General features: G+C 54.2%; 47 protein-coding genes, 1 tRNA gene and 2 pseudogenes (1 of these 50 running past the window's edge). 21 read left to right on the top strand and 29 right to left on the bottom strand.

All coding sequences use genetic code 11. From position 1 onward, the window contains the following. The 10 genes and pseudogenes from flhE to HA51_RS10280 form a co-directional block, all read right to left on the bottom strand. On the bottom strand, positions 1-268 hold the 5' portion of the coding sequence (gene flhE / locus HA51_RS10330; RefSeq protein WP_084934432.1) for a flagellar protein FlhE. It extends 140 nt beyond the left edge of the window; only the first 268 of its 408 coding nucleotides appear in the window; its start codon is at positions 266-268; the stop codon falls past the left edge of the window. 3 nt (positions 269-271) lie between these two features. Then, positions 272-2,358: pseudogene (flhA, locus tag HA51_RS10325) on the bottom strand (flagellar biosynthesis protein FlhA). Next, on the bottom strand, positions 2,351-3,502 hold the full coding sequence (gene flhB, locus HA51_RS10320) for a flagellar biosynthesis protein FlhB (RefSeq protein ID WP_084934431.1): 1,152 nt from the start codon (positions 3,500-3,502) through the stop codon (positions 2,351-2,353). The pseudogene flhA and the gene flhB overlap by 8 nt, the downstream one beginning before the upstream one ends. 464 nt (positions 3,503-3,966) lie before the next feature. Further along, positions 3,967-4,797, bottom strand: coding sequence for a uroporphyrinogen-III C-methyltransferase (gene cobA, locus HA51_RS10310; protein ID WP_084934430.1), 831 nt, complete (start codon positions 4,795-4,797; stop codon positions 3,967-3,969). Between the two features lie 11 nt (positions 4,798-4,808). Continuing rightward, positions 4,809-7,412, bottom strand: a complete 2,604-nt coding sequence (locus tag HA51_RS10305) for a nitrate reductase (protein ID WP_084934429.1) — start codon at positions 7,410-7,412, stop codon at positions 4,809-4,811. Then, positions 7,409-11,476, bottom strand: a complete 4,068-nt coding sequence (gene nirB, locus HA51_RS10300) for a nitrite reductase large subunit NirB (RefSeq protein ID WP_084934428.1) — start codon at positions 11,474-11,476, stop codon at positions 7,409-7,411. The genes HA51_RS10305 and nirB overlap by 4 nt, the downstream gene beginning before the upstream one ends. Before the next feature lie 10 nt (positions 11,477-11,486). Next, positions 11,487-12,275: an ABC transporter ATP-binding protein gene (locus HA51_RS10295; RefSeq protein WP_084934427.1), complete on the bottom strand. Its 789-nt coding sequence runs from the start codon at positions 12,273-12,275 to the stop codon at positions 11,487-11,489. A 10-nt stretch (positions 12,276-12,285) separates the two neighbouring features. Then, the gene (gene ntrB / locus HA51_RS10290) at positions 12,286-13,161 is read right to left on the bottom strand and encodes a nitrate ABC transporter permease (protein ID WP_084934426.1); all 876 of its coding nucleotides are present in this window, start codon (positions 13,159-13,161) and stop codon (positions 12,286-12,288) included. 11 nt (positions 13,162-13,172) lie between these two features. After that, on the bottom strand, positions 13,173-14,426 hold the full coding sequence (locus HA51_RS10285; RefSeq protein ID WP_084934522.1) for a CmpA/NrtA family ABC transporter substrate-binding protein: 1,254 nt from the start codon (positions 14,424-14,426) through the stop codon (positions 13,173-13,175). 263 nt (positions 14,427-14,689) lie between these two features. Next, positions 14,690-15,910, bottom strand: coding sequence for a nitrate regulatory protein (locus HA51_RS10280; RefSeq protein WP_084934425.1), 1,221 nt, complete (start codon positions 15,908-15,910; stop codon positions 14,690-14,692). A 483-nt stretch (positions 15,911-16,393) separates the two neighbouring features. Here HA51_RS10280 and HA51_RS10275 point away from each other — a divergent pair, with 483 nt between their 5' ends. The 8 genes from HA51_RS10275 to HA51_RS10240 all read left to right on the top strand — a co-directional run bounded on the left by HA51_RS10275 (position 16,394) and on the right by HA51_RS10240 (position 25,387). After that, positions 16,394-16,885: an SH3 domain-containing protein gene (locus HA51_RS10275; RefSeq protein ID WP_211282925.1), complete on the top strand. Its 492-nt coding sequence runs from the start codon at positions 16,394-16,396 to the stop codon at positions 16,883-16,885. Between the two features lie 85 nt (positions 16,886-16,970). Further along, the gene (gene icmH, locus HA51_RS10270) at positions 16,971-18,185 is read left to right on the top strand and encodes a type IVB secretion system protein IcmH/DotU (protein ID WP_084934424.1); all 1,215 of its coding nucleotides are present in this window, start codon (positions 16,971-16,973) and stop codon (positions 18,183-18,185) included. After that, positions 18,185-20,299 carry a type VI secretion system membrane subunit TssM gene (gene tssM / locus HA51_RS10265; RefSeq protein WP_084934423.1) on the top strand — a complete coding sequence of 705 codons (2,115 nt, stop codon included), beginning with the start codon at positions 18,185-18,187 and terminating at the stop codon, positions 20,297-20,299. Before icmH ends, tssM begins: the two co-directional genes overlap by 1 nt. A 13-nt stretch (positions 20,300-20,312) precedes the next feature. Next, positions 20,313-21,011, top strand: coding sequence for a type VI secretion system-associated protein TagF (gene tagF, locus HA51_RS10260; RefSeq protein WP_084934422.1), 699 nt, complete (start codon positions 20,313-20,315; stop codon positions 21,009-21,011). A 33-nt stretch (positions 21,012-21,044) separates the two neighbouring features. Further along, positions 21,045-22,160 (top strand): type VI secretion system-associated FHA domain protein TagH, encoded by a 1,116-nt coding sequence (gene tagH / locus HA51_RS10255; RefSeq protein WP_084934421.1) that lies wholly within the window; start codon positions 21,045-21,047, stop codon positions 22,158-22,160. Further along, on the top strand, positions 22,157-22,933 hold the full coding sequence (locus tag HA51_RS10250) for a PP2C family protein-serine/threonine phosphatase (protein WP_084934420.1): 777 nt from the start codon (positions 22,157-22,159) through the stop codon (positions 22,931-22,933). Before tagH ends, HA51_RS10250 begins: the two co-directional genes overlap by 4 nt. A gap of 14 nt (positions 22,934-22,947) precedes the next feature. Next, positions 22,948-23,901 (top strand): hypothetical protein, encoded by a 954-nt coding sequence (locus HA51_RS10245; RefSeq protein WP_084934419.1) that lies wholly within the window; start codon positions 22,948-22,950, stop codon positions 23,899-23,901. A gap of 67 nt (positions 23,902-23,968) precedes the next feature. Continuing rightward, the gene (locus HA51_RS10240; protein ID WP_084934418.1) at positions 23,969-25,387 is read left to right on the top strand and encodes a serine/threonine protein kinase; all 1,419 of its coding nucleotides are present in this window, start codon (positions 23,969-23,971) and stop codon (positions 25,385-25,387) included. Here HA51_RS10240 and HA51_RS10235 read toward each other — a convergent pair whose 3' ends face one another. Together HA51_RS10235 and HA51_RS10230 are read right to left on the bottom strand one after the other, a co-directional pair. Continuing rightward, positions 25,388-26,056, bottom strand: coding sequence for a gamma-glutamylcyclotransferase (locus tag HA51_RS10235; protein WP_084934417.1), 669 nt, complete (start codon positions 26,054-26,056; stop codon positions 25,388-25,390). A 257-nt stretch (positions 26,057-26,313) separates the two neighbouring features. Further along, positions 26,314-26,526, bottom strand: coding sequence for a ChaB family protein (locus HA51_RS10230; protein ID WP_084934416.1), 213 nt, complete (start codon positions 26,524-26,526; stop codon positions 26,314-26,316). A 367-nt stretch (positions 26,527-26,893) separates the two neighbouring features. Here HA51_RS10230 and chaA point away from each other — a divergent pair, with 367 nt between their 5' ends. Then, the gene (gene chaA, locus HA51_RS10225; protein ID WP_084934415.1) at positions 26,894-27,985 is read left to right on the top strand and encodes a sodium-potassium/proton antiporter ChaA; all 1,092 of its coding nucleotides are present in this window, start codon (positions 26,894-26,896) and stop codon (positions 27,983-27,985) included. 156 nt (positions 27,986-28,141) lie between these two features. Here chaA and kdsA read toward each other — a convergent pair whose 3' ends face one another. Genes kdsA through hemA form a run of 6 tightly spaced genes read right to left on the bottom strand, consistent with a single transcriptional unit; the run spans position 28,142 to position 33,452 of the window. Then, positions 28,142-28,996, bottom strand: a complete 855-nt coding sequence (gene kdsA, locus HA51_RS10220; protein WP_084934414.1) for a 3-deoxy-8-phosphooctulonate synthase — start codon at positions 28,994-28,996, stop codon at positions 28,142-28,144. Between the two features lie 26 nt (positions 28,997-29,022). Beyond that, positions 29,023-29,832 (bottom strand): invasion regulator SirB1, encoded by an 810-nt coding sequence (sirB1, locus tag HA51_RS10215; RefSeq protein WP_084934413.1) that lies wholly within the window; start codon positions 29,830-29,832, stop codon positions 29,023-29,025. Next, the gene (locus HA51_RS10210) at positions 29,829-30,227 is read right to left on the bottom strand and encodes a SirB2 family protein (protein ID WP_084934412.1); all 399 of its coding nucleotides are present in this window, start codon (positions 30,225-30,227) and stop codon (positions 29,829-29,831) included. Before HA51_RS10210 ends, sirB1 begins: the two co-directional genes overlap by 4 nt. Next, on the bottom strand, positions 30,227-31,072 hold the full coding sequence (gene prmC, locus HA51_RS10205) for a peptide chain release factor N(5)-glutamine methyltransferase (RefSeq protein WP_084934411.1): 846 nt from the start codon (positions 31,070-31,072) through the stop codon (positions 30,227-30,229). Before prmC ends, HA51_RS10210 begins: the two co-directional genes overlap by 1 nt. Beyond that, on the bottom strand, positions 31,072-32,154 hold the full coding sequence (prfA, locus tag HA51_RS10200) for a peptide chain release factor 1 (protein WP_084934410.1): 1,083 nt from the start codon (positions 32,152-32,154) through the stop codon (positions 31,072-31,074). The genes prmC and prfA overlap by 1 nt, the downstream gene beginning before the upstream one ends. Positions 32,155-32,195: 41 nt before the next feature. Further along, complete coding sequence (hemA, locus tag HA51_RS10195; protein ID WP_084934409.1) at positions 32,196-33,452, bottom strand: glutamyl-tRNA reductase; 1,257 nt, start codon at positions 33,450-33,452, stop codon at positions 32,196-32,198. A 216-nt stretch (positions 33,453-33,668) separates the two neighbouring features. Between hemA and lolB the strand changes: the two genes are divergently transcribed. The 4 genes from lolB to HA51_RS10170 all read left to right on the top strand — a co-directional run bounded on the left by lolB (position 33,669) and on the right by HA51_RS10170 (position 37,634). Further along, positions 33,669-34,292, top strand: coding sequence for a lipoprotein insertase outer membrane protein LolB (lolB, locus tag HA51_RS10190; RefSeq protein WP_084934408.1), 624 nt, complete (start codon positions 33,669-33,671; stop codon positions 34,290-34,292). Then, positions 34,289-35,146: a 4-(cytidine 5'-diphospho)-2-C-methyl-D-erythritol kinase gene (gene ispE, locus HA51_RS10185; RefSeq protein WP_084934407.1), complete on the top strand. Its 858-nt coding sequence runs from the start codon at positions 34,289-34,291 to the stop codon at positions 35,144-35,146. The genes lolB and ispE overlap by 4 nt, the downstream gene beginning before the upstream one ends. A 137-nt stretch (positions 35,147-35,283) precedes the next feature. After that, positions 35,284-36,231: a ribose-phosphate diphosphokinase gene (gene prs / locus HA51_RS10175; RefSeq protein ID WP_013509507.1), complete on the top strand. Its 948-nt coding sequence runs from the start codon at positions 35,284-35,286 to the stop codon at positions 36,229-36,231. Between the two features lie 227 nt (positions 36,232-36,458). Then, positions 36,459-37,634, top strand: a complete 1,176-nt coding sequence (locus HA51_RS10170; protein ID WP_084934405.1) for a GGDEF domain-containing protein — start codon at positions 36,459-36,461, stop codon at positions 37,632-37,634. Here HA51_RS10170 and ychH read toward each other — a convergent pair. Further along, the gene (gene ychH / locus HA51_RS10165) at positions 37,631-37,906 is read right to left on the bottom strand and encodes a stress-induced protein YchH (RefSeq protein WP_084934404.1); all 276 of its coding nucleotides are present in this window, start codon (positions 37,904-37,906) and stop codon (positions 37,631-37,633) included. The genes HA51_RS10170 and ychH overlap by 4 nt on opposite strands. Positions 37,907-38,165: 259 nt before the next feature. On the opposite strand from ychH, the gene pth reads away from it, so the two are divergent. The 3 genes from pth (at position 38,166) to HA51_RS10150 (ending at position 41,292) form a co-directional block, all read left to right on the top strand. Next, positions 38,166-38,753: an aminoacyl-tRNA hydrolase gene (pth, locus tag HA51_RS10160; RefSeq protein ID WP_084934403.1), complete on the top strand. Its 588-nt coding sequence runs from the start codon at positions 38,166-38,168 to the stop codon at positions 38,751-38,753. A gap of 111 nt (positions 38,754-38,864) precedes the next feature. Further along, positions 38,865-39,956, top strand: a complete 1,092-nt coding sequence (gene ychF, locus HA51_RS10155) for a redox-regulated ATPase YchF (RefSeq protein ID WP_084934402.1) — start codon at positions 38,865-38,867, stop codon at positions 39,954-39,956. A 634-nt stretch (positions 39,957-40,590) separates the two neighbouring features. After that, entirely contained in the window at positions 40,591-41,292 is a 702-nt protein-coding gene (locus HA51_RS10150) for a hypothetical protein (protein WP_139810664.1), read from the top strand. A gap of 511 nt (positions 41,293-41,803) precedes the next feature. On the opposite strand, the gene HA51_RS10140 is transcribed toward HA51_RS10150, so the two are convergent. The 8 genes from HA51_RS10140 to HA51_RS10110 all read right to left on the bottom strand — a co-directional run bounded on the left by HA51_RS10140 (position 41,804) and on the right by HA51_RS10110 (position 49,951). Beyond that, positions 41,804-42,466 (bottom strand): LysE family translocator, encoded by a 663-nt coding sequence (locus tag HA51_RS10140; protein ID WP_084934400.1) that lies wholly within the window; start codon positions 42,464-42,466, stop codon positions 41,804-41,806. A gap of 62 nt (positions 42,467-42,528) precedes the next feature. Beyond that, entirely contained in the window at positions 42,529-43,341 is an 813-nt protein-coding gene (locus tag HA51_RS10135) for a DUF817 domain-containing protein (protein ID WP_084934520.1), read from the bottom strand. Positions 43,342-43,449: 108 nt separating this feature from the next. After that, positions 43,450-44,829 (bottom strand): NtaA/DmoA family FMN-dependent monooxygenase, encoded by a 1,380-nt coding sequence (locus HA51_RS10130; protein WP_084934399.1) that lies wholly within the window; start codon positions 44,827-44,829, stop codon positions 43,450-43,452. Positions 44,830-44,846: 17 nt separating this feature from the next. Continuing rightward, on the bottom strand, positions 44,847-46,313 hold the full coding sequence (locus HA51_RS27680) for a dipeptide ABC transporter ATP-binding protein (RefSeq protein WP_281253432.1): 1,467 nt from the start codon (positions 46,311-46,313) through the stop codon (positions 44,847-44,849). After that, on the bottom strand, positions 46,301-46,477 hold the full coding sequence (locus HA51_RS27675) for an ATP-binding cassette domain-containing protein (RefSeq protein ID WP_281253431.1): 177 nt from the start codon (positions 46,475-46,477) through the stop codon (positions 46,301-46,303). Before HA51_RS27675 ends, HA51_RS27680 begins: the two co-directional genes overlap by 13 nt. Then, positions 46,474-47,358 (bottom strand): ABC transporter permease, encoded by an 885-nt coding sequence (locus HA51_RS10120; protein ID WP_084934398.1) that lies wholly within the window; start codon positions 47,356-47,358, stop codon positions 46,474-46,476. The genes HA51_RS27675 and HA51_RS10120 overlap by 4 nt, the downstream gene beginning before the upstream one ends. After that, on the bottom strand, positions 47,355-48,347 hold the full coding sequence (locus HA51_RS10115) for an ABC transporter permease (protein ID WP_084934397.1): 993 nt from the start codon (positions 48,345-48,347) through the stop codon (positions 47,355-47,357). Before HA51_RS10115 ends, HA51_RS10120 begins: the two co-directional genes overlap by 4 nt. Continuing rightward, positions 48,344-49,951, bottom strand: coding sequence for an ABC transporter substrate-binding protein (locus HA51_RS10110; RefSeq protein ID WP_084934396.1), 1,608 nt, complete (start codon positions 49,949-49,951; stop codon positions 48,344-48,346). The genes HA51_RS10115 and HA51_RS10110 overlap by 4 nt, the downstream gene beginning before the upstream one ends. A gap of 309 nt (positions 49,952-50,260) precedes the next feature. On the opposite strand from HA51_RS10110, the gene HA51_RS10105 reads away from it, so the two are divergent. From HA51_RS10105 to gap, 3 genes and pseudogenes are all read left to right on the top strand, one after another. Further along, entirely contained in the window at positions 50,261-51,499 is a 1,239-nt protein-coding gene (locus tag HA51_RS10105; protein ID WP_084934395.1) for an acyl-CoA dehydrogenase family protein, read from the top strand. Positions 51,500-51,567: 68 nt separating this feature from the next. Continuing rightward, positions 51,568-52,546, top strand: a pseudogene (locus HA51_RS10100) (GlxA family transcriptional regulator). 78 nt (positions 52,547-52,624) lie between these two features. Next, the gene (gene gap / locus HA51_RS10095) at positions 52,625-53,635 is read left to right on the top strand and encodes a type I glyceraldehyde-3-phosphate dehydrogenase (RefSeq protein WP_084934394.1); all 1,011 of its coding nucleotides are present in this window, start codon (positions 52,625-52,627) and stop codon (positions 53,633-53,635) included. A 4-nt stretch (positions 53,636-53,639) separates the two neighbouring features. Here gap and HA51_RS10090 read toward each other — a convergent pair whose 3' ends face one another. After that, a complete protein-coding gene (locus HA51_RS10090; protein WP_084934393.1) occupies positions 53,640-54,413 on the bottom strand; it encodes a helix-turn-helix transcriptional regulator in 774 nt (257 codons plus the stop codon). Between the two features lie 122 nt (positions 54,414-54,535). Between HA51_RS10090 and HA51_RS10085 the strand changes: the two genes are divergently transcribed. After that, positions 54,536-55,708 carry a YbfB/YjiJ family MFS transporter gene (locus HA51_RS10085; RefSeq protein ID WP_139810666.1) on the top strand — a complete coding sequence of 391 codons (1,173 nt, stop codon included), beginning with the start codon at positions 54,536-54,538 and terminating at the stop codon, positions 55,706-55,708. Positions 55,709-55,782: 74 nt separating this feature from the next. Here the strand turns inward: HA51_RS10085 and phoA are convergent, their stop codons facing one another. Next, positions 55,783-57,189, bottom strand: coding sequence for an alkaline phosphatase (gene phoA, locus HA51_RS10080; protein ID WP_084934391.1), 1,407 nt, complete (start codon positions 57,187-57,189; stop codon positions 55,783-55,785). 243 nt (positions 57,190-57,432) lie between these two features. Between phoA and HA51_RS10075 the strand changes: the two genes are divergently transcribed. Beyond that, positions 57,433-57,520, top strand: a tRNA-Ser gene (locus HA51_RS10075). Positions 57,521-57,671: the final 151 nt, after the last annotated feature.

Here is a 57,671-nt window from a genome sequence, read left to right as displayed (position 1 = left end):
CCTCAATCTCGACACAGCGCTGTGGTGCACACAAGCGCACGACCAACCCTGACGGGGCCGGAACACTGAGCTGATAGCGCCAGTTCACCACCGTAATGGTGCCCGGCGCAGCAGACGGCGCCTTCAACGCCGGCGTCATCAGCCAGTTACCGCGCACACCCAGGCTCGGCCCACTGGCGCTGTCACTCCAGGCACCCGTAGCGGCATCGATATTCAAGGGAAGCGCCATCACGGGCAACATCATCAATGCCCAACACCAGCAACGCATAACTTACTTACCTCCGATGGTGGCAGTCATACGGATTTGACGATTATCGGTCAGCTCCATATTCGACAGCACCACCAACTGCGGCAAATTACGGCGCAGGAAGCGAGCCAGCAATGAACGCAGCGGATGATTCACCAGCAGCACTGGCGGCGCACCCGTCATCTCTTGCTGTTGCAGTGCACCCTGTGCTTGAACCAGCAAACGGTCAGCCAGACCTGGCTCCAGACCGCCACCGCCCTGCAACGCCTGTAGAAGCAGGCGCTCTAAGGTGGCATCGAGACCAATGACTTGCACTTCGCCATTGCCTGGGAACCACTGCTGCGTAATGGCACGGCCCAGCGCCACACGGACGACGCTGGTGAGTTCCTGCGGGTCAGTTTGCACTGGCGCATGCTCTGCCAGCGTTTCAATAATGGTGCGCATATCGCGGATCGACACGCGCTCGATCAACAGATTCTGCAACACTTTGTGCAGCGTGGTCAGCGTGATCACACCTGGCACCAGGTCCTCGGTCAGTTTAGGCATTTCCTGAGTGACGCGATCCAGTAGCTGTTGTGCTTCCTGGCGACCAAATAGCTCGCTGGCATACTGCCCAATGAGGTGGTTCAAATGCGTGGCGACGACGGTACTGGCTTCGACTACGGTAAAGCCCTGAATCTGTGCCTGCTCTTTGAGTGCGCTATCAATCCAGATCGCTGCCAGACCAAAGGCAGGATCGACGGTAGGCTCACCCGGCAGCGATCCCGCCGCTGTGCCAGGGTTGATGGCCATCCAGCGCCCTGGGTAAGCATCGCCACTGCCGATCTCGACACCCTTCATCAGGATACGGTAACGCGCAGGCGGCAGCTCCATGTTGTCACGGATGTGGACCACCGGCGGCAGGAAACCGACTTCTTGCGCCACTTTCTTACGAATGCTGCGGATACGTCCCAGCAGTTCGCCATTTTGCAGGTGATCGACCATCGGAATCAGGCGGTAACCCACTTCCAGACCCAGCGAGTCTTCTAACTGCACATCGGTCCATGAGGCTTCCACGGTGGCGGGCGTTTCCTGCGTTTTTGCCAGCCCGGTGGTTTCGGGGGCTTTCTTCGGCTGCATTTCGCGACCGCGCAGCCACCACGCTAAGCCGAACAGTGCTGCAGTAAACAGCAGAAATACAAAGTTCGGCATACCCGGCACCAGACCGAGCAGGCCAATCACGCCGCCGCTCAGCATTAACACCCGAGGATTGCTGAACAGCTGGCTTACCATCTGATCGCCAACATCCTGGTCGGTGCTGACGCGCGTGACAATGACACCCGCAGCGGTGGAGATCACCAGCGCAGGAATCTGGGCTACCAGGCCGTCACCAATGGTCAGCAGCGTATAGGTCTCACCAGCATGGCCGAGATCCATGCCGTGCTGCACGACGCCCACCAACAGACCGCCAATGATGTTAATCACCATGATCAAGATACCGGCGATGGCATCACCACGAACGAACTTACTCGCACCGTCCATCGAACCGTAGAAGTCCGCCTCTTGCGTCACTTCCGTTCGGCGACGTTTGGCTTCCTCTTCACCTATCAATCCGGCGTTAAGATCGGCATCGATCGCCATCTGCTTACCCGGCATCCCATCCAGCACGAAACGCGCGCCGACTTCGGCGATACGTCCAGCACCCTTGGTGATGACCATGAAGTTGATGATGACGAGGATAATGAACACTACGATACCGATGGCGAAATTACCGCCCACCAGGAAGTGACCAAAGGCCTCGACCACGCGCCTGCGGCATCTGCACCCGTATGACCGTCCAACAGGATGATACGGGTTGAAGCGACGTTCAGCGCCAGACGCAGTAAGGTGGAGAACAGCAAAATAGTAGGGAAGGCGGCGAATTCCAGCGTACGCTGGGTAAACATCGCCACCAGCAGCACCATAATCGACAGTGCAATGTTAAAGGTGAACAGAAGGTCGAGGATGAACGCTGGCAACGGCAGCACCATCATCGACAAGATCAACATGATCAGTATCGGCCCGGCCAGCACCTTCCACTGCGTGTCTTTAAAGTTGCCCGGTAAACGCAGCTTTTCGGCCATATTAGCCATCGTTTCTGTTCTCTCCTGCAAAGTCCATGTCTGCCGGCACCGCCAGCTGTTTTGGTTTGGTTGGGATCAGGCCACCTTCACGTTTCCAGCGACGGACCTGCCATACCCATGCCAGCACTTCCGCCACTGCGCCATACAGTGCGCCAGGGATGAACTGACCAATTTCTGTGTGTCGATAGAGCGCACGCGCCAGAGGTGGCGCTTCCAGCACAGGGACGCGATGTTCTTTCGCTAACTCACGAATTTTCAACGCGATATCACCTGCACCTTTCGCGATCACCTTAGGTGCGCTCATCTTGCCTTCCTGATACTGCAATGCCACCGAGTAGTGCGTGGGGTTGGTGACGATCACATCCGCCTTCGGCACATCGGCCATCATGCGTCGGCGAGCCGCCGCACGCATTGCCTGACGAATGCGCCCTTTAACATGCGGGTCACCTTCGTTTTGCTTATGTTCGTCGCGGATTTCCTGACGTGACATTTTCAGTTTTTTGAAGTGGCTATAGAGCTGCCAGAACACGTCGAAACCGACCATCGGGATGAGACCGAGCATGATCAATGCACAGCTGACAGCCATCATTGACAGGCCATGGTGCAGCGCATTCACCGGCGACTCGCTCATCAAACGCAGCATCTCTTGCCAGTGCGACCAGATGTACCAGCCTGCCACCAGTCCAACTAAGGTGGCTTTGAGTATGGCCTTGAGTAACTCAGCCCAGGTTTGTCCGGATACCATGCGCTTCAATCCGCTCAATGGATTGAGCTTCATGATGTCAACTTTGAGGGATTTGGTACTAAAGTTGATGCCGCCCAGCATCATGGGTGCTGCAATTGCCACGATCACCAATCCCCCTATCAACGGCAGCAGCGCTAACACCGCTTGTCCTATCATGTTGCTGATATGGGCAATGACCATTCTGTCATCCGTCGCCATGGTATGGTCAAAGCGAAACCCCGATGCCAGCATGCTGGCAAGTTGTTCTGCCATGTGGGTGCCGCCCAACCATAGAATCAGCAACCCCGCCAGCAACATCAACACGGATGTCAGCTCGCGCGATCGCGGAATTTGCCCCTCTTCTCGCGCCTTCTCTAGTCGGTGCGCCGTGGGCGATTCTGTTTTGTCCTCGTCGCTCTCTTCAGCCACGACATACCTCAGCTGGCAGGAATTCTGAGCATAGGATGCCAAAACCCGCCGAGGCTAAAGCGTGGATTAAGAGGGGAAAATGCGAGTTTATTTAGCCATAAGTGAAATTGCGGTGCTGTGCGGTGGGGATCGTGGTGCGTATATGGTTGTTTGTTGCGATGGGGCGATAACGCAGTCTGCGACAGTCAAGCATGTAGTGATAACGCAGTCTGGTTCCGCTCTGGGGCTGGCTGTCCTCGCGCCGCTGACGCGGTACCTTCACTTCACTCGTCAGCCTGACGGACCGGTGCAGACGGGACTTTCCCTGTCCCGGCTGCACCTTTCGCCAGCATCCATGCTGGCTCTCCTGGCTTCCTCATTTTGTTCAGCGCCGCGAAATGCCATCCTAGAGCGGCACCAGCCTGCTCATTAGCTTCGGTGCGTTCTTTCAAAGAGGGCAAGATACAACCCACCAAAACAGCCTCTTAACTGACCCACATTCCACTATTGATACTATTCATTGGCACAACCGCGTGGGCATCTCGATAAAACCGCACGACCTCACCCACCAACAGTAATGCCGGTGACTGCGCCTGCTCTCTTGCTATGGTTGCCGTCAGGTCGGCAAGCGTGGTGACCATGACTCGCTGGTCGGGTCGTGTGCCGTTCTCAATAATGGCGACTGGCGTATCACTAGCTCGCCCTTGCGCCTGCAGCTGGGCACTGATACTCGCGCTCCATTTCAGCCCCATATAAAACACCAGCGTTTGATTGCCAGCAGCCAGGCTGGCATCGTCGAGTCGTGGCTCACCGCTTTTGCCATGACCGGTAATAAGACGCAAAGACTGGGCGCAGTCGCGATGCGTTAACGGAATACCACTGGCCGCCGCACAGCCCGCTGCCGCCGTAATACCCGGGACTATCTGACAGAGAATGCCAGCCTGCTGCAGCGAAACCATCTCTTCACCGCCACGTCCGAAGATAAAAGGATCGCCACCCTTTAAACGCACCACCCTGCGTCCACTGGCCGCCAGATCGATCAACAGCTGATTGATTTGTGTCTGCTTGAGACCATGGCTGCCCGGTTTTTTACCCACATCGATGGCCAGTGTGCTGCCAGGCACTTCGGCCATAATGGCATCGCTCACCAATCGGTCATACACCACCACGTCCGCCGATTTGATTAATCGCAGCGCTTTCAACGTTAGCAACTCAACATCACCCGGCCCGGCGCCCACTAGCCAGACACAGCCTGAAGCCGATGCGCCACCCTGCGGATTAAGCAGTTTATCAAGACTATCAATCGCCTGAGTCATCACGTTCTCCACTACTGCGCGACGCGCAGGGTTGTCAGTAAGTTTTTAAGCTCCGGGATACAGGATCCACAGTTGGTGCCGCACTTCAGCGCCGCGCCCAGTGAAGCCGGTGAATCACAGCCCTGCTCGATCGCCCGGCGAATTGCCACCTCACCCACGCCGAAGCAGCTACAAATGGTTCTTCCCTGACTTTCCCCTTGAGCCGGACGACCGCCCAACAGCGCATGGCGTTGCTGTGGTGAAGATGGTGTATCAGCGAAAGCCTGTGCAACAAAACGATGATCAATCTCGGGCAAAGCGGGGCCAGCATAAAACGCACATATCAGACTACCGTTGCGCCAGCCCAGCATATGTAACTGCTGCCCCGCTTGCGCCTGTTGCCACTGCAATGCCCGCATGCCCGGTTGCTGCATCAGCCAATCGGCAGCCCGTGCCTGCCCCGCCAACACATAACGTTGTGCGCCCTGCTGTGGTGCACGGGACCAGTACAAAAGCTGTTGCGGCTGCATGACGTCAGTTAAATACAGCCACCCTTGCCATGCGGGACGCAGAGGTTGCAGGCGCACCGCCGTCTGTTTCAGCGCCGGCTGCCCAGAGTCTGGACAACAGAGAGCAGAGACCAGGCCGTCGACATTGGCCTGAGCGCTAAACTGGCGAGTCCAGTGCATGGGAATAAAAAGCTGGCCACGCGTGAGTCCAGTATCGATCACCACCCGGCCGCTCCACCAACCCAGAGCTGATTGCACACGCGTAATATCCCCCTGACGTAAGCCATGAGCCTCCGCATCGTGCGGATGCAGCGAGACAAAGGGCTCATCGTAGTGCTGCATCAGACGCGGAACGTTGCCAGTGCGCGTCATGGTGTGCCACTGGTCACGAATACGCCCGGTGTTCATCAACAAGGGATAGCGCTCACTGACCTGGACCGAGACAGGGATCGCGGGCGGGAGTAAACGTGCTTTGCCATCTGGATGAAAAAAATGGCGGTCGGAAAACATCCGCGCCGTACCGCTCGGCGCCTGCTCATTGATCGGCCACTGTACTGGCGCAAGCTGGTCATACTGCTCACGCGTAATAGTTGCCAGTGCGCTGATATCGAAGGCGCGACGGCCCGCGTTTTCAAAGCCCGACAGCGCTGCATGTTCAGCAAAAATTTCGCAGGGATGCTGCCACGCAAAGGCGTCAGCAAAGCCCAGCCGCTGCGCCACCTGCGCCAACAACCACCAATCCGGTTTCGCTTCACCGACGGGTTCGATAAAACTGCGCTGACGTGAAATACGGCGTTCCGAGTTAGTCACAGTGCCATTCTTCTCGCCCCAACCTTGCGCGGGCAGCAGCACATGCGCTAAATCAGCTGTATCACTGCGCGCGCTCACTTCAGAAACCACCACCAGCTCGCATTTTTCTAATGCCTTAGCGATACGATTGCCCTCGGGCATCGACACGGCAGGATTGGTGCCCATGATCCACACCGCTTTGACCTCGCCGCGTTCCATGGCATTAAACAAATTCACCGCCGTTAAACCCGGCTGTCGCGCAACGCGTGAGCTGCCCCAGAAACGGCTCAGTCGACCCACCTCTTCATCACTGAAACCCATATGTGCCGCCAACTGGTTGGCTAAGCCGCCGACTTCTCGTCCGCCCATCGCATTCGGTTGTCCGGTCAACGAAAAAGGCCCCGCTCCGGCATAGCCTATTTTCCCGCTTAACAGATGCGCATTGATGATCGCATTGTTGTTATCACTCCCGGTTTGCGACTGGTTGATGCCCATACACCACAGCGTCAACACGCGTGGCTGCGCCGCGAACCACTGCCAGAAAGTGAGAACCTCCTGCTCGCTCAGCTGACAGGTTGCCGCTACCGTAGGCAGATCCCAGGCGCGACAGGCTTCCAGCGTGGCGTCCACGTTCATCAGATGCGGCAGCATGTCTGCATTAACCGCATCCTGTTCGCTCAACCAGTTAAGCAGTCCGGCGAACAGGGCGCTGTCCGAACCAGGCTTCAAAGCCAGATGCAGGTCTGCCAGATCGCAACTGGCCGTACGACGGGGATCGATCACCACTAACTTCATGTCTGGTCGGTCGCTTTTGGCCTGCACCAGCCGCTGCCACGCCACCGGATGCGCCCATGCCGCGTTAGAGCCCACCAGCACCACAACATCCGCCTGTTCGATATCTTCGTAACAGCAAGGCACAGCGTCTGCGCCGAAAGCCCGTTTGTACCCCACTACCGCGGAAGCCATGCACAGCCGTGAGTTGGTATCCATATTGGCCGCGCCGATGAACCCTTTCATCAGCTTGTTTGCCGTGTAGTAATCCTCGGTCAGCAATTGCCCGGAGCCGTAAAACGCCACTGACTCGGGGCCATGTTGCGCGATAATGTCACGCAGTCGATCCGCAACGTGATCCAGCGCCGCCGCCAGACTGACACGTGAGCCGTTAATCTGCGGCCACAGCAAACGCCCCTCGCTGGAGAGCGTTTCCCCCAGCGCAGAGCCTTTAACACACAGGCGACCGTAATTCGCAGGATGCAAGCGATCACCGCTGACGGGCTGGGTAAGGTCTTTCACCTCCACGCCACACCCCACGCCACAGTACGGACAGGTGGTTTTCATGATGCTGCCGCAAGAGCAAGAATCGGCTGATGGCCCAGCCACACTTTGCCGGCATCTACCCGTACCGGCCAGCAGCGTAGCTGATGTTCAGGATTATCCAGGCTTTGCCCGTCACGTAGGCGAATACGCTGTTTGTACAACGGCGAAATCACTACGGGTTCGCCAGCCACGTCACCCAAAATCCCCCGTGACAGCACGCTGGCTTGGGTGCCCGGCTCAATATCTTCCAGCGCGTAAATCGCCTCGCCGAAACGGAAGAGCGCCACGCGCTGGCCACCCAATCGTGCGCCGATGCCTGCGGTGGCAGGAATGGCGGTGACATCACAAATGGCACTCCATGGCTCGGCGGGTAAACTTGTTATGGGAATGATATCCATGACTGCCGGCTGGCGCTGGTCGCGCACACGCACATAGTTCAGGGTCTCATCCGCAGCCTCGCTGTTAACCGTGGCATTGAACAGGGCACGACGTGAAGGATCTTGCAGCGTGCTGTGCCATTCACACTGGTAGCGATCGACCACCAGTTGCATCTCTTTTTCCAGCATCTCGCAGATACCCAGTTCATCCTCAATCACCACGCTACGCAGGTAATCCAGCCCACCTTCCATATTATCCATCCACACGCTGGTGCGTTGCAGGCGGTCGGCAGTGCGCACGTAGAACATCAGAATGCGGTCGACGTAGCGCAGCAGCGTTTCATCATCAAGGTCGCTGGCGAAGAGGTCCGCGTGACGCGGCTTCATCCCGCCGTTGCCGCACACATAGAGATTCCAGCCCTTGTCGGTGGCGATCACGCCAATATCTTTGCTCTGCGCTTCTGCACATTCACGAGTGCAGCCTGAGACTGCCATTTTGATTTTGTGCGGGGCACGCAGCCCTTTGTAGCGATTCTCCAACGCGATGGCGAAGGCAGTTGAATCCTGCACGCCATAGCGACACCAGGTGGAACCGACACAGGATTTTACGGTACGTAGCGATTTACCGTAGGCATGTCCGGTTTCGAAGCCCGCCGCAATCAGCGTTTCCCAGATATCAGGCAGCTGCTCCAGGCGCGCGCCAAACAGATCGATACGCTGCCCACCAGTGATCTTGGTGTACAGGTCGTAGCGCGCGGCTACTTCACCAATGGCAATCAGACCCTGCGGCGTGATCTCGCCCGCGGGTACGCGGGGCACGACGGAATAGGTGCCATCTTTCTGGATGTTGGCAAAGTAACGGTCGTTGGTGTCTTGCAGTGGCAGATGCTGTGGCTTAAGAAGATATTCGTTCCAACACGAGGCTAGCAGCGAACCGGCCAACGGCTTGCAGATTTCACAACCGTGCCCACGGCCATGCTGCTGGATCAACTGTTCAAAGGTGGTGATGTTGCCGACGCGGATCAGGTGATAAAGCGCCTGACGTGAATAAGCGAAGTGTTCACAAATGTCTTTTTTCACCTCCACGCCCTGGTTCGCCAACTCCAGCTCCATCACCTGCTTCACCAGCGCGCTACAACCGCCACAGCCGGTTGCCGCTTTGGTACAGCTTTTAATTGACGCCATATCTCCACAGCCGCCCTGCACTGCCACGCAGATATCGCTTTTAGTGACGTTATGACAGGAGCAGATTTGTGCCGTCTCTGGCAGCGCCGCGACCCCAAGTGCTTTAGAGGGTGAACCTGCCAGCTGCGGAAGAATGAGACTCTCCGGCTCGCTCGGCAGTGGCATCTTGTTGAGCATCATCTGCAATAGCGTACTGTAGTCAGCGCTATCACCCACTAGCACGCCGCCAAGTAGGGTTTTACTGTCTTTACACACCACCAGTTTTTTGTAGATGCCCTTGGGATTGTCAGTCCAGTGGTAACTTTGGCTGTCGTTGGTTCGGCCATGCGCATCGCCAAACGATGCCACTTCCACGCCCAGCAGTTTCAGTTTGGTACTCATATCCGCGCCACTGAACGCCAGCTCTTCCTGCGCGAGTTGGGCCGCCAGTACACGCGCCATCTGATATCCGGGTGCCACCAGACCAAAAATTTGTCCCTGCCACAGTGCACACTCGCCAATAGCATATACGCCCGCCACATTGGTTTCGCACGCATCATTGATGGTAATGCCACCCCGCTCGCCGAGCTGAATACCCGCCTCCCGCGCCAGCGCATCACGCGGTCGAATACCCGCAGAGAACACAATCAAGTCGGTCTCCAGCACACTGCCATCCGCGAAGCGCAGCTGCACGCCGCCGTCTGGCTGACTTTCGATGGCCTCGGTCTGTTTACTGGTGTGAACCTGTACTCCCAGCGCACTGATTTTGCCGCGCAGCATCTGTGCACCGCCGTCATCCAATTGCACCGCCATCAAACGCGGTGCAAACTCCACTACGTGCGTTTCCAGCCCCAGCTGCTTCAGCGCATTCGCTGCTTCCAGACCTAATAAGCCCCCACCGATCACCACACCGCGCGTCGCGTGCTTCGCCGTGGCCGCAATGGCATCCAGATCGGCCAGGGTGCGATAAACAAAGCAACGTGGGTTATCGCGCCCTGGCACGGGCGGCACAAAAGGCACAGAACCTGTTGCCAGCACCAGCTTATCCCATGTCAGTTCAGCACCGCTGGCATCGCGCAGGCTGCGCTTAGCGCTATCAATAGCGACCACCTCGCAACCGCTGCGCAATTCAATACCGTGCTGTTCAAAGAAGTTCTCGCTGACCAAGGAGAGATCGTCAGCACTTTTCCCAGTGAAATACTCCGTGAGATGCACGCGGTCATATGCCATTTGAGGTTCGTCGCCGTACACCACAATGTGATAGTGCTGGTGCAGTTCACGACTCACCAGTTGTTCAAGAAAATGGTGACCGACCATGCCGTGACCGACCACGGCGAGAAGAGGTTTGCTCATCACATTGCTTCCTGCAGCACAGGGCTGCGTTGAGAGGTTATCCAGACCGAACAGCGCGTTGATATCCACGCGTTCAGCCTGCTGAAGTTGGGTGAGCAGCGTGCCGGCTGCCTGGCTATCGCCAAACAGCAGCACACCGCGAAGTGCGCCATTGCGCAGAAAAAGGCGGCGGTAATGACCCTCAATGGGGTCAAAACTGGTGATGGAATCCCCTTCACTAATGTCTCCGGCGCTGAACATCTCGATGCCCGTGACTTTCAGCCGCGTACCGCTCTCCTGATAGTGGAAATCAGCCATCGGCTCACCGGCTAGCTGTGCCGCCAGTACCTCTGCTTGTGCGAGGCACGGCGCAACCAGACCAAAGGTTTCCTCTTCGATTTCGCAGCACTCGCCCAGTGCGTAGACGTGATCAACTTGGGTTTGTAGCTGGCGGTTAACTAAGATGCCGCGTTGACAAGGCACGCCCGCATGCTGTGCCAGCGCCTTCTCCGGCAGCACACCGATCGCCATGACCACCTGTTGCGCGGGCAGTAGCGTGCCATCCGTCAGAGTGACATGAGCGGTATGTATCGCCTGTAGCGACACACCCAAGCGGCAGTGAATCCCCCGTTGAGTAAGATGCTGAGTGAGCAACTCGCCTGCCTGTTGATCCAGCTGACGATCCAGCAACCACGGGCGATGGTGTAGCAGCGTGACGTTACGCCCGCGTAAGCGCAGCGCGGCCGCCGCTTCCACGCCAATCAGCCCACCTCCCAGCACCACCACCGGGCCAGACTGCGCCAGCATGGCGTCAACGTCGCGCAGCGTGCGAAAACCCAATACCTGCGGGCGCTCAATGCCCGGCATTTCCGGCATGCGCGGTTGTGAACCGCAGGCAAACACCAGCTTGTCCCAGTGCAATGTGCGTCGATCGGTACTGATGCTGCGTGAATTCAGATCCACCTGACGTGCTTCCTCGCCCATCAGCAGTTGCACCTGGTGCGCGACATACCACTCCGGCGTATGCAGCAGCGTGTCAGCAAAGGCCTTCTCACCTGACAGCACCGGTGACAGCAGCACGCGGTTGTAATTGCCCTGCGCTTCACGGCCAATTACCGTGATGGCATAGCGACCCGGCGCCCGCTGCAGCAAGGTTTCCACCATCCGCATCGCCGCCATGCCATTACCAATCACCACCAGTCGCTGCACCATGGCCCGCCCCCTATGCCACTGCAGTCTGTTTTTCGTAAAGGAAATGCAGAATCTGCTGGCGTAATTGGTGGTAGCGAGGCTCATCGGCCAGTGCCACGCGTGAACGCGGACGCGGCAGATCGATAGCCAGGATTTCACCGACCTGCGCCGCTGGCCCATTGGTCATCATCAGTACGCGATCGGACAGCAGTACCGCCTCGTCGACATCGTGCGTGATCAGCACGATGGTGGTCTTCAACTCCTGCTGAATACGCATCACACTGTCTTGCAGATGTGCACGTGTTAAGGCGTCTAAGGCACCAAAGGGTTCGTCGAGCAACAGCACACGTGGCTTCATTGCCAGCGCACGGGCAATGCCGACGCGCTGTTTCATACCACCGGAGATCTCCGAAGGGCGTTTGTGCATGGCATGGCCCATCTGCACGCGATGAAGATTGTGTTCAATCCACTCACTCATCTCGCTTTTAGTCATCTGCCCTTTAAACACCTGCTGTACCGCCAGCTCGACATTTTGATAAGCGGTCAACCACGGGAGTAACGAGTGATTTTGGAACACCACGGCACGTTCTGGGCCAGGTCCGCTGATTTCGCGGTTTTCACACAGCAGCACGCCGCTGCTCGGTTGGGTCAACCCAGCAATAAGATTGAGCAAGGTGGATTTGCCGCAGCCCGAGTGTCCTATCAGGCTGAGGGTCTCACCGGCGTGGATATCAAAACTAACGTTGTCGAGTGCCAGAAATTCACCGCTGGCAGTGTTAAAGCGCTGGCTGACCTGCTGTACACGAATAATCGGGTTCATAGTGGACTCCTTATTTATCCCAGCTAAAACGGCGCGCCAGCAGCATCAGTGCCTGCTCCAGCAGTAGCCCGATAACGCCAATCAACACGATGGCAATCAGGATGTTTTCGACGTTGAGGTTGTTCCACTCGTTCCAGATCCAGAAGCCAATACCCAAGCCTCCCGTCAGCATCTCGGCGGCGACAATCACCAGCCAGGCAATGCCCATCGACAAGCGCATCCCCGTGAGCACGGCAGGCAGCACGGCAGGAAACAGAATGCGGCGCATCACCGTCCATTCGTTAAGACGCAGGACACGCGCCACGTTGAGGTAATCCTGTGGGATGCGCTGCACGCCTTCGGCGGTGTTGATCACCATCGGCCAGATGGAACAGATAAAGATGGTCCAGCTGGAGGCGGGCTCTGCCCGTTGAAACAGCAGCAGACCAATCGGCAACCACGCCAGCGGACTCACTGGGCGTAACAACGCGATGATCGGATTGAACATGCGTGCCACGAAGGTGAAACGCCCAATTAGGAATCCCGCCGGGATACCGATTAAAGCTGCCAGCCCAAAGCCCACGGCCACACGCTGCAATGAGGCCAAGACGTTCCAGCCGATGCCTTGGTCATTGGGGCCGTTGTTGTAGAAGGGATCGGCGAACAGCGTTATCGCGGCCTGCCAGGTGGCAAATGGCGTTGGAAAACCCTTGCTCCACATCGAGGCCAGTTGCCAGACAAACAGCAGCAAAATCACGCCACAACTCGCCGGGATCAGCCGCTGCAACAGCGGCCGCAGCCAGCGCTGGCGAGCACGGTGTTTCTGCTGCACGTTGAGCGCAATCACCTGCGCGGGTTGAACGACTAACTCGGTCGCAGGTTTTAGCGTGCGGGCTTCAGATTTCATGCTGACCTCACTTAACTACGTTTGATGGCGAAACTGTCGGCATACGCGGCGGGGTTGCTGCCATCCCACACTTTGCCGTCGATAAGCGTGCTGCTACGCATTTCGCTGGCGGGTATGGAGACCCCGCCCACCGCGCTGGCAGCGTTTTTATAGATGTCGATGCGATTGATCTGGCGGGCGACGGCGGCGTAATCTGGCGCGGTTTTCACCATGCCCCAGCGCTTCATCTGCGTCAGGAACCACATGCCGTCAGAGATCCATGGGAAACTCACCTCGCCATCGTGGTAGAAGCGCATCGCGTGTGCGTCCTGCCAGCTCTGGCCCAATCCATTCTCGTAACGACCGAGCATACGTCCTTCCAGGGTTTCAACTTTGGTGTTGATCCACGCCCGCCCGGCTAATACGGCGGCCGTCTCTTTGCGGTTTTCATCGGAAGCATCGATCCAACGTGCGGCTTCCAGTACCGCTGCAGTCATTGCCCGCGCGGTGTTTGGGTTCTCTTGCACCCATTGCGCACGGGTGGCGAGGATTTTCTCTGGATGATCGGGCCAAATCTGCTGAGTGGTAGTGGCGGTAAAACCGATGTTGTCGCTGATGGCTCGCTGGTTCCATGGCTCGCCCACGCAGAAGCCGCTCATATTGCCCATTTTCATGTTCATCACCATCTGCGGTGGCGGCACCACAACGGTACGTACATCCTCAAACGGGTCGATACCGGCATTTGCCAGCCAGTAGTAAAGCCACATGGCATGCGTACTGGTGGGAAAAGTGTGCGCAAAGGTGTAAGTCCCCTTTGCCTGGCTGGCTATCAGCTTTTGCAGGCCAACCGCGTCCGTGACCTTTTGTTCTTTTAACTGATTGGCCAAGGTGATGGCCTGTCCGTTGTTATTCAACGTCATCAGGTTGGCCATGTCGTGCTGTGGCCCTGCCACACCCAACTGTAAGCCGTAGATCATGCCGTACAGGGCATGCGCGGCATCCAGTTCACCTGCTGTCAGTTTGTCGCGTACTGCCGCCCAACTGGCTTCTTTACTGGGTTGCAGTGTGAGTCCGTATTTTTTGTCAAAGCCTTTCACTGACGCCATCACCACCGGTGCGCAGTCTGTGAGCGGAATAAAGCCAACGCGAACGCTGCTTTTTTCTGGCGCATCAGAACCGGCTGCCCACACCGCGTTTCGTAATCCCGGCAGCAAATAACTGCCACTGACCACCGCACTGCCCAGCAGGAACTGACGACGTGAAACCGAAAACCGCGTTTTGCTCATCATGCGCATCCCAAAAAAGAAATAAAAAAAGGCGTCCTCCCGCATGTCGTTAAAACATGGGGCCGGACGCCTTTATCCAAAGCACTCGCTTCACCGCCGTTGGCGAAACAAATGCGCAATGTCTGTAAGGTATTGCAAAGCCTGTGCCAAAATAAAATCACCGCTATTTCAGGGTGCTGGCTTCTGTGCTGGTCGATATCACGCTGATTTGCACTGCCCTGACGCACAATACGCACAGGCTTTGTGCAACTACCTATTTAGGGTTATGACTTTAAAGTCGCTGCCACGGCAAGAACCGCCTGAGCAATATCCAGCATGCGTTTGTTTTGATTCATCGCGCTTTTGCGCAGCGCCTGCCATGCATCCTGTTCACTAAAACCGTGCTGCTGCATGAGCCAGCTTTTGGCCTGATCGATAATTTTGCGTTCATCCAGCGCGGCACGCATGGTGGCAAGCTCATCGGCCTGCGCTTGCAAGCGCTGGGCCTGCTCACCAATCATCGATAACACCGAGCGACCCAGCTGTGGGGCCAGGCCACTGCTGCTGAGCGTGTTTTCCTGCCCATCCAGCCAGCTTGCCCCCGCCACATAGAGAGAGAAACTCGCCTCTTCCTGATGCGCCAGTTGTTGCAGTTCCACTTGTTCGCTGGCGGCAATCGCCCGCTCGCAGCAGTGCATTAATGTGCTGCACAACGCATCTTCTATCTGCTTCATATGATCAAGACGTTCGCTCAGCAGAGTGAACCAATGCAGTACACCATCTTCACCGCAATGCGCATCGGTGCAGGCAATGCGTCGTAGCCGCTCGATCTGACTGCCGGCATCCGCCATCGCCTGCCAGCTTTGTAGATTGCGGGCATCGGCGAATTGGCTGAACGTCGTAAAGCTCTGCTCCTGAGCAGCAATCAACACCTGAATACGCTGGCGCTGCATGGGCGTAAATGTGCCCGCGGCAAAGCCTGCCGATCCTGTGGCTCTCTCCTGCCCAGCTAACTCTTTCCCCTGCATAAAGCTGAAGAGAGCGATCAGGGCGCGGGAAATTTCCGGTTCGCTCGCCGTGTCGGCCGCTTCAAACACCAGGTTGAGTAAAGTACGGATGATATGATTGAACGCGTCCATTGCCTGAGCGTGACTGCATTTTTGGCCGTGCACCTGTTGGCGAAGCGCAGGCAAACTCTCCAATGCCTGCAACGCCACAGCAATCAGCATGCAAAAACGACTGTAACCGGGTTGCGCCACTGCCTGCGGTAACATATTGATAGCGGCCTGTTGCCGTTGCTGGACCTCCTGCGCGCGTAGTTCAAGTTCATCACCAAATAACCGACCGGCAGAGCACAACCAGATGTTGCTGGCTCCGCGCTCACGCTGTAACACATGAATCAATTCGCTGAGTGCAAGAATCTGTTCGCCCGTGTGCAACAATCTCTGCAGGCTGGCGATCTCGCTGGCGCGACTTGCGCGTAAATATTCCAAAGCTCGGCTCATTGCTTCCCCCGCAATCAATTCAATGAATAGCTAAGATTAAGCAAAAGCCGTGCCGAACTCGGTTTTAAACGGGTGGTAAAGCTCACGGAAAATCCGAAAGTCATAAAATTGTTTACTCGCGCAATCTTTTTTCGATTCTCACAATACATTAATAAATTTTATTATTTTCATGAACGAGGCTAAGCCGGAAATTGCTTTATCGCCCGAGTTGATTTCATCAGCTGCTGAATAAGTTAATGCAGCTTATCTATCACTCCCAGCGCGCTTTTTTTATCCTTCCCTCTCGCTGCATTTTTGCCCGGTAGCACGGGATTTACCCCAGTGCAATGGATTGAATTCTCAAAAGTCTTAGGTAGACTGAGCACAGCACTATCTTTCTGTAATCTGACTATTTTTTGATGGCTTTCTTGCTGCTTGATCTGCCCGCTTCAATCGCGTGTGCCACCTATTAATCTGCAGCTAATCTGATGAAACTTGAGGTTCATGGTGAATAAGAGTCTCGTGCTAACCCTGCTGGCAGTGTTAACGTTGGCGGGTTGTAAAGCGCCAACAGCGCCCGTTACTGATGACACGTTGGTAACCAGTGAGGTTAATGGCGTCAAACTGGTTCACCGCAATGCGGTGGCAGCACCAGGCGAGTTCACGCCGGTTAATGAAAATTTTCGCGCACTCTATGCTGCATCCGTGATGACCACACCGGATTACAGCGGCAAAATCGTGCGTTATCTCGATAACGCTAAATCATTTGAAGTGCTTGGCCGTGTGGAGCACAGCTGGCTCGCTATTGCTGACGAACCGAATGGACAGTTGATTGGCTATATTCCGCCGAAAGCCGGGGTCGAAAGCAGCCGTTACGACGCCACCGTGCGTAGCGATCGTCCACGCCCCCGCCGCAGCAAACAGGTCTGTGTGGCCGTTGGAGGCGCCAGCAAAGCCTGTCGCACCAATGACACCGCGACCTGGATCCTAGACTGAGAATGCAATACGGCGCAGATTGTCCGCAGAAAGGTCGCTTGCTGTGGACTGCAGATAGCGCTATTGCCAGGAAAATCGAGATTTAATGACCCAGGATTCTGTTGCACGCGATGGCATTGTCGCGGGCAACGATAACCTTTTGCTTAATGCCGCTGCACCTATTCTGAATGCCGTTGTACGTATACGGCAGGCTGCCACGCATGACGATCCCGCCGGTTTGCGCCAGCTGTTGATCGAAGAAATTCGCCAATTTGAACAACGCTGCAAGCAAGCCGGGTTACCCTTTGAGATGATCATTGGTGCCCGTTATTGCCTTTGCAGTGTGTTAGATGAGGCTGCCGCCCAGACACCATGGGGCACACGAGGAGTTTGGTCCGGTAACGGCATGCTGGTGACCTTTCATAATGAAAGCTGGGGCGGTGAAAAGGTGTTCCAGCTGCTCTCACGCGTTTCACAAAGCCCACAACAACATCTGTGGCTGCTGGAAGTCATCCACTACTGCCTGCTGCTGGGGTATGAAGGCCGTTACCGTGGCAGTGAGAGTGGGCGCGCCCAGTGTGAAGGCATTCGTAAACGCCTGGCGCAACTCATTCAGGAAACGCGGCCTTCCACCGCTAATCCTGCCACGCCATTGGTAGAAGTCCATCCACTGGTGAGCAGCCTGACGCGTCCGATGGTGCCGCTGTGGGCTTGTGCCACCTTAGCCACCTTGATCGCCTGCTTGATCTACAGCGGTCTGAACTGGCGGCTTGGCAATGCGGCTGAACCACTGCTGCGCGCCATCTATCAAACACCTTTGCCGCAAATCATGCCGGGACGTCGCCCCACTTCTCCACAGGCATTGCTCGATCTCCACCAACGTCTAAACGATGTGATCGCCGCTGGACAACTGGAGGTGAGCGACGGCGCATTTGGTAGCAAAGTGATCATCCCCGCTGACAAGCTGTTTTCTGCCGATGGCACCGTGGTCAATCAGGTCGGACGTGCGCTGTTGGCGCATGTTGCCAGCGCGATGAAGACAGTGAAAGGGACCGTTTTAGTCTCGGTGTATACCGATAACAGCCCCGTCGATGGTCGATTTGCCTCCAGCTATGAATTCTCCTTTGCCCGCGCTCGTGCCGTCACGCAGTTACTGAATCCACAACTTGCCGAGGGACACAGTGTGAAGGCAGAAGGCCGTGGTGACAGTAATCCCCTGCTGCCCAATGACAGCAATGAAAACCGGGCACGCAATCGGCGTGTCGAAATCACCCTGTTTGCGGCACCGGAAACCCTTGGCAATCATCCGGGAGGTCAGTGATGCGCGCATCGCTGCAACACCTTTTAACCCATCGTTTACTGTGGAGCCTGATTGGCGTCACGGCACTGAGCTGCGTGCTCTGGATGCTGGGGCCTTTGTGGAGCTGGGGAGATACCCGCCCACTTGAGCCTGTTTTTCCGCGTCAAATCGTCGTGGGCTTGCTGCTTTTCTGCTGGGTACTGTTCCAGTTTATTCCCGCAATCTGGCGAGGCTGGTTTAACAGCAAACTGCTTAATCGTCTGCAGGAGATGAGCAGTGAAGAGTTATCCGATCGCCAAGCCACCGATACGTTACTGGCGCAGCGCTTTAGTGAAGCCGCCTTGCGTCTGAAACGCACCCAATTTGGTCGTCGCCATCAGCAAAGCTGGCTGGCTCGTTTTCAAAGCCACTACCTCTATCAGCTTCCGTGGTACGTGATCATGGGAGCTCCAGGCGCCGGAAAGACCACCGCGTTACTCAATGCCGGACTGGAATTCCCCCTCACTGACAGTTTGGGTAAAGCAGCGATTCGGGGAGTGGGCGGCACGCGCCACTGCGACTGGTGGTTTACCGATAGCGCAGTATTAATCGATACGGCTGGCCGTTATGCCTTGCAGGAGAGTCAGCGCGTGCGCGACGGCGCGGAGTGGCAGAGTTTTATTAATCTGCTGAAGCGCTATCGCACACGCCAGCCGATAAACGGCGTCATCATGACCATCAGCGTGGCAGACCTGTTAACAGACTCCGCCGAAGCGCGTCATGCCCAAGCCAGTGCGCTGCGCGCCCGAATGCAGGAACTGCACCAGCAAACGGGCATCCATTTCCCTGTGTACGTCATGGTCACCAAAACCGACTTACTCAAAGGTTTTATGAGCTTCAATGCCGGCTTGAGCAAACCGCAACGCGACGCCATTTGGGGATTCACCTTCCCATGGGAACCTGGTAAACCGCGTAAGGACGACTGGCACAACAGTTTCAATCAACAATATCAGCATTTAGAACAGCGTTTACAGCAGCAGCTCGCGGGTGTGATGTCGAGTGAACGCGACCTCACCCAACGCGCCGACAGTTTTCTCTTCCCTCAGGAGTTTAGCTCGCTGCGCCCATTGTTAAATGAGTATCTTGATGTGGTGTTTTCCCGCCACGAGGATGAGATTGCCTGGTCGGCGCGCGGTCTGTTCTTTACCAGTGGCACCCAGGAGGGTTTACCCTTCGACCGTATCATGGGCGAACTCAATCGTAAGCTACAGTTACCGCACACCGGGGAGAACAGTTTCGCCACTTGGGATAGCGTAACCCGTCACAATCCTATTCCCGGCAACAAAGTCCAGAGTTTCTTTATTCGCGATCTGCTTAGTGACCTGGTATTTCGTGAGAGCGGCCTGGCGGGCAGTAATCGTCACTGGGAGTACCGCAACCGCCTGTTTCATTGGATCGGGTATGGCGCACTAACGGGCGCCTTGTTATTGCTGTCAGGGTTATGGCTCGCCAGCTACCTCCAGAACCAGCACTATCTCAATCAGGTTTCCGCGCGTATAAGCCCGATCACGCTGCAAAGTCAGCAGGTATTACATCAGCCAGCCGATAATATTTTTGATCTGCTACCCTTCTTAAATAACTTGGTAAAACTGCCGCTGTCGGACCGTTTTTCTCTCGACAATCCACCGCTTACCATGCGCGTGGGCTTGTATCGTGGCAACCAGGTCAGCGATGCAGCATGGGTGCTTTATCAAAATGCGCTTAAGTCACTGCTGTTACCCCGCGTTGCCCAGCAGATTACCAATTTGCTGCGTGACGATCCCGGTGACGACAATGAGTACAGCCGCAATGCCTTGCGCGCCTATCAAATGCTGTATCAACCGCGTAATTATGATGGTGAATTTCTACGAGGCTGGCTGATGCAAAACCTACAGCGCAATTTGCCAGCAGATGTTAATGCTCGAGATTTACAACAGTTGGACTGGCATCTCAGCCAGTTGTTGGATCAACAGATTCAGTCGTCACCTTATGCGCGTGACAATGCGCTGATGATGCGCAAGCTTGCGGATAATCTGAAAAACGCCGGTGGGAATGGCAACACGCTAGCGATTGCGCCGCAGGCAGTATCGCAGAGATTGACCGGACACAGTGAGTAATGGTGAGGTAACAATGGCGACGCATACCGTACCGGGTTGGTACGGAAAATTACCCGCTACCGGGGATTTTCTGCGCCAGCGCCTCAGCGAGACGACCGTAGCACCCTGGAGTCACTGGTTTCAGCAAGGCTTGATGCACTGGCATCAGCAGCCCGAAGCCAATACATCGCTGTTTTTGCGCGCGCCGGTGTGGAACTTTGTGTTACCCCTGTCGCCACTGCGTCAGCAAATACAGATGGGCTGCTTGTTGCCCTCGTGCGATCGGGTCGGCCGGAGTTGGCCGCTGCTGGCGTTACGCAGTTTTCCGCTCAGCCATTGGCATAGCGCGCAACTGGCGATGTCAGGCGATTGGTTTCAAGAACTGGGCACTCTGCTCCTGCGTGGCGTGCGTGACCGACTCAATCCTGATGCGCTGGAACAGCTGATGCAACAGTTAGCGCCGCTCATGGTGCCGGATAAACAGCGCAGCGACATTATGGACATCATTGGTTTTGCTGACTTGCCCTGCACATTGAGCTGGCGAGAGGTCGCCGATAATTTTGATCCTCAGCAGCACATTAGCTACTGGTGGAGTAATCGCAGTGACGGATTTGCCCACGCTACGCATAAACACAGTGGCCCGCTCACCGCACAACTTTTTTCGTTATTGTTTAACCCGGCTTCAGGTGCTCAGCCGGGACGCAACGGACTCTATCCACCGATGTTTGAATAGACCGTCGCGATTTCCTTGTTAATGGGACGACTCATGCAATTTACCATTGTGCAGTGCAATACGGATGTGCCCGCCAAGACGGTAGCGTTTAAACCGCCAGGGGGAACTATTGGTCGCAGCCAGGATAACGATCTGGTGCTACCTGACGAATCACGCGCAATTTCACGCTTGCAGGCCTTGGTGCATCTGTCACCGGAGGGCGAATGCCGTCTGACTAATCAAGGTAGCGTCACCTCGGTGGTGTTGAATGGCATCGCGCTAAAACGTGGGACACAAGTGCAGTTGCAACACGGTGATGCGCTGCAAATCGGTGAGTATGGACTGGAAGTCCGTGACCCAGCGTGCCAGAACGTGCAACAAGACGATCCTCTGGCGTTCTTCGCGGATAGCGCAGCCGATCCGCTCGGGATGCAACAGGAACCTGAAATCGTGGTAGAACCTGCGGTGGCCCGTCAGGAAAGACGTACTGACCCGCGCTTAGGGATCGATCCGCAGAGTGACTCCCCTACGCTGCCCGTCGCGATGGCTGGCGTCGATCAGGACAAACTGGTCGCCGCGCTGTTAGAAGGGATGGGGCTAAACAACGGTCATCAAACCCCCATTACCGAGGAGCAAATGCGCGTGACGGGTCGTATGTTGAGCTTGTTTTCTCAAGGCACAGTAGCCCTGCTCTCTTCACGCTCCATCCTCAAACGCGGCGTGAAAGCGGATATGACGATGATCCTCAATGAGGCCAACAATCCGTTCAAAATTTTGCCCTCAGGCAAAACCGTGTTGATGCAAATTTATCAAAGCCAGATGCCTGGATTTATGCCACCCGAAGCGGCCGTGCGTGATGCCTTAGTCGATTTGCAGGCGCATCAACTCGGCATGATAGCGGGTATCCGTGCCATCATTGCCTCAATGCTGCAGTCATTTAATCCTCAGCGACTGGAAGAGGAAGCACGTCACGAGGGTGTGCTGCCAAAATTGCCGTTTTCCGCTGGGCGGAAAGCCGCGCTGTGGGATCACTTTTCACGCCATTATCAGCGTACGGCGGGCGAAATTGAGGATGACTTCCATACCCTGTTCGGCGAAGCGTTCTTGCATGCCTATGATATGGAAGTTAACCAGTACAAAGATTCCCAGACACGGACAGATGACGCATGAAAATGATGTTTGCCAGTCGCTGCCAACAGGGAATGCGTGACGAAAACCAAGACCGCACCGGCACAGAGTTCGACGAACATAAAGCCTGCTTTCTGGTCTGTGATGGTGTCGCCGGTCTTCCCGGCGGGGACATGGCGGCGCAAATTGTGCGTGACACCTTGCTGACGCAGCTACAAAACAGTGAGGAATTTACCCCTGACAGCACCCGTTCAGCCATTGAAGAGTGCCAGCGCGTTCTGCTGGAGGCGCAAGGAAAGAATCCGAAATATGCCCGTATGAGTACTACCCTTGCCGCGCTGTTTATTGACCGTCTCACACAGCGTGCATGGTGGGCGCACGCCGGTGACAGCCGGGTTTATCACTTCCGTCACGGTGTATTAAGTCAGGTGACGCGTGACCACAGTCTGGCGCAGCAGCTACAAGAAGCAGGCTATGAAAATTCCGGCATTAACAGTAATTTACTCTATAATGCGCTCGGCATTGAGCCCTCACGTCCAGCCACCTTCAGCGAAGTGATAGCATTAACCGATGGTGATGCCTTCCTCGTCTGCACCGACGGATTTTGGCTCAATTTGACCACCCAAGAGATGGAACAAGCCCTGCGTATGGTGAATGCCTGCGAAGAGTGGCTGACTTTGATGGAACAAGCCGTAAACCGCAGTGTTAAAAGCGACAATCTCAGCGCTCTGGCAATCTGGATTGGCGAACCGCAGGAAGCGACGCTGCTTTATTCCCAGGCTGATGCGGCACGTTTTCTGCCGACACGTTATTGATTCCAAGGATCCCTATGAAAGTGTGGTTGCCGGGTTTAGCGACCCTGTTGCTGGCTCTGAATGCGCAAGCTGATGATTATCGCGTGGTCTATTCGCCGAGCCTGTCGTTGGAAGTGTATATCGATAACGTGGCCAGTAATTCGCCAAATGACTGGTGTAAAGAGACACTTCCGTTGCGCATCGTCTCTGGCAAAAGTACCGACTCCAGCATTCTGACCAGCTTCCTGCCACGCGTGGGAACGCTGCTGGCCAATCAGTGTGGCACCCTGGATGAAATCCCCTGGCAGATGACCAATAAAGAGGGGAGCGTTTTGGCGAATGGTAGTGCGGCCAAACTGCAAAACTGGCGTCCGATTGTTATTAACGACGCAACCGCCAGCGCCAGTGCTGATAATGCTGCGCCACTGGATTTATCGCGCCCTGCAGACAGCGCACCGTTACAGCATTTCTCATTACCTGCTGGGTGCCATTTCCGCACCTGGTGGGATGACAATAATGGTGATGGCTTATTTATCCCAGATAATCCGCAACAACACTGTTCTACTGACGGCTGGCTTGAAGGCCCCAGCGACATGATGCTGATGAATGGTGGAAAAACGCGCAGTCTGGCAGTGAATTTCTATCAGGGTTACCCGATTGCTGATTTGAAAATGAGCGGTCCTCCGTTGGAGGTGGTTGCGGTAAATAACCAACGTATGATTGTGTCCCGCCCAGACGCCGATGGCAGCTGGTTGATACTGCCATTTGACCCTCAGCAGCATGTCTGGCGTTTCACGGGTAACCTGCTGATTAAAATGGATAAGACTGCAGGCCAAGACGGCGATGCGGTGAAAAAGCGCGTTGAAACATTACGCGGCGTATGGTCGTCGCAATTTATGCCACAGCAAAAAGTGACTGTGTTACTGATTGACACCCTGCATGCGGATCTTGTCGATCCGGCGATTGGTGCCTGGCGTAACATTAATTAATTAGCGGTCGTCGCCTGCCGTCAACCAGCTTGACCAGGCGCTACAGGACGTGTTCAGAGAGTTCACTATGTCGGCAAACGAAAACCACACACCGAATGCCCTGCCTGCGGGTTACCGGTTTAATGAATTTGAAATCAAGGAAGTGATTGGCGGCGGCGGCTTCGGCATCGTCTACCGGGCCTGGGATCACCAGCTCGAGCGCACCATCGCCATCAAAGAGTATATGCCGGTGTCGCTGGCCGTTCGTGCAGCTGACCTGTCTTTAGAACTGCGCGGTGAACGCTTCCAGAAACTGTTTAGTGCCGGGCGTAACAGTTTTATTCAGGAAGCGCGTCTGTTGGCGCGTTTCAATCATCCAGGGCTTCTGCATGTCCTGCGTTTTTGGGAAGAGAATGGTACCGCCTACATGGGGACGCTCTATTACAGCGGTATGACGCTGAAAGAGTGGCAGACCACCAGCCCAGAAAGCATCAGTGAAGCGTGGATACGTCGCCTGCTCCCGCCGTTGTTTGGCGCGATCAATACCATTCACGCTGCCGGCTATCTGCATCGTGATATTTCGCTGGATAATATTCAGATTCAGGAAAACCAGCTGCCCGTACTACTCGATTTTGGCTCAGCGCGGAAAGAGATCGGTAACCTGTCCGATGAAACCGAGATCATGCTGAAGCCTGGATTCGCGCCGATTGAACAATACAGTGAGGAAGGCGAAGTCGAGCAAGGGCCGTGGACCGACATCTATGCGCTGGGTGCCGTGCTGCATAATTTGATTACCGGTCATGCTCCTCCAGTCAGCGTGGTGCGTTGCATTGAAGATAACTATCAGCCGCTGGTTGAACGTAAGCCTGAGGGCTATTCACTGCCATTGCTGCACGCCATCGACTGTGCTCTGGAGATGAAACCCGCCGATCGTCCGCAAAGCATTGATGCCTTTGCCAGCCTGATTGATTTGCCGGTCAGCGATGTTGAAGCACTGGTGACCACCTTTCCGGTCACGACAGAGGCCGCCTTCACCCCCGAGCCGATCGCCATCGCCGTGCCCGAGCCGCAAGTGTTGGCAGTGAACCATGCCGCAGCATCAATTGAACCTGTGACACCGCGTAATGTGCGTCGACTGTCGCCAGGTTTAGTCGCGGTAGCGGCCATTGCCATTCTGGCGGTGGTAGTCGTGGTATGGAAAGCCAATCGTCATAATGAAGCTCCGCCTGTGGCTGCTGCGCCCTCAGCATCAGCCCCGATGGCGGATAACCACATAGCCGGAAGTGCGCCGGCCATGGCCACCGTCTATCTGCGGTTGCAAGCCGGGGAGAATATTGTGCTGAACGGCGAAGCAAAGGACGTTAAACCCGCCAGCAGCGGCTTCGCCTCACTGAATCTGGCTGCGGGAAATTATCGCATTGAAGTGCACAGCGGCAGCCAGGTCTTGAGCCAATCGATCACCATTGATAAGCCGGGCACCTGGCTTATCAACCCCAGCACACCCTGATTAACGCGCTGCAGATTGCTGCAGCGCCCTCACCTCTGCCGCCAGCCGTGTTAACGCATCTTCCTGCATACCGCGCTTGCCTAACTCCTGCTCCAGCGAGTAGAGATATTGCGCGTTAGTACCCAGCGGTCCGCTGGCTTGTGCAATCAGTGGTGCAATCGTGCTGCGGCAGGAGTCTGCTTCATACAGTGGGTGGCGCGGGTCCATAATAAACACCAGCGCTGTCACCGTACGCGCATCATCCAGTTGCAGATCGCACCAGGTCGGCAGATAGCAACCGGTGATCATTTCACGCTTCCACAGCAGCTCAAGTTCGTCGTGCAGACGTGCTTCTGGCAAACGAAACGCTAATCCACTGGTGGTGCCACCCTCTTTCAACGCCAGCATGCGACCGGGCGTTGAGACCGTGCCACGTCCCGCCGTCAGGCGTAAGCAAAACGCACGGTGCCAGCCGTCCAACAGACCGGATGCCACTTCTTCTGCTTCGAATACCGGGTTCCACATCAGGGAACCATAGCCAAAGATCCACACCGGGCTTTGATCGGGCCGACAAGCGAGCGTAGCGGCCAGCGATGCGGCACGTTGCTCACAACTCCACAGCAACGCCTCATCAATATCACCAAAAGATGTTTTACAATCCGCTTTTAACAGAAATTCCCGGGTTAACAATGCGACCTCCTCTACTGCGCTGACATCCTGTCGGTTCGGCTCCTCAAAATTGATGTCTTACAGGCAACTCGCGTTGCATCGACTTAAGAGAAGACATTAATGCATTTTTCATAAAACTTTCAAGATTGTCCCCGATCACAAAGGGGAAATTATCTGTAAATAGCATCGGCTGCCTGGCGGGGAACTTAAATGATTCCGGTCAAACGGTGAAGCGGACCACAACGGCTCGCACATTGAGGTTAATGTTTAGGGTGCCACTAATTATCATTACCTTTCGCGTAATCTTGTTTCACGGCGGCCCAGGCAACTTTATGAGCCACCGGCTCCCGGGATTCGTCACCACGGTGGTCGTCAGCATCTTTATATTGATCCCAGACACTGTTGAATGCCTTTTGATAAATGGTCTGCGCAGGATTAGGCAACACGTGGCGAACGCTATCGGGCAACTCTCGATTGGATGAGTACAGCATATTTCCTCCTACATACTGTGTCTTAGTCAGTCTGAGAGACGGGCAGAAAAATGCAAACATGCACTTTAGTTGCTAAACTTTAAGTTACATCCATTAAAGCAAATAAGCCTCACTTTAAGATTGGTTTATCATCGTAATTTCAGTAGATAGTTTAAATTCACAAAATCACAACACCATGAATAAATGTGATTATTAACAGATAACTCTAACTTTTACGGTGTTAAGATAAAAATAGTGATTAAGTAAAAACGCGTAAAGAGCCTGAAACATAACTGTTGAAAAGTTACACTGCGCTGCGTCATAAACGTCATTATATTTATCAGGCACTGATCGCCTGTTTTGTTCTTTTTGCCGGAGAGGATGGTGAATGGCTACACATGAGAAAACCCGACATACCGAGTACTCGTTGATTTTACCCATTGCTGCATTGGCCGTGCTGAGTTTTTTTGGCGGCCAAACGAGCTTAATGCCGATTATCGGTATCAACCTGCTGGCGCTTATCGCCATTCTCAGCAGTGCTTTTAGCGTCGTTCGTCACGCCGATGTCTTGGCCCACCGTTTAGGCGAGCCTTATGGTTCGCTGATTTTAAGCCTCTCCGTGGTGATTTTAGAAGTGAGTTTGATCTCCGCGCTGATGGCAACCGGCGATGCGGCTCCTGCGCTGATGCGTGATACCCTCTACTCCATCATCATGATTGTCACCGGCGGTCTGGTGGGCTTTGCGCTGCTGCTGGGCGGCCGTAAATTCGCCACCCAGTACGTGAATCTCGCTGGGGTAAAACAGTACATGATCGCTATTTTTCCGCTGGCGATTCTGGTGCTGGTGTTTCCGAATGCCTTACCGGGCGGTAATTTCACCACGGCCCAGGCACTGGTGATTGCCGCTATTTCAGCTGCGATGTACGGCGTATTTCTACTGATCCAAATGAAAACGCATCAGAGTCTGTTTGTTTACGAGCATGAAGACGACGGGGATGACGGCGATCCACACCACGGCAAACCGTCAGCACACAGTTCTAAATGGCATACCCTATGGCTGATTGTGCACCTGATTGCGGTCATTGCCGTCACCAAGATGAACGCAAATACGCTGGAAAGCCTGCTCACAGAACTGAACGCACCAGAACAATTTACCGGCTTTTTAGTCGCTTTACTGATTCTTTCACCGGAAGGCTTGGGTGCCATCAAAGCGGTGTTGATGAACCAGGTACAGCGCGCGATGAACCTGTTCTTTGGCTCAGTGCTGGCAACGATTTCTCTGACAGTGCCAGCCGTCACCATTATCGCCACCCTGACCGGCCAACAGCTGGTGTTTGGTCTGGAACCGCCACATATGGTGATCATGAGTGCGGCATTGATTCTGTGCCACATCTCGTTCTCAACCGGTCGTACTAACGTACTGAACGGCGCGGCACATCTGGCACTGTTTGCTGGTTATTTGCTGACGATAATGCTTTAACGCGGCATAGGTAGCGGCACCATCCATTGCGCGACATTCTAGCAATATTGCTAGAGGACTTCGCGATTGATCGCACCACGATCATCAAGCTTCGTCTCCATACGTTGCCCACAAAAAAGGCGCCATCGGCGCCTTTTTCACATCTGTCTGCAAGGATTACTTGCTGGTATCCAGGTCTGGGAAGCTCTTCACCAGGTCATCAATCGCTTTCATCTGAACCAGGAATGGCTCCAGCTTATCCAGCGGCAGTGCGGAAGGACCATCGCACTTCGCGCTGTTTGGTTCTGGATGGGCCTCAATGAACAGACCTGCAATGCCAATCGCCATACCGGCACGAGCCAGCTCACCGACCTGTGCACGACGACCGCCAGAAGCCGCACCGAACGGGTCGCGCGTCTGCAGGGCGTGGGTCACGTCGAAGATCACCGGGCTGTTGTTGGTCACTTTCTTCATCACGTTGAAGCCAAGCATATCCACAACCAGGTTGTCATAACCGAAGTTGCTGCCACGATCGCACAGAATAACCTTGTCGTTACCGCCTTCCGCAAACTTATCGACAATGTTACCCATTTGGCCTGGGCTAACGAACTGAGGTTTCTTGACGTTGATCACTGCGCCGGTTTTCGCCATCGCTTCAACCAGATCGGTCTGACGTGCCAGGAATGCTGGCAGCTGAATCACATCAACCACATCTGCCACTGGCTGCGCCTGAGAAGCTTCATGTACGTCAGTGATGATTTTCACGCCGAACGCCTGCTTCAGCTCCTGGAAAATCTTCATGCCCTCTTCCAGACCTGGACCACGGTAAGATTTGATGGAAGAACGGTTCGCTTTATCAAAAGAGGCTTTAAACACATAAGGGATGCCGAGCTTATCGGTCACTTTTACGTAGTGTTCGCAAATACGCATGGCGAGGTCGCGCGATTCCAGCACGTTCATACCACCAAAGAGAACAAATGGCAGATCGTTTGCGACTTTGATATCGCCAATATTCACTACTTTCTGTGTCATGCCTTTTCCTTGTTTTCGAGGGACGCTTAGTGCAGCGTCACCTGTTTCTGTTCAATTGCGTGAATCTGCACTTTAATCATTTCGCTGACCGGGTCTTCAGGACACTGCTCAACGAAGTAAGTTAAATCCGTTAGCGCGATATGTTCGCACTCGAGCTGGGCGTAGATTAAACCACGATCGCGGATTTCGTAAGGATCGTCGGGATCAATCTGCAGCAACACCTGGCTGACATTCAATGCCAGTTCCATTTGCTTCTCTTCCATCAAAGCCGCTTTCAATGTGTCGAGCATTTTACGCATCACATTAACCGTTTTCGCTTCGTCGAGATCGTCATTGTAGAGTTTGGCCGTTGGGCTGATATTGCCCTTCAACCACACTTCCAATGTATGCGTATCCAACGTTTCACCGTTAAACGGGTTTATCAGCCACATTTCACCATCCAGCCAATCCGCACGCAGAATCAGTTGCGTAGGGAAAATCACCGGCATCAGCGGCAGTTCCAGCTCATCAGCAATGTGCAACAGAATCACACCCAGTGACACTGCGGTACCCTGACGGCTCTTCAATACTTTGTCGATCCACAGCGCGTCGGATAAATTGTAGACGCCACTGGCGCCGCCAAATCCCCACTCGCGGTAAAACAAATCCAGCAGCTTCCCGAGCTGCAAATCAGCATTCTGTTCACTGCTGACGTATTCACGGGCTTCTTCAACCAACGCAGCCAACTGTTGCTGCACAGAAGGCGCGGAAAAATCATTGCGTATGGCGCAGGTCGCGCCAATCACCGCTTCACTCAACGGTGTTTCACTGTAATCGAGTTGCTCTGGCGAGGTCATGCTATCCCCAATATCGGCATTTTGGTCATCGCCAGCTTAATCACAAACAGCAGCGCTACGATTGCAATCAGGCAGGCGATCCAACGGGTCCCCATCTTACGTGGGCGACGGCTCAATGCCACGGAACCTAAGGCGATGTAGATAATAACCCCTAACAGCTTCTCCGTCAGCCAGCTTCCTTGCGGTGAGAACGGATAAAAGTGCGTGATCACCACTAACCACACGCCGCTTAACAGCAAAAAGGTGTCGTTAATGTGTGGTGCGATACGTACCCAGCGGCGCTGCAACATGGCTGAACCCGTCGTAAGCCAATAAAATCGCAGCAGAAACAGGCTGATGGTAAGGGCAACCGTCAGCAGGTGAAAATGTTTAACCAGCGGATACCAGCTCGCCATTATGCTTCCTTAAATCCAAAAAATTGCCCAAGTGTCACACGCGGATTGCCGCCATAATCGTTAATGCTACTGACCTGCTGGTAACCGTGCTGCATCATGATCGCGCGTACGGCTTCATCCTGCTGCCAGCCGTGCTCCAGTAATAGCCAGCCACCCGGCTGCAACCAGTGTGGCGCACTTTGAATAATAAAACGTAGATCTGCCAGACCGGCATCATCGGCAACCAAGGCGCTAAGCGGCTCAAAGCGCACATCGCCCTGCTGCAGATGTTTATCGGCGGCATCAATATAAGGGGGATTGCTGACAATCAGGTCGAAACGTTGGGCGGGAAGATCGTTAAACCAATGACTGAGCTGAAAATGCGCGTTATTGATATGCAAACGCTGCGCATTCTCTTGTGCCAGTGCGACGGCATCGGGTATGCGATCGCACCCCAATACCTGGCAATCAGGCCGTTCACTGGCCAGCGCCAGTGCAATGGCACCGGTGCCGGTGCCAAGATCAAGCAGAGTTGCCGGCGTTGTCGGCACACGTGCCAGCGCCTGCTCGACCAATACTTCTGTATCGGGACGGGGAATCAACGTGACATCACTGACGCGCAGTGGCAGCGACCAGAACTCACGTTCGCCCACCAGATGGGCAACCGGTTCGCCCTTAACACGACGTGCCAACAGTGTCTCAAGTTGGCTCAACTGCGCAGCATCCAGCTCGGCATCATCAAACGCCACCAGCCAACTGCGCGATTTACCGGTGACAAAACCCAGCAAAATCTCCGCATCACGCTTCGGGCTATCGCCGCCAAACAGAGCGGCAACCGCCTGTTGCAGCCAGTGACGAATGATCATCAATCCTGTCCAGCCAACGCCGCCAGCTGATCGGCCTGATATTCCTGCACAATCGGCTCAATCAAGGTATCCAACTTGCCTTCCATGGTTTCATCCAGACGGTAGAGCGTCAGGTTGATACGGTGATCGGTGACACGGCCCTGCGGGAAGTTGTAGGTACGGTTACGGTCGGAACGATCGCCAGTGCCGAGTAAATTACGACGGGTTGAAGCTTCAGCCGCATTACGTTTGGCAGTTTCGGCGGCATGAATACGTGCACCGAGCACCGCCAACGCTTTGGCTTTGTTCTTGTGCTGCGAACGCTCGTCCTGACACTCCACCACAATACCGGTCGGCAAGTGGGTAATACGGATCGCGGAGTCGGTGGTGTTAACGTGCTGACCGCCCGCGCCTGAAGAGCGGAAGGTATCGATCTTCAGATCGCCCGCGTTAATCTCTGGCATGTCCGCTTCTGGCAGTTCTGGCATCACCGCGACGGTGCACGCCGAGGTATGAATACGGCCCTGAGATTCGGTTTCCGGTACACGCTGTACGCGATGACCGCCTGATTCAAATTTCAAACGGCCATAGGCGCCGTCGCCATTGATGCGCGCAATAACTTCTTTATAGCCACCATGCTCACCTTCGTTGGCGCTGATGATTTCCACCTGCCAGCGACGTGATTCGGCATAACGGCTGTACATGCGGAACAGGTCGCCCGCGAAGATAGCCGCTTCATCACCGCCAGTACCGGCGCGCACTTCAACAAAGCAAGAACGTTCATCGTCAGGATCTTTCGGGAGCAATAGCACCTGTAGCTGCTGCTCCAGCACTTCTCGTTTCTCGCGCGACAGTTTTAATTCTTCGTTAGCCATTTCGCGCATTTCAGGATCGTCGAGCATCATTTCAGCGGTTTCGATATCTTCCTGAACTTGCTGCCAGTCACGGAAGCAATGAGTCACGTCGGTCAGCTGCGCATATTCGCGTGATAAGGCGCGGAAACGTTCTTGATCGCCAATGACGCCGGCATCACCCAGTAACGCTTCCACTTCTTCGTGGCGCTCCTGGAGGGCTTCCAGCTTGGCAACAATAGAGCTTTTCATGTAATAGAGGGTATCCCAGTGATAGGTCGTGACAGACCAGATTACTCTAAACCGAGGCTGTCACGTAAGATCTGCAGGCGTTCGCTGTCGCCGTCGCGCGCGGCCTGCTGCAATGATTTGGTTGGTGCATGAATAAGACGATTGGTGAGCTTATGGGCCAGCTCTTGCAGCACTTTCTCAGCATCTGCACCTTGGCGCAGTGCGGCCAGTGCCCGCTCTTGCAGTTCTGCACGCACATCATCGGCCTGCGAGCGATACTCGCGAATGGTGTCACCGGCGCTTTGAGCACGCAGCCACGCCATAAATTCGCCGCTTTCCTGCACCACAATGCTTTCAGCCTGCACAGCGGCGGCTTTACGTTGCGCCATGTTCTGCTCGATGATGGCCTGCAAATCATCGACGCTATAGAGATAGGCGTTTGCCAGCTTGCCCACTTCGGGTTCAACATCACGCGGAACCGCAATGTCCACCAGCAGCATGGGCTGATTACGACGCGCCTTCAGCGCGCGCTCCACCATGCCTTTGCCGATGATAGGCAACGGGCTGGCAGTGGAAGAGATGATGATGTCGGCATCCGCCAGACGCGTTTCGATATCGCCTAAACCAATCACTTCTGCGCCCACTTCATCGGCCAGCAACTGCGCACGTTCGCGCGTACGGTTGGCAATCATTAACTTCTGCACTTTGTGTTCGCGCAGATGACGCGCCACTAATTCGATGGTTTCACCCGCACCGACCAACAGGACGTTAACCGTGCTGAGTGACTCAAAGATTTGGCGCGCCAGGGAACAGGCGGCGAAGGCGACAGACACCGCACTGGCACCAATTTCAGTTTCCGTGCGCACGCGTTTGGCAACCGAGAAGGTTTTCTGGAACATGCGCTCCAACTCGCTGGTCAACGCATGGTCACGCGAGGAGTCAGCGTGGGCTTTCTTGACCTGACCCAGAATTTGCGGTTCACCCAACACCAGTGAGTCGAGACCGCTGGCAACGCGCATCAGATGGCTGACGGCCGCGTTGTCTTGATGCCAGTAGAGGCTTGCCCTGACATCCTCTTCACGCAAATCGTGATATTCACACAACCAGTGCACCAGCTTCTCCTGCAAATCCGTTTGCTGCTCTACGCTGAGATAGAGTTCAGTACGGTTACAGGTTGAGAGCACCACACCGCTCTGCACCATCGGCTGAGAAAGCAGGCTGTTGAGTGCCTGGTCCAGCGTGTCGGGCAGAAACGCAACGCGTTCGCGCAGTGCGACAGGTGCGGTCTTGTGGTTGATTCCGAGTGCAAGCAGCGTCATGGTGATGGGGTTGGGATATCCCAATAATTGTCAGGGTTTTGTGAGACGCATTCTACAAGATGCCACAGATCAAGAAAAGCCATACAAAGCCTATGTCTGTAATAAGATTAAACTGATCGTGCGCAATTATCCTTACATCGGCATTGACGGCATAGAATTGGATGGTTAGCGTTACCTGTTACGAATTAAAAACGTGTCTGAGGAGACGACCACGTGATGCATTTGCCCCCGCGCAAGCTGTTGCGCCTTTTACCCTTTGCCAGCGTACTGCTGGTTGCTTGTAGCATCAACAAACCCCAAGGTCCGGGTCCCAGCACCACTTCACCACAATGGCAGCAGCATCAACAGGCTGTGACAAAAATCACCCAGTATCAAACACGCGGCGCGTTTGCCTATCTCTCTGATAAGCAAAAAGTCTATGCGCGCTTTAACTGGCAGCAAACCGCCGCTGACCGTTATCGTCTGCTGTTAACCAACCCACTCGGCAGCACTGAATTGCAGCTGGATGCGCAAGGCTCTGTGGTGCAAATCGTCGATAACAAAGGCAAGCGCTACGTCAGTAACGACGCCGAAAAGATGATTTCACAGCTCACGGGGATGGATATCCCATTGGCCAACCTGCGTCAGTGGATGATGGGTCTGCCGGGTGATGCCACAGATTACCAGCTGAACAGTAACTATCAGCTGCAAAGCGTGAACTACAGCCGTAATGGCCAACAGTGGAAAGTGTCCATCTCCGATTACGACAGCAAGGTCAATCCGCCGCTGCCGGCTAATCTGGAACTGACGGAAGGCGGTCAGCGCATCAAATTACGCATGGATAGCTGGACGACACAATGATCACCACATGGCCGGCGCCAGCAAAGCTGAACCTGTTTCTCTATATCACGGGCCGTCGTCCTGACGGCTATCACAACCTGCAAACGTTATTTCAGTTTTTGGATTTCGGCGATACGCTGGAGATCACCCCAGACAGCAGCGGTAAGATAAAGCTACTAACACCGTTGTCAGGGGTCGCGGATGAAGAGAATCTGATCGTGCGTGCCGCGCAGGCCTTAAAACAGGCGGCCGCTGCGCGCGGCTCCCTCCCCCTCGATGCCGGAGCGCAAATCGCGCTGGAAAAACGTTTGCCAATGGGCGGAGGTTTGGGGGGCGGCTCATCTGATGCGGCAACGGTGCTGGTAGCACTTAATCATTTATGGCAAACGCAGCTTAGCATTGATGAGTTGGCCGCGATCGGCGTGCATCTCGGTGCCGATGTACCGGTGTTCGTTCGTGGTCATGCTGCTTTCGCAGAAGGGGTTGGCGAGAAGATACAACCCGCTGAACCGGACGAAAAATGGTACCTGGTCGCGCATCCTGGCGTGAGTATCGCCACCCCGGATATTTTCAGGGATGCGGAACTGACGCGCAATTCGCCGATACGCACATTAGATGAGCTGTTACAGCGTCCTTTTCACAATGATTGTGAGCCTGTGGTAAGAAAACGTTTTCGCGAGGTTGATGCACTGCTTTCCTGGCTGCTAGAATACGCGCCGTCGCGCCTGACAGGGACCGGATCTTGTGTTTTTGCTGAATTTAACACCGAATCCGACGCTCGTCAGGTGCTGGAGCTTGCCCCGAAATGGATTTGCGGATTTGTGGCGCGCGGGCTTAATATCTCGCCGTTGCAACGTAGCCTTTCCGGGCTCTAAGCGTTTACGTGACCGTGCCACCCTGTTCCAGGCACGGCACGTGACGCATTAACACACCCGTATGAACGACTTCAAAAGTATTCGCCGGTTACTTTTGAAATGTTCATTCTCTGGACGACAAGCCTGAGGTTCCTCTCGTGCCTGATATGAAGCTTTTTGCTGGTAACGCCACCCCGGAACTAGCACAACGTATTGCCAACCGCCTTTACACTAGCCTCGGAGACGCTGCTGTCGGCCGTTTCAGTGATGGTGAAGTAAGCGTACAAATCAACGAAAATGTACGCGGTGGTGATATTTTCATCATCCAGTCCACCTGTGCCCCCACCAATGATAATCTGATGGAGCTGGTTGTGATGGTCGACGCGTTGCGTCGGGCTTCTGCTGGTCGTATTACTGCTGTAATCCCTTACTTTGGCTATGCCCGTCAGGACCGCCGCGTGCGTTCTGCTCGTGTGCCGATTACCGCCAAAGTCGTTGCCGATTTCCTCTCCAGTGTAGGTGTTGACCGTGTTTTGACGGTTGATCTGCACGCCGAACAGATTCAGGGCTTCTTTGATGTCCCGGTAGATAACGTGTTCGGAAGCCCAATCCTGCTGGAAGATATGCTGCAAATTGGCCTGGAAAATCCGATTGTGGTTTCTCCTGACATTGGTGGTGTAGTCCGCGCGCGTGCAATCGCTAAGCTGCTCAACGATACGGACATGGCCATCATTGACAAACGTCGCCCACGCGCGAACGTTTCTCAGGTCATGCACATCATCGGTGACGTTGCCGGTCGTGACTGTGTACTGGTCGACGATATGATCGACACCGGCGGTACGCTGTGCAAAGCGGCTGAAGCGCTGAAAGAGCGTGGTGCGAAACGCGTATTCGCTTATGCGACTCACCCAATTTTCTCTGGCAACGCGGTTGAAAACCTGCGTAAGTCAGTGATTGACCAAGTCATCGTTTGCGATACCATCCCACTTTCGGATGAAATGAAGGCGCTGCCAAATGTGCGTACTCTGACGCTCTCTGGCATGCTGGCCGAAGCGATTCGTCGTATCAGCAACGAAGAATCCATCTCTGCAATGTTCGAACATTAATACATTGCATGAAACCGGGCCTGGTGCCCGGTTTTTTATTCTAAGGTCATTCACCCTATTTAAGGATTAAGCCGCTTTCGGCGCGGATATTTTCGCGATAAATTCCGTTAAAACCCGTTATTCTCCCTGCCTTACACTCTTTTCATTCCACACGTGACGCTGCGCTTTAGCACTCCATTGATTAGTGGTATTTTTCACCACACTTTTTTCTGAGAACTCCGACCACTATGACTCTCGACATTTACACACTGTTTGTTTGCGAGCTCTATGTGCTGGGGTTTCTGAGCATTATTCTGGTTTTCGCCTGGGTTGGCGCGCAGTATGACCGCGTGCTGGGGTTCACCACTCTGGCGCTCATTCTGACCTTAATGGCGGTATTTCTCAGCAGTCTGCGCAGCGCGGGTTTTCACTTTTTACCGATTGCCGTTGGCAACATAGTGATGCTGCTGGCCTATGGCAACCTGCTCAATGCTTTCCGTATTTTTTGCAATAAGCCACTGGGAATGAGCTGGTTGGCGGGCGCATTGCTTTGGGCAATCCTCTGCGTTTTCCCTGAGTTCTATCTCAGTCAGCCGAAGCGGGTGTTGGTGCTGTGTTTACTGTGCATCATATTTACCGCCGCACTTATCCGCCTTTTGTGGCAGTCGCGCGTCTCGTTGACCGTCACATTTTGGCCCGCGCAGATGTTGCTGTGGATTCATCTGCTGTTCCACGTCGCACGTATTTTTCTGGATGATGCCGTTGCCACGCCCGCTCGCGGTGCCATTGCTGGCTCCAGCTTCTCGGTCTATGTGATCCTCGAATCGATTCTGTTTGTGATCGGCCTGACGTTTACCATTTTGGCGATGGTCAACGAGCGCACTCAGATTGCGCACAAACTGGCGTCACTGCATGACCCACTTACCAGCGTCTGGAATCGTCGCGCCCTCTTCGAACAAGCGGATAGGTTGGTTATACGCAGTGCACGCAATCCTCAGCTGTATATCTACACCGCGGTGCTGTTTGACCTCGACCATTTTAAAAGCATCAACGATCGTTACGGTCATCAGCAAGGCGACCGCGTTTTAATCGATTTTTGTCACATAGTCCAAGCGTTGTTACCCTCAGAAGGGCATTTTGCTCGTTTGGGAGGAGAGGAGTTTGCCGCGATTTTGCCGGGGAATGGCGAAGATGCACAACGCGTGTGCGAGCGTATTCGACTCGCGACACAACTATCGCAGCCAAATGACGTCTGCTATACGGTGAGTATTGGCTTTGCGACCGCCAATCACCGTGACCAGACATTTTCGATTCTGTTGGGGCTGGCGGATGAAGCCTTGTATCGCGCTAAAGCCAGTGGCCGTAACCGCACCGAGCGTTATCTGGTGCAGCTACAGCCATTGCAAGAAGCGGCACTCACTTAATGTGAAGTGTGATCACGACGGCAGCGTTTGTCGCCATAGCGGCGCAGCCAAAAGTAACGGTCTTCAACCCTTTCACGTCCGCTAACGCGCGCACCTACCAGCCACAAAAGCGCACCGACAAAAATGCTAAACATGGCGCCATGGGCGAGGAATTGCGGTAAATGCAGCGAAGGCAGCTGATTAATAATGGAATAACCGACGCCCAGCACCATCGTCAGTAAACCCAGACACATCAAGCCATTACCTACATAGCGGCAATTTTGACGTTTCATGATTCACCTCCATCCTTATGAAAAAAGAAAACAGCACGTATGGTTAACTTGTCATAAGTTTAGGCAATGGCTTGTGGTTAAGATGCGTGCACGATCACACATCCTTCACAATCTCTGACATTTCTTTACTGCCAGCATCTTGATTTCGATAGAAATTGATTAGTCACGCAGAGACATCATCTGGCTGCAGCACCCTTTGTCTTCCCCGCTTGCAGGCAGTAAACTATCGCCCTTTCCGCAGCAAGACAGGATAAACATCGTGAGCAGCATTAAACTGATTGTGGGGCTGGCCAATCCCGGCGCTGAGTACGCCGCTACCCGCCATAACGCCGGCGCCTGGTATGTGGATTTGCTGGCCGATAGGCACAATCAGTCGTTGAAAGAAGAGCCGAAATTTTATGGCTACACAGCGCGCCTATCGCTGGCGGGTGAGGATGTGCGCCTGCTGGTGCCAGGGACCTTTATGAATCTAAGCGGCAAAGCTGTCGCGGCGATGGCCACGTTTTACCGCATCACACCAGAAGAGATTTTGGTGGCACATGATGAATTGGATTTGCCTCCCGGCGTAGCGAAGTTTAAACAGGGCGGCGGACACGGCGGCCATAATGGCTTGAAAGACATCATCAGCAAGTTAGGCAACAACAATAATTTCCACCGTCTGCGCGTTGGCATTGGCCATCCGGGTGACCGCAATAAAGTCACCGGTTTTGTCTTGGGTAAACCACCTGCCAGTGAGCAGAAGCTGATCGATGATGCCGTTGATGAGGCCGTGCGTTGCACCGAAGTCTGGCTGAAAGAAGATAAAATTAAGGCCATGAATCGTCTACACGCGTTCAAGGCCAGTTAAAGCCAATTCCCGCGCTGAAGAAGGCAATTCTGTGTATAATGCGCGAAATTTTTTGAATCTGTCGGCGCTCTTTACCAGCGCTGCACACTCAGTGAGAAAGGTAATCAGACCATGGGATTTAAATGCGGTATTGTGGGCCTGCCGAACGTCGGTAAATCCACCCTGTTCAACGCGCTGACCAAAGCGGGTATCGAAGCAGCCAACTTTCCGTTCTGCACCATCGAGCCAAACACCGGTGTGGTGCCAATGCCCGATCTGCGCCTCGATCAGCTGAGCGAAATTGTTAAGCCGCAGCGCGTGGTCCCTACCACCATGGAATTCGTCGATATCGCTGGTTTGGTGGAAGGCGCGTCGAAGGGTGAAGGCTTGGGCAACAAATTCCTGACCAACATCCGTGAGACCGAAGCTATCGGCCACGTGGTGCGCTGCTTTGAAAACGACAACATCATCCACGTTTCCGGCAAAGTGAATCCGGCGGAAGATATTGACGTGATCAACACCGAGCTGGCGCTGTCTGACCTCGATACCTGTGAACGCGCCATTCAGCGTTGCCAGAAGAAAGCCAAAGGCGGCGACAAAGATGCGAAAGCCGAGCTGGCTGCATTGGAAAAATGCCTGCCGCACCTGTCGGAAGCGGGCATGTTACGTTCATTGAATTTGGACGCTGACGAGAAAGCAGCCATCCGCTATCTGAGTTTCCTGACGTTGAAACCGACCATGTATATCGCCAACGTGAGTGAAGACGGTTTCGAAAACAACCCGTACCTCGATCAAGTGCGCGCGATCGCCGAAGCCGAAGGTTCGGTTGTCGTGCCGGTGTGTGCTGCAGTTGAATCTGACATCGCCGAGTTGGACGATGAAGAGCGTGACGAGTTTATGGCCGAGTTAGGTCTGGAAGAGCCAGGTCTGAACCGTGTCATCCGCGCAGGTTATACTCTGCTCAACCTGCAAACTTACTTCACCGCTGGCGTGAAAGAAGTGCGTGCGTGGACCATCCCAGTGGGTGCCACCGCACCACAAGCGGCTGGCAAGATCCACACCGACTTCGAGAAAGGCTTTATCCGTGCTCAGACCATCGCGTTTGATGACTTTGTGACTTACAAAGGTGAGCAAGGCGCGAAAGAAGCCGGAAAAATGCGTTCAGAAGGTAAAGAGTACATCGTGAAAGATGGCGACGTGATGAACTTCTTGTTCAACGTCTAAATTGCCTTATGAGGTTTTAGCTAACCTCATTACGCTCGCAAAAATCCACGCAAATGCGTGGATTTTTTATGTGCATGATGTCCCAGATAATTTCCTAGAAGCGCCGAGGCCGTCAAAATTAAAGCCAGAATAATGGGCATCAGAGTGGAAGGATTAACCATGGCGTGCAAGTGGAGAGAGTGAGAGCTTACTTTGCTGCCCAGCAATCTGGACAAAGCTTCAGCGAAGATTAGACTGTTGCTGCCTAACCTAACGCCAAAATCAATTAAATGAGCAAGGTTCAAAAGGCTCGGGCTGCGTGGTCAATCATTGGAGAATTATTATAAATAGCTGAAACCATCTTCAGTTCATTAATGCACAAATCTAAACTTACTCTGAGGAGTATTCAACAGTGGAGGTTGGTGATGTCTTTAGGTGAGATAATTTCCCCGATCAGTTCATTTCTACGACTTATCCTGACGTTGGGGCAGAAAAAAAACGCCCGGATCGTCAACTTGAAACCCGGCTAATTGGCCGAGGCATTGTTGCGGAATTACCCGAAGATATTCCCTTTTATATCGCAGCAGAGGATGGCTCTAAGGAAAAAGGCATCTATGTCATTGGCTTATTAATCTGGAATCGTGGAGCGTTGCCAGTGGTGGAAAGCGATTTTCTACCAACCTCTCCTCTAACTGTGAAGGTAAGTGAAAATGCAAAATTTGTCGGCAGCCGTATTCTGACGGTTGAAGACGAAGTGCGCTGTTCTTGCCAGCAGATTACCGATCAGCAACTTCAAATACATTTCGATTGCCTCAACTCCGAGGATTATCTGGTACTCCCGTTGTTTGTCACAGGCAACCCCTACACCAATGTAGAACTAAGTGGACGTATTATCGGGCAAAATCATCCAATCGATCACACTGCGACTGAGGTGAAAGCCAGTGTGAGCGAGCGTTTATCTTCGCTGATGGTCTTAATTTTTGTACTAAACATGATCCCGGGATTCTTTGTCGCCGGGGCCTTGATTGTAAAAGAATATGGCCTAAACATTTTCATGAACGATTTCGATTCGATTTCTCGCTGGTATTCCTTGCCGTTTGCCTTCGGCTCTTTCGCAATTTTTATGTTTCTGTTTACTCGTGTCGCCAACTGGTTCGAGCGCCGTGCTTACCCTGATGGGTATCCGCTTGAATCAGACTTTGAGCCACCCTTGCATAAATCGATAATTGGCTTGTGCAAATGTATTTTTCAGGGAAAAAAGATACGCTTGTCCACATCGATATTTAGTCGAGGGCACCCCATCATCATGCCGGAGAAGCGCGTGCGCCGCCGTAGCATTAACGATTGGATAAAGTAACCTAAGTTATCTATCTCTAATATGCTTTCAGCATGCTAGCGTGGAAAAAAATCTTGGAAAAAACCACGCTCTGACGTAATGCTTTTCAGATGAGGTTCTGTTCCGGTGAGGCTGCCATTTTCTTAGAATGGCAGCCTTTTCTATTACACGATTGAGTATGTTGGTGCGGGCCTCAGACATTGTGCCCTTTGTGGCATTAAAAGCGCTATCGCCTGAGCCATCGCGCCCTTTCCAACAGCGTAAACGGATATTAGCAAGCAGGCTGGGGACGCTCAGGGGATGGCATTTCGCAGCGCTGAACAGAGTGAGTCTGCCAGGAGAGCCCGCACGGATGCGGGCGAAAGGTGGGGCTGGAACAGGGATGTTCCATCCCCACCGGTCCGTAAAGGTAGATGAACGGCGTGAAGGTACCGCGTCAGCGGCGCGAGGACAGCCAGCCCCTGAGCGACACCAGACTGCGTTATCACCAAATGCTTAACTGACAGGCATTGCGATCTGCCGTGTTTTTTTCTCAGGAGCAGGCTTTTATTCCCGTCCCAGTACTGCCCCCTACCAGCAACAGTCGTGCGCCCAACAGAATCATCACCAGACCAGTGAATCTCTCCTGCCAAATCAGCACCGCCGGATGGCGCGCCATCCACTGCCCGATCGATCCAGCCGCGATAGCGACAGCACCCAACGAAATCACGCCTGTCAACTTCTGAATCGTGCCCAAAATCAGCAGTTTTAGCCAAATCGGCCCCTGAGCGGGATCCACAAACTGTGGCAGAAAAGCGAACATAAACAGTAACGACTTAGGATTGGTCAGACTGTTAATCGCTCCATCCTTGACGGCTTGCCAGTCAGAAATAGAGGATTGACTCTGCGCACGTGCCGAAGCGGTTGCGCTGGATCGCAGCATTTTGATGCCCAACCAAATGAGGTAAGCCGCACCGGCCCAACGCAACAAATCCAATCCCAACGGCCAAGAGTGAATCAGTGCCGCCAGCCCCAACACCAGCATGCCAACCTGAATAATCCCCGCCACAAACACCATACCCGACATGGTACAGAGGGCTGCTCTGCGCCCCTGCCCTAATCCTCGCGCCATCACCATCATCATGTCCGGGCCAAGTGAGAGTTCCAGCAGCGCTAACGCGAAAAGAAATGTGGCGAATGTCTCAGGAGTCGGCATACGTAACCTGTCGAAAATGGGTGGAATCGGGCTGCCAGACTATAACAAAAGTATCGCCCCTTTTACTGCGCGATATGTACGCGCTTTTTAATATCCTTCAGGAACAATGTAATGGTAAAGGTCATCATCACCAGCAGCGACCATGCGCCCCATTTCCCTACATGCACTGTAGCCCAGGCACCCATCTGATTGGGGTACTGCCACACGCCAAAGAAAGTGCCCATGTTCTCTGCCAGCCAGATAAAGAAGCCAATCAGGACAAACGCCACCAGCAGCGGCATGCGAAATGGTCGGTCATAAGGGGTGAATATCACTTCAGAGCGCGCATAGAGACCCAGTGCGACTGCTGCGATATACCAGCGATAGTCGCCGATATAATGGTGGGTAAAGAAGTTGGCATACAGCGCTAACGACAGCAGCACGGCAAAAATGATCGGTGGGTGATGGCGGATTTTAAGATCCATCAAACGCCAACACTGAATGATGTAACTGCCGACGGTGGCATACATAAACCCACTGAATAGCGGAACGCCACCGACCTTACTCCATGCAGCCTCCGGGTAGTGCCAGGATCCAATCGTCGATGAGGTTTTGAACAGTTCAAGCCCAAACCCGAGCACATGAAACAGCGTGATGGCTTTAAGCTCATCCCAACTTTCCAACCGGGTCGCCACCATGATGAACTGGATAGCCAATGCGATAATAAGCAGTAGGTCATAGCGTGCGATACCGAATAAACCGGCGCGTGGTACGCAAAAGATCGAGAGAAAAAACAGACCGGCAAACAGACAGGCTCGCGCTTCTTTGATGCCAAACCACAGAAACTCGATGCCAAAACGTTGATAACCCTGTTTGCCTAGGGCTGGAGGATGCATGAGAAATGCATCAAAACGGTTATTCACTTTTCACTCCATGAAAACAACGATCCTCGCACTGAGCATAACAAAAACCCACAACGCATCGTGTGGGTTTTCAGCGCGAATTTACTTCAGGCGCAACCTCCTTTGTGGATGCGAGTCCGGCAAGCGACTCTCTTTGCCAAAAATTTTCTCGCGCAGCGTGCCTTGCTGATAGGATTTCTGCGCCAGGCCACGCTTCTGCAACACCGGCACGACGTGCTCGACCCACTCATCCCACCAGCCCAACGTCGTCACCGGAACCACGTTAAACCCATCGACGCCCGCATCAGCGAACTGCTGCACCCTGTCAGCGATCTGCTCCGGTGTACCGGCAAAACGGCCTGGCAGCAAGGCATGTTTAATCAGGTATTCGCGCCACGTCAACACACGCCCTTGACCGTAATCCGCATCCACGGCGATACGGAATTTGGATCGCATATGCTGACTGAATTCCTCGCGGCGACTCAGTTCTGTCAGTGGTGTATCGGGATCGATATTGGCAAGATCTATACCCGAACCCCCACTGTAAAAGCCCTGCAATGCATTGATATCGATGTTATCGAATAGATATTGCTGCTTACGTTTTGCCTCTTCTTCTGTTGAACCAATCACCGTAGAGAGCATGACCAACTTTTTCAGGTCTTCCGGCTGACGGCCATAATCCACCACATCCCGATTCAAAATTTCGATATCTTTGCGCGCCGTTTCCGGTGTCTGTGAGGGCAAGAACGTCACTTCCGCATTGCGGGCGGCAAAGTGACGACCCGCCTCCGAATTTCCGGCCTGGAAGAATACCGGACTGCGCTGCGGTGAGGGTTCCACGATATGCGGCCCCTCTACACGATAGCGTTTACCGACGTGGTTAATTTTGTGGATCTTGTCGGGATCGAAAAAGCGATTAGTCGCAGGATCGTGCAGCACCGCGCCCTCTTCCCAGGATAGCTCCCACAGCTTGTAAGCGACATCCAGATACTCCTGTGCCCATTCATAGCGATCATCATGAGGCACGATTTCGTCAAAACCATAATTACGGAAGCCATTCGAGAGATAGGAGGTCACAATGTTCCACCCAATACGCCCGCGTGTGAACTCATCCAGTGAAGATATCTGGCGAGCAAACGAGAAAGGATGCGATTGGATCACATTGCTGGTGACCACCAGCCCCAAATGCTCCGTCACCAAGCCCAGCGCGGAAAGGATGGTGATGGGATCGGGTTCTGGGAATTGCGTCCCGGCCCGAATCGTGGTTTTGCCATCGCCATATTCAATGTCGTAAACCCCCACGACATCGGCAATAAACAACGTATCAAACAAGCCCTTTTCCAGGGTTTTCACCGTATTGACGTAAGCATCAAGCTGGTTGTATCCGTACTGAACCTGGCCTTCAGGAGTACGCCAGTAGCCATGGCTGTGATGGTTAGGCGTTAAATGCAAAAAACCGTTATAAATCAGTTCACGTGACATATTTTCTCCGTTAGCGATCAGGCAGTTTCCGCTGTGCCCAGTCGGGGCAGCGAGGCAAGTAGTTGCTGGGTATAGGGGTGACTTGGGCGATAGAAGACGTCATCGGCGTTGCCCTGCTCAACCGCGATGCCGTTCTGCATCACTAAAACGCGGTCGCTCATATGATGGATAACGCCCAGGTCGTGTGAAATAAACAGGTAACTCACGCCCAACTGCGCCTGTAAATCACTGAGTAGGTCCAGGATTTGCGCCTGAATGGTGACATCCAACGCGGAGACGGCTTCATCCAACACAATGATTTGCGGGTGCGTGGCAATGGCGCGGGCAATCGCCACGCGCTGGCGCTGCCCGCCTGACATGCGCGCAGGCCATTGATGCAAATGTTCGGCAGTCAGTCCGACTGACTGCAACAAGCTGATGGCCCGTTCTCGCGGGGTTTGCGTCACGGGATGGGTATCCAGCGCGATAGCATCTAACAAAATGTCAGACACGCGCCAGCGCGGGTCAAAGGAGGACAAAGGATCTTGATACACCACCGCGATTTGGCGTCGGACCTTCCTCTGTTGTTGGGCAGAGGCATGGCTCCAGGCATTGCCGCGATACAGAACTTCTCCGCTATCGGGTGATTCCAGTGCCAGTGCAATACGCGAGAGCGTGGTCTTGCCCGAACCCGATTCACCGACAATACCCAGTGTTTCACCCCGTTTTAGCTGGAATGACACGTCAGCCACTGCCGACTGCCCGCGAAAACGCTTAGTGATGTGCCGTGCTTCTAGCAGCACTTCATCAACCGAAGTTTCTACTACCCGCGTCGGTGAAATCTGTACTGGCGCGATGCTGGATAAGCGTTGCCCTTTGGTGTGCTCGCTGGGTATGGCGTTAATCAAACCTTGGGTATAGGCGTGTTGCGGCTGTTGCAGCACTTGCCGTGCAGCGCCAGACTCCACAATGCTGCCGCCCTGCATCACCAAAATGTGATCGGCAATTTTTGCCACCACCGCCAGGTCATGACTAATCAGAATCACGCTGGTACCGCGGTCCAGCATCTGACGGAGCACGTCTAGAACTTGTGCCTGAACCGTGACATCCAGAGCCGTAGTCGGCTCATCCGCAATGATCACCTCTGGATGCATCGCAATAGCCGATGCGATTAACGCTCGCTGACGCAAGCCACCCGAAAGTTCACCTGGCCGCTGAGAGGCGCGAAATGCTGCATTTGGTACACCAACCTCTTCTAATAGAGCATGCACTTTATGCTGTCGGCTGGCTGGTGTGCCCCAACCATGCAGCGATAATACTTCAGCGATCTCCTGGCCGACCGGGCGAAGTGGATCGAGTGATACCAAGGCATCTTGCAAAATAAAGCCGACCTTACTGCCGCGCACCTGTTGCCACCACGCGTCGCTGCGCCCCAGCAAGGATTCGCCCTGCAATGCCATTGCATCGGCCTCGACCTTCAGCCGCTCGCCGGCTAAGCCAACCACGCCCGTGCGGTGACACTTTTGCCCGATCCCGATTCACCCACCAAAGCCAGACACTGCCCACGCTGTAGGCTAAAACTCACATTCTTCACAATATGCCTTGGAGGCGTTATATCACCGTCGACCCAAATATTGAGCCCATTGACCTCTATCACGTTGTTTGTCATGCGCGATGCTCTCCCTCTGCTCGCTGCTGGATATAGCGCCCTAACTGGGTAAAGGAGAGCGCTACCAGCACTATCGCAATACCCGGCAGGACTTCGAGCCACCAGGCCACCGTGACGTTTATTTTTCCGGCTTCGAGCAAGGCGCCCCACTCCGGCGAAGGCGGGACGACCCCTAGCCCCAGAAACGACAGACCGGATGCCCACACCACAGATTGACCAATGCCTAAAGCCACCAGCGAAAACAGCGGGCGAAACACATTTGGTGCGATATGTTGCAAGAACAATCGATGCCATGGATGTCCCAGCGCGTGGGCGGCCTCAACGTATCCTGACTGGCGTACCTGCAACGCCTGCGCACGCACCAACCGCGCATAGCCAGGTGCGGTACCAATGCCCACCGAGAGCAGCAGGCTGCTGGCAGAAGGTCCTAACAGCGCCACGAACAGCAATGCCAACAGTAAAGTGGGGAATGCCAGCAAGATCTCAAGCAGACGATTTATCGGTTCCGCCAACCAGCGTGGCCCCAACGCAGCGCTAAAGCCCAACACCACCGCGCCGAGCAGCGCGATCGCCATTGCCCCAATACCAATCAGCAAAGATTGCCGTGTGCCCCAAATAATTCGGCTGTAGAGGTCGCGGCCAATATCATCGGTGCCGAGCCAGTGAGCGAGTGACGGTGCTTGCAGTGCGTGCGTGAGATCCGTGGTAAACGGGTCATGGGTGGCAAGCAGCCCGGGAGTAACGGCTGCCACAATAAAGAACAGCGCAACAATGCCCGCCAGCACAACGGACCCTGGCAGCACGCCGGTAAAATATCGCAGCTGGTGCCACAAGGAACCTCTGGCTTTCAAGCCAGCATAATCGGAAAGATGCGTCGTCATACTCGACCTCGCAGACGGGGATCGACGATCAGGTAAATCAGATCGACCACCAGATTGATAATGATGTACAGGGAACTGATCAGAATGACGATGCCAGACACCAGGGCAAAATCCTTGTTGCTGACGGCATTGACTAACACATTGCCCAACCCCGGCCTGGCAAACACCGCTTCAACCAGCACCGCCCCGGACAACAGATTGCCAATCGCCCATCCGCTCAAGGTGATGGCTGGAATCAAGGCATGGCGCAATACATGGCGCAGCCGCACACCCGCGAGGCTCATGCCACGGGCACGAGCCGATAACACAAAAGGCTGCTGCATACTGCGCTCAAATTCACCGCGAATGGCATGACCGATAAACCCGGCCAAAGGGATCGCTAAAGTGATGGCAGGCAAGACCGTGCCCCACAGTGTTACTCCCCCCACCACGGGGAACCAGCGCAGGCCGATGGCAAACACGATAAGCAGCAGGATGCCAATCCAATATTGGGGTAGGCCCGCCAGGAGAGTCTCCACGGCGGATCCCAGTGCTCCAAGCTTATTGCTGCGTCCTGCTGTGAGTAACGTCCAAGGGATGGCAATCAACCACGCCAGTAGCAACGCAGTAATCGCGAGGGTGAAGGTCGGCAACAGTTGTTCAGCGATGATGTGCGTCACAGGCCGTTGCAGTTCAAAGGAATAGCCCAATTTGCCCTGCAACAGTTGCCAGAAGTAATTGAGGTACTGTTGCGCTATCGGTTGATCAAAACCGTATTGAGCATTAATGGGTGCAAGCTCTTCTGGCGTGCGTTCAATCACTTGCCCAGAAGTAATGTTGAGTAGAATGGTGGCCCGGTCGCCGGGCAATACCGAGAGCACCAGAAAGGTCACGGTGATGGTGCCCCACAGCACAAACAACACCGCCGCCAAACGAACCGAGACCCGTCTCGATAAGGAACGCGATGGGTTCACTCCCAACCTGCGATCCGCAGAGATAACGTCACTCATGGCTTCTCCTGCACAAAGTAAGCATCGTTAAAGTTGAGTAATCCGTTGCCTTGGTCCTGCCAAAGTCCTCGGACGTTATGGGCAATTGCCACGTTATAGGTGAAGTTGTACCCGCCGATGGCAATCGCTTGGTCGTCAAACCACTTCTGCAAAACAGCAAACTTCTGCAGACGACGTTGTGGATCTGGGTCACGCTGCGCATCAAGAATCTGTGCTTCGACCTCAGGGTTATTAAAGAAGGTGGTGTTATTGCCGTTGAAAGCGCCATTGAGGGAATGGTTGTAAACAATGTCGAGGATGTTGGGCGATGGCCATACCCAATAACCAAAGCTAATTTCCTTGTCATCTGGGCGGGAGCGCGCACCCGCAAAGCCTTCCGTCTGCGTGAGCGGGATGAGCTCTAACTTGATGCCCACACGTTTGACCTGATCCTGCACCGCTTGCAGCATCAGTGCCCCTTCCTGATCGATAATCGCCTGAATAAAGGGCAGACGCGCTTCCAGCGTTTTACCCGACTTGGTGCGATAACCCGCCGCATCGCGCCCTGTCCATCCTGCTGCATCCAGTAACTGGTTTGCTTTAGAGAGATTGAGCACATAGCGATCGTCAACATTTAAATAGAGCGGCGTGGTTTTGCTCAGTGAGCCATTACCTTCATAAGGCACTGCCCCTTTGAACACTGTTTTGACGATTTGCTGGCGATCAAGGGCATAGGCAAATGCCTGACGCACGCGCACATCATTGAAGGGTGCACGTTGTACATTGAAAGAGAACGCCTGTGGCCGACCTGTGGCGACATAGGAGAGCGTTTGATAGTCGCGCTGCAATGTTCTCCACTGCGCTGATGGCGGCTGGTAAATAACATCGGCTCCTCCGCTGACTAAGGCTCCCCATCGGGTCGTCGCGTCGGGGACAAATTTCCATTCCAGATGTTTGATATAGGCGGGACCGTTATGGTGTGCATTGGGTTGCGCCCATTGATAATCATCATTACGCACAAAACTAATACCTTCCCCCCTCACCCAGCGAGCCACTTTCCACGGCCCAGTACCTACGGGGCGCAAACATTTTTCTTCACTACTGTTATGCGCCAGCGAGTCGGGAGACTGAAATCCATAATGACCATTTGCCAACACATTATATATTTCCGGGTTCGGCTCTGATAAATGCAGTGCCACTGTATATTCATCAACCTTAGTGAACCCGGTCATATAAGTGAAGCCGTGCCAACCAATGCCTTTTTGCCATGCGGGATAGTTTTTAATAACCGCGTCGGCGTTAAATACATCGCCATCAGTGAACTTCACATCATGACGTAAATGGAACGTAATGGTTTTTCGATCGGGTGATTCACTCCAACTGGTGGCCAGCCACGGGCGTATTTTTCCGTCATCGTAACTGACGAGATAATCAAATACCTGGCGGGCTAAATAAGCCTGTTGCACCCAGCCGCCCCACAAGCAAGGGGGCTCCTGTTCATGAAGATAAACCAGCGTGCCATCACTGTATTCAGGTGTCGCTGCCTGTGCAGCCGATTGCGACATCACGCCAGTTAAAACGGTGAACAGGGGAATCACTAAGTGACGAACTGAATTTCGCATCATTTAATTAAGACTTCCCTTAAAAAACCAGTGCAACAGTTTAATGCGGCGTAACTCGGCCACATTTAACGTTATCTGGAAATTGAATAGATAGCTTTATTGGAATCGATCTGAATAAAACACAGAAAAATACAAAACCAAATATCATTAATGGCAATTAATATGAAAAATTAATTTCCTGTTCCAGATAATGGAAATGCAAATGATTAGATCATCAATAAATATGCTTAGCAGAAATAAACATTAAAAGTCGGCAAGATGAAAATGCATAGTGCCTTAACATCATCGTCTTTTTTGAGTGGAGGCTAAGCAATGTCGCAGATCGAATCAGGATGGGGTTCGCCCCCGTCAGCAAAATATGAACAACTCGCAGAAAAGTTTCGCCCCCTGTTTGCCAACATTCGCGCGGGTGCCATTGCGCGCGAGTTGCGCCGCGAGCCCCCCTTAGAAGAGATTGAATGGCTCAAGCAGAGTGGCTTTACTGCCCTGCGGCTGCCGCAAAGTGCCGGTGGTGCTGGAGCCACACTGTCTGAGTTATTCACGTTGCTAATTGAACTCGGCGAGGCGGATTCCAATCTGGTGCAATCCCTACGCGGCCATTTCGGCTTTATCGAAAATGTGCTGAGCAACCGCGATCCAGCATTTCAGCAGCAGTGGTTCACTCGCATTGCGCGGGGTGAAATTGTCGGCCCGGCCTGGAGTGAAACCGGCGAGGCGCGCCAGTCGGTATTTTCTACCCAAATCAAACGTAGCGGCGATAGCTGGCGGTTAGATGGCAAAAAATTTTATACCACCGGCTCGCTCTACTCCGATTGGATCAATATCGGTTTAACCGATGAGAACCATAAAGGCGTATCGGTGACGGTGTCCCGCACTGCGCCGGGCGTCACCGTACTGGATGACTGGAATGGTTTTGGGCAAACACTGACCGCCAGTGGTACCGCGATATTTGAAAACGTTGAGATTCAGCACACCGATATCAGCGAAGACGCGCATTTTGGTTATTCACCGGCGTTTTATCAGTTAATCCATTTGGCCACGCTTGCCGGTATCGGCCGTGCGCAAAGTGGTGAAGTCGCTGCGTTAGTAGCTGCGCGCACCCGTACTTACAGCAATGGTAATGCCACACGGGCAGCGGATGATGCGCAAATCCTTCAGGTAGTCGGACGCTTGCGCAGTGCGGCTTATACCAGCGGCGCCATTGTGCAACATGCCGCGCAAGCCCTCAAGCGCGCCTTTGAAGCACAGCAACAGGATGATGAACAACAGAAAACCCAAAGCGTGGCGATAGCGGAGTTGGAAGTCTCACAATCACTCAATGTGGTCACTGACTTACTGCTCAATGCCAGTACGACACTCTTTGATGCTTTAGGGGCTTCCGCTACGTTGAAACCACTGGCACTGGATCGTTTCTGGCGCAATGCCCGGACACTCTCATCGCATAATCCCCGCATTTACAAAGATCGTATCGTCGGTGATTTCGCCGTGAATGGCACTTTACCGCCGGAACAATGGCGCATTGGAGTAGCCGATACGCCACCAGAAAAATAAACCCTCGCCTTAGGCCGCCACGCCATGAGACACTTTGGCTTAATCCGTTAAAGTGTCTTATTTAAGCCATGAAAAACTTTCTCGTCATCGTACCCGACGGCGGCATGCTGTTCGAAGCTGCCGGCATCGCCGATATCCTGATGCACGCCAATCTGCACCTGCCGGTGGGCATTGACCAACCGCGCTATCGCGTCAGTATCGCCACTACCCAGTCACATCAGGTTATCCATGGCCAATCAGGACTGAACCTGCTGGCCGACCTCAAGCTCGCCGAGCTCGATCCCCGCCAGGCCTGGGACACCATCATGATCACCGGGCGTGGTGACAGTGTCGAAGAAGGCAACATGGTGGTGGATTTCATCAAGCTGGCGGCACCTCAAGCGCGTCGCGTGGTGTCAGTTTGTGGTGCCGCAATCCTGCTGGCTGAAGCTGGCTTGCTGGATGGACGCCGCGCCACCTCACACTGGCGTTTGCTGGATACGCTGCAAACACGCTTCCCGCTCGTTCAGGTTGAAGGCGGCCCACTGTACATTCAGGATGGCCCGATTTGGACATCAGGCGGTGTCAGCTCGGGCTTTGACCTCACGCTGGCATTGGTTGAAGAGGATTTTGGTTTTAGCGTGGCGCGCGATATCGCACAGGATATGGTGATGTATCTGCGACGCCCCGGTGGTCAGATGCAGTTCAGTCGCTATCCGTTACCGCCCGCCTCATCTGACCCTATTAGTACGCTACAGAGCTGGGTCCGCGCCAACCTTGCCGAAGATTTGTCCATTGAGAAGTTGGCGGAACGCGCCGCGATCGAGCCCCAGAAACTTCACGCGCGTCTTTACCCGCGAAACCGGTGCACCGCCCGCGCGTTTTGTGGCGGAGGCACGCCTGGCCGCCGCACGTGAGCGGTTAGAGCAGAGTCGCGACACGCTGGAACGTATTGCAGCTGAAACCGGTTTTGGCAGCAGCATTAATCTGCGCCGCAGCTTTGAGCGCCAGCTTCACCTCACCCCCGGCGAATATCGCCAGCGCTTTCACTGTCGAAAAATGGCGTAAAGTGATCCTTTTTTGTCGTTTACGCCATACCGCGATCGGCCTACATTGACTGCAACCACTTCGTATAAGGAGTCAAAGATGATCAAGGTAGGCATTAACGGTTTTGGCCGTATCGGACGTAACGTATTCCGCGCCGCATTAGGCAGCGATGATATTGAAATTGTCGCAATCAACGATCTCACGGATAGCAAAACGCTGGCGCATTTGCTGAAACACGACTCTCTGCTTGGTCGACTGCCTGCAGAGGTGGAAGCGGGTGAAGGTGAACTGCGCATTGATGGCAAGCCCGTACGCGTGTTCAGCGAACGAGATCCGGCCAATATTCGCTGGAGCGAGGTGGGTGTCGATATTGTCATCGAAGCCACCGGATTCTTCACTGAGCGTGACAAAGCAGCGGTGCATATCACCAGCGGTGGCGCGAAACGCGTCATTATCTCTGCGCCGGGTAAAAATGATGACCTGACGATAGTGTTGGGCGTGAACGATCAGCGCTACGACCCTCAACAGCATTTCGTCGTGAGCAACGGTAGCTGCACCACCAACGGCTTAGCCCCGGCCGCACAGGTTCTTCATCAGGCCTTTGGTATTGAGCATGGTCTGATGAACACGACACATGCCTACACTAACAGCCAAGTGCTGCACGATCAGCCAGAGAAAGATCTGCGCGGTGCGCGCGCGGCGGCGCTGTCGATTGTGCCCTACTCCAGCGGTGCGGCTAAAGCGTTGGGACGTGTTATCCCTGAGTTGGATGGACGTTTGACCGGCTATTCCCTGCGCGTACCGGTGCCGGTGGTGTCGATTGTCGATTTAACCGTGACGCTTAAACGTGATGTCACTGCGGAGGAAGTTAATAACGCCTTTAAAGCCGCCGCAGCAGAAGGCCCGCTGAAAGGCATCCTCGGTTACAGCGATGAACCACTGGTTTCCAGTGATTATCAGGGCGACCCTCGTTCATCGATCATCGATGGGCTTTCTACCCTGGTGATTGGCGGTAATTTAGTGAAAATTCTTGCCTGGTATGACAACGAATGGGGCTTCTCTAATCGACTGGTGGATTTAGCTCGCCTGATGGCACAGCGCGGTTTGTAATCGGTTAGCCTTCACGCGCCAGGTAGAAAATCAGATAGATGCCTGGCGCATTATCCACCTGTAATGAGGTGTAGGTGAAGCTATTCACCTTACCGTCCACATCAATAATCGTCTTATTGCCTGCGCCCATTTTGCTGACATCCGGCACATGCCACATGTTGCGAAAATCCTCACTGCGCGCCAGCAAATCCTGTACCACCACTTCAAATTCTTGCGCCTGATTGCTGGCCGCATAGTTAGCACGGAAGGCGGATAAGGTGTGACGTGCGGCCTCTTCCCAACCGTGAATACGCTGGCGATAGTCATCGCTAACGAACATCAGCTTGAGCGAGTTGCGATCCTCCTGCGGCATCGCGGCCCAGTCGACAATCAGTGATTGCGCAGCGCGGTTCCAGTAAAGAATATCCATGTTGGCGCGGCGAACAAAAGCCGGATGGGGGTTTAGCGCATCCACCATCGCCTTCACTTCCATTGACAGTTCAGCTCGGCTGGCTTCGCTATGCGCATTACCAAAAATCAATGCTTCAAGGTAAGCCTGCTCCGTATGTGAAAGCTGCAGCACTTTACCGATGCGCTGGATAGCCGCCAGTGAGATATTGATTTCCCGGCCTTGTTCCAGCCACGTATACCAACTGACGCTGACCGCCGCCAGCTGCGCCACCTCTTCGCGGCGTAAGCCCGGCACTCTGCGGTTCTGAGGACTGAATCCATGCTGTTGTGGATCAACCCTTGCCCGCTGCTGAGTGAGGAAATTTTTTACGTCCTGATTGCGCGACATTGCGGCTCCTGGGTATGACCTACAGTCATAGGATAAACCACCCTATTTTTCACTGACTGATTGACGATTACTATCGTCGACAAGATTACGGCATCTTATCGGAGATTAGCAAAAGTATGTCAATGCAACAGATCGCACCGGGCCAGCCTGTGGCCGGGGAGAAAAAAGTCAGTGTCGTCACCATGCTGACCGGGATGATCACCCTCATCGTGGTCATGGGCATGGGACGCTTCTCACTCACGCCACAAATTCCGCTGATGATTGCGGATGGACACCTGAGTTTATCCAGTGCGGGCGTACTGGCAGCCATGAACTACATCGGTTATTTGTTTGGTGCCCTGCATGTGAGTCGCATTCGTACACAGCATGCGCGCTATCTTAAAGTCGGTTTGCTGGCGACCGCGCTGGTCACGCTACTGTCTGGCTTCACCAATGCTTTTGCTCTGCAGTGCCTGTTCCGCTTTATCGCGGGTATTGGCGGCGCATGGGCACTGATTATTGTGACCTCCTGGACACAGATGGTCTTAGCCAGTCATCAGGCACCACGCATGTCCGCAGCGGTGTTTAGCGGCCCCGGCATTGGCATTACGTTGACCGGCATACTGGCGTGGTTGATGTCCGAGACCCACTTCCATGCCAATCAGGCGTGGTTAGTTTACGGTTTAGTCGCCTTCGCTGGTGCTCTGCTGGTGTGGAAAGCGTTGCCCCAAAGTTTGCCTACGCGTCAGCAAACCCAACAATCCGAACCTGTCAGTCGCGATCTTAAGTGCTTATTGGCTGCCTACACCCTGGCAGGATTTGGCTACATTCTACCGGCGACTTTCTTGTCACAGATGGCGCACAGCCTCTTTGCCCAAGGACAACTTGCCGCGTTCTTCTGGCCGCTGTTTGGACTTTCAGCTGTGGCTGGCGTGCTGTTGGTGATCGCTTTTGCGGCGCGGTTGAATACGCGTATCAGCCTTGCACTGACCTTACTGGTGCAGGGGTTGGGGGTCGCGACAGTGGTGCTGATGCCGAATGCCCAAGGTTTGTTGATTTCCACCGTGATCACCGGGTTGGCATTTCTGTCGATCATGCAGCTTTCCATGAAAATGGCACGAGAAGTGAGCCAGGGAAATCTGGCTAAAACCGTGGCACTGCTGACCTCCGGTTATGCGACCGGGCAGCTGATTGGACCTTTGATGTCCTCGCTGAGCGTACATTTTCTGGGTTCCCTGCAACCGGCGCTGTTGTTGGCTGCGGCAGGGTTAGTGGTAGGCGGTAGCGTGATTTATTTCGGCATTCGCTCCCGTTAATGTTGGCTGCGCTGAATGCACATGACACAGAGCCCACCATAAATAGCGGGCTCTGTGCTGTATCTCATACTTGATTACTGAATACCCATAGCGTCCTTCAGCGTGAAGAACAGATCGGTTTGGTCAGTCAGGCCAACAACATTAGCCGCATGCGGACCATAAGCTGCAATGCGAATCTGCGTGCCGGTATGACCTTGCGAATCATCTTCAGAGTTACCGTAGCTGATGGTCATCACGGCACCATCTTTGGTATTCACTGCCTGAGTGAGTCCCGGCGCTTTACTGCCATTCTCAATGATCTGGCTGCTGTGGGCGTGGTCAGCCGTGACGACGACCAGGGTATCGCCATGTTCACGAGCAAAGGCCAGCGCCTGCTGCACCGCTTCATCCAAATCCACGGTTTCACCGATCTGACCGCACGGGTTGGCCGCATGGTCCTGTTTGTCGATAGAAGCTCCTTCCACCTGCAAGAAGAAACCTTTTTCATTGGTGCTGAGCAGATCGAGCGCCTTTTTGGTCATCTGTGCCAAAGTCGGTGCGGATGCCGGGCGATCCTTATTCACTTCACAGGTCACTACAGGCTTGTCGATATTGCCGTGATAACTGGCTTTCGGCCCTTGCCAGCGTACGGGCATATTGCCGTCTGAGAACAGACCCAATACCGGTTTGCTTTGGTCGGCCTGTTGGATGGCATTCATACCATCCAGGTTATCGACCAGCTGGAAGCCCAGCGCCTGAGCCTGCTCGCGCAGGGTTTTACCTTGATACTCACCTGCTTTGGCGCTTTCACCGAAGGACTTCGCCCCGCCGCCCAACGTCACATCAGGGCGCGTTTTCAGCATCTGCTCGCTGATCGAGCCTTTACCACCCTGCTCCAGCGCATTGGTTGGGCAAAGTTCGCTGGTTTTTTCCGGCCCATAGCATTTACGTGAGGTGACATGCGCCATTAATGCGGCAGGTGTCGCATCTTGCAGTTCTGCCGTTGAGACATTGCCTGTCGCTTTACCGGCCGCTTTTGCCAGTTCAAGTATCGTGACTTGGTCTTTGCCGTTGACATCGACGCCAATCGCACCGTTGTAAGATTTGGTGCCAGTGGCCCATGCGGTGGCAGACGCTGCTGAATCCGTTACGTAGTTTGGCTTGTGGGTTTTCTTGTCCAGAGAATAGTGGGTGTACTGACCGGTAAGAGGCAGCGCATCAAGACCGGGGAAAAAGCCACCAGCGCCCATTGCCTGATTACGTGCGGCGGTGATTTCTGAATCCCCCATGCCGTCGCCGATCAACAAGATAACGTTTTTGGCCGTGGTATTAATCAAAGAAGCTTTTAGCGCATCAGTCTGATCGCTACTCAAACGGCGTGCTCCACCGTGTTCGGTGATGTCACCAGTCGCGGCACGCGTGTAAGTGGCATCATCTGCCACTGCTGACGTTGCAATTAATGAAGCCAGCAGAGAAACCGTGAAAAGAGGTATGTGTTTCATTTATCAGCATCCTTATCAGTAAATATAACCAAATGTTTCCGCAGACAAGTCTGCGACAGTCTGGTGACAGTTTTGTGGCAGGGAGGGGTTAATTTGATGACAGAACAGGCAGTTCGGTGAGAGATGCAGCAAGCTGCACAGAGCTTAAGCGGATAGAACAAAAGGAGAAAATAGGGCTTGACCGTTTTCAGGTAACTCCCTATAGTAGCGCCCCGTTGACCCAGTGCGGTTAGCAAAAAATTTGGTGAGGTGTCCGAGTGGCTGAAGGAGCACGCCTGGAAAGTGTGTATACGGCAACGTATCGAGGGTTCGAACCCCTCTCTCACCGCCATATTTTGAAGAAGAGCCTGAACGAAAGTTCAGGCTTTTTTTGCCCGTTGCTAAACCAAGCCAGAAGATATAATGCCTGTCAGCTAAGGATTAGGTGATAACGCAGACTGGTGCCGCTCTGTGGTGGCCGGTACAGGCGATAACGCAGTCTG

The sequence above is a fragment of the Pantoea rwandensis genome (assembly GCF_002095475.1).
Taxonomy (GTDB): domain Bacteria; phylum Pseudomonadota; class Gammaproteobacteria; order Enterobacterales; family Enterobacteriaceae; genus Pantoea; species Pantoea rwandensis.
Note: the sequence above shows the minus strand (reverse complement) of the source record. Positions and strands in the feature narration are given on the sequence as shown.

Excerpts from the sequence above, each read along its gene's own strand:
- cobA (WP_084934430.1), bottom strand. The coding sequence starts at position 4,797 with ATGACTCAGGCGATTGATAGTCTTGATAAACTGCTTAATCCGCAGGGT.
- HA51_RS10305 (WP_084934429.1), bottom strand. The coding sequence starts at position 7,412 with ATGAAAACCACCTGTCCGTACTGTGGCGTGGGGTGTGGCGTGGAGGTG.
- nirB (WP_084934428.1), bottom strand. The coding sequence starts at position 11,476 with ATGGTGCAGCGACTGGTGGTGATTGGTAATGGCATGGCGGCGATGCGG.
- HA51_RS10295 (WP_084934427.1), bottom strand. The coding sequence starts at position 12,275 with ATGAACCCGATTATTCGTGTACAGCAGGTCAGCCAGCGCTTTAACACT.
- ntrB (WP_084934426.1), bottom strand. The coding sequence starts at position 13,161 with ATGAAATCTGAAGCCCGCACGCTAAAACCTGCGACCGAGTTAGTCGTT.
- HA51_RS10285 (WP_084934522.1), bottom strand. The coding sequence starts at position 14,426 with ATGAGCAAAACGCGGTTTTCGGTTTCACGTCGTCAGTTCCTGCTGGGC.
- HA51_RS10280 (WP_084934425.1), bottom strand. The coding sequence starts at position 15,910 with ATGAGCCGAGCTTTGGAATATTTACGCGCAAGTCGCGCCAGCGAGATC.
- HA51_RS10275 (WP_211282925.1), top strand. The coding sequence starts at position 16,394 with ATGGTGAATAAGAGTCTCGTGCTAACCCTGCTGGCAGTGTTAACGTTG.
- icmH (WP_084934424.1), top strand. The coding sequence starts at position 16,971 with ATGACCCAGGATTCTGTTGCACGCGATGGCATTGTCGCGGGCAACGAT.
- tssM (WP_084934423.1), top strand. The coding sequence starts at position 18,185 with ATGCGCGCATCGCTGCAACACCTTTTAACCCATCGTTTACTGTGGAGC.
- tagF (WP_084934422.1), top strand. The coding sequence starts at position 20,313 with ATGGCGACGCATACCGTACCGGGTTGGTACGGAAAATTACCCGCTACC.
- tagH (WP_084934421.1), top strand. The coding sequence starts at position 21,045 with ATGCAATTTACCATTGTGCAGTGCAATACGGATGTGCCCGCCAAGACG.
- HA51_RS10250 (WP_084934420.1), top strand. The coding sequence starts at position 22,157 with ATGAAAATGATGTTTGCCAGTCGCTGCCAACAGGGAATGCGTGACGAA.
- HA51_RS10245 (WP_084934419.1), top strand. The coding sequence starts at position 22,948 with ATGAAAGTGTGGTTGCCGGGTTTAGCGACCCTGTTGCTGGCTCTGAAT.
- HA51_RS10240 (WP_084934418.1), top strand. The coding sequence starts at position 23,969 with ATGTCGGCAAACGAAAACCACACACCGAATGCCCTGCCTGCGGGTTAC.
- HA51_RS10230 (WP_084934416.1), bottom strand. The coding sequence starts at position 26,526 with ATGCTGTACTCATCCAATCGAGAGTTGCCCGATAGCGTTCGCCACGTG.
- chaA (WP_084934415.1), top strand. The coding sequence starts at position 26,894 with ATGGCTACACATGAGAAAACCCGACATACCGAGTACTCGTTGATTTTA.
- kdsA (WP_084934414.1), bottom strand. The coding sequence starts at position 28,996 with ATGACACAGAAAGTAGTGAATATTGGCGATATCAAAGTCGCAAACGAT.
- sirB1 (WP_084934413.1), bottom strand. The coding sequence starts at position 29,832 with ATGACCTCGCCAGAGCAACTCGATTACAGTGAAACACCGTTGAGTGAA.
- HA51_RS10210 (WP_084934412.1), bottom strand. The coding sequence starts at position 30,227 with ATGGCGAGCTGGTATCCGCTGGTTAAACATTTTCACCTGCTGACGGTT.
- prmC (WP_084934411.1), bottom strand. The coding sequence starts at position 31,072 with ATGATCATTCGTCACTGGCTGCAACAGGCGGTTGCCGCTCTGTTTGGC.
- prfA (WP_084934410.1), bottom strand. The coding sequence starts at position 32,154 with ATGAAAAGCTCTATTGTTGCCAAGCTGGAAGCCCTCCAGGAGCGCCAC.
- hemA (WP_084934409.1), bottom strand. The coding sequence starts at position 33,452 with ATGACGCTGCTTGCACTCGGAATCAACCACAAGACCGCACCTGTCGCA.
- lolB (WP_084934408.1), top strand. The coding sequence starts at position 33,669 with ATGCATTTGCCCCCGCGCAAGCTGTTGCGCCTTTTACCCTTTGCCAGC.
- ispE (WP_084934407.1), top strand. The coding sequence starts at position 34,289 with ATGATCACCACATGGCCGGCGCCAGCAAAGCTGAACCTGTTTCTCTAT.
- HA51_RS10170 (WP_084934405.1), top strand. The coding sequence starts at position 36,459 with ATGACTCTCGACATTTACACACTGTTTGTTTGCGAGCTCTATGTGCTG.
- ychH (WP_084934404.1), bottom strand. The coding sequence starts at position 37,906 with ATGAAACGTCAAAATTGCCGCTATGTAGGTAATGGCTTGATGTGTCTG.
- ychF (WP_084934402.1), top strand. The coding sequence starts at position 38,865 with ATGGGATTTAAATGCGGTATTGTGGGCCTGCCGAACGTCGGTAAATCC.
- HA51_RS10140 (WP_084934400.1), bottom strand. The coding sequence starts at position 42,466 with ATGCCGACTCCTGAGACATTCGCCACATTTCTTTTCGCGTTAGCGCTG.
- HA51_RS10135 (WP_084934520.1), bottom strand. The coding sequence starts at position 43,341 with ATGCATCCTCCAGCCCTAGGCAAACAGGGTTATCAACGTTTTGGCATC.
- HA51_RS10130 (WP_084934399.1), bottom strand. The coding sequence starts at position 44,829 with ATGTCACGTGAACTGATTTATAACGGTTTTTTGCATTTAACGCCTAAC.
- HA51_RS27675 (WP_281253431.1), bottom strand. The coding sequence starts at position 46,477 with ATGACAAACAACGTGATAGAGGTCAATGGGCTCAATATTTGGGTCGAC.
- HA51_RS10120 (WP_084934398.1), bottom strand. The coding sequence starts at position 47,358 with ATGACGACGCATCTTTCCGATTATGCTGGCTTGAAAGCCAGAGGTTCC.
- HA51_RS10115 (WP_084934397.1), bottom strand. The coding sequence starts at position 48,347 with ATGAGTGACGTTATCTCTGCGGATCGCAGGTTGGGAGTGAACCCATCG.
- HA51_RS10110 (WP_084934396.1), bottom strand. The coding sequence starts at position 49,951 with ATGATGCGAAATTCAGTTCGTCACTTAGTGATTCCCCTGTTCACCGTT.
- HA51_RS10105 (WP_084934395.1), top strand. The coding sequence starts at position 50,261 with ATGTCGCAGATCGAATCAGGATGGGGTTCGCCCCCGTCAGCAAAATAT.
- gap (WP_084934394.1), top strand. The coding sequence starts at position 52,625 with ATGATCAAGGTAGGCATTAACGGTTTTGGCCGTATCGGACGTAACGTA.
- HA51_RS10090 (WP_084934393.1), bottom strand. The coding sequence starts at position 54,413 with ATGTCGCGCAATCAGGACGTAAAAAATTTCCTCACTCAGCAGCGGGCA.
- HA51_RS10085 (WP_139810666.1), top strand. The coding sequence starts at position 54,536 with ATGCAACAGATCGCACCGGGCCAGCCTGTGGCCGGGGAGAAAAAAGTC.
- phoA (WP_084934391.1), bottom strand. The coding sequence starts at position 57,189 with ATGAAACACATACCTCTTTTCACGGTTTCTCTGCTGGCTTCATTAATT.